The organism is Parapedobacter lycopersici, from assembly GCF_040395035.1.
Classification (GTDB): domain Bacteria; phylum Bacteroidota; class Bacteroidia; order Sphingobacteriales; family Sphingobacteriaceae; genus Parapedobacter; species Parapedobacter lycopersici_A.
In genome coordinates, this window is the sequence record NZ_JBEBRB010000003.1 from 1 (window position 1) to 57,671 (window position 57,671).

The window sequence follows — 57,671 nt, forward strand, 5'->3', positions numbered from 1 at the left end:
ACCGCCACGTTCGGGGATGGGAAAAAACAAGTGACCATGCGCCGGTATGGATAACTTTGACGGATCAGTAAATTGACTCCGAGGGCATACACCTGAAATCAGTCGATCATTTTACGGCACGCCTCCGCACAGTCCCGGCATGCTGCCGCGCAGGCCTTGCAGTGATCGGTGTCATGTTTTTCACAGGCTGCGGCACAATCATCACATACCTGGGCGCATAGTGCACACAGCTGGTTTACATACCCTTCGTGACCGACTCCACTTGTCTTTGCCATAAATGACGCGGCCATTCGGCAAATTTCCGCACAAAAACGATCCAGGTGAATGCAAGTAGCCATGGCACTTATGTGCTCTTCCATAAGGCACGCTGTTGCACAGTGATCGCAGGCATCGGCACAGGTATAACAAGCGGCGATGCAATCTTTATATTTTTCCTGTATCATAGCAAATTCGGATATGGTGTATCATTAATGCTAACACCTGTATTGCTGTATTGTTTAATCCGAAGTCTGCATGAATTTGCGGGATAGGTGAGATTTCCCTACGGAGTAACCGGTTCGCGCTCCATGGGCCGTGTCTTGATTAGACTGGGATTGCGGTCTATTTTCTCCATTACATCCAATATGGTTCGTACCGACTGGTAAAAGAAATCGGGCTGGATATTCTCAAATGTGTCGTCCGGTGTGTGGTAGCCCGGATGATCCTCTACGCCGAAGTAAATAAATGGGATATGTTTTGCGTGGAAAGCTGCATGATCACTTTGCGTGGTCCAGTCAGCTGGTCCGGAGCCCGGAATATCATGACCTGCCCTAAGCCTGACATGGGGATTTTCGCTTTTTACCAAAGGCAATAAATACGGATAATGATACGTGCCGCTGGCATATAGTTCGTGGTTTTCATTCCGGCTGATCATATCCATATTCACATTCAGCATCATAGTCGACAGTGCCAGCGGCGGATGGGCCACAAAGTACCGAGCGCCGCGAAGTCCCATTTCTTCGGCATCGAAGGCGGTGAAAATAAGCGTGTGGTTTGGTTGATGGACACTGTAATACCTGGCCAGAGCCAGTAATCCCGCTACACCACTCGCATTGTCATCGGCACCTAGATACACTTCACCTTGACGTTCCCCAAGGTGGTCATAATGTGCGGAAATAACCACCGCTTCATGTTGTTTGCCCGGGATGTATCCGATAATATTGTATCCGTTGACGCTGTCATTCAGCGGAAATTGCTGAAGGTAGCCGGGTGTAAAAGCGGTCAGGCCTAATTCAGTAAACCGATCAACAATATAGGTTTTTGCTTTTTCGTGACCAACGGTACCCGGCTTTCTTCCGGAGAACTTCGCAGATGATAAGGTTTTGATGTCATTGATTAACTGTATTTTATCGATGGGCTGTGCCCGGGGCGTGCAGGCCCAACTGAAAAAAAGAAGAAAAAGAATACAATGCCTGATTTCCATAATCGATATACTAAGCCGCGGCCCCGGAATAAGCGTCCACATAAATAATTGTTAAAAAAATAGACGCCCATAAAACAAAAGAAAAATATGGGCGTTATAAGTGTAGGTTTAGGTTGATAAAAAAACATTTCGTTTTTGCCGCGCTTCCCCAAAGGCGCGGTTTTTTTATGTCTTTGCTGCCGGGCCCTTACGGGCACCGTTTCGCTATTTGAGTATCCTCCGGATTTTATTAGACTTTTTAATCAGCTTGTGAAACGTTTCATAATCTTCCGCGGCCAGTACATCGTATACATTTTGCAGCTGCTTGATGTGCTCCCGGAGTACTTCAAGTACGTTTTCACGGTTTTGACGAAAAATAGGCGTCCACATATCCGGTGAGCTTTTGGCCAGTCGTACGGTGGATTCAAATCCAGAGCCTGCCAGCTCAAAAATCCGGCCCTGCGATTTTTCTTTTTCCAGCACGGTAAGCGCCAACGCAAACGATGTGATATGCGAAATGTGGGACACGTAAGCCGTATGCACATCATGTTCCCGTGCGTTCATAAAGGTAGTCTGCATCTCCAGGTGATCGGTAATGGCGTCCGCTATTTCAAATGCATCGTCGTCACTGTTTGTCGCATCCACGTACACCATTACTTTCCCTTTGAACAGTCCGGGTATGGCTGCTTCCGGTCCCGAATATTCAGTCCCAGCCATCGGGTGGGCAGCAACCAGCCGGCCACGCTTCGGATGATGTGCAATGGCTTCGATAATTGCGGTTTTGGTAGAGCCCATATCGATAATAACCTGGTTGGTGACCTGGTCGAGAATATGAGATAGCGAACTTAGGATGGCATCTACCGGCATGGTTAAAAAGATGACATCCGCTTCCTGGATTGCCGTATCCAGTGTTGCTGCTTCGTCAATGAGTCCAAGCTGCAGCGCCTTTTTTAAATTGCTTTCGCTTTTATCTACGCCAATAACTTTCTTGACAACTTGTTTTTCCTTTAGGGTGATGGCAACCGACCCGCCAATGAGTCCAACGCCAACTATGGCTATATTCATTGATGTGAAATTATTCGTCTGTAAATTTAGTGCAGCGCCACCGCTGCCTTGGTGATCCGATTGATGGCCGTGTCAAAGGTTTCTTCGGTGGCACAGAGGCTTACGCGGATATAAGCGTCGCCACCGCTGCCAAAAATGCCTCCCGGCGTAATGAAAACCCGCGCTTTCTGAAGAATTTCATCGCTCAGCGCATAGCCGTCCGCGTACCCTCCCGGAATATGGGCCCACACAAAAAGACCGACCTGGTCCCGATTATACACACAGCCCAGCCCATCCAGCAACTGATACACCTTTTTGCGCCGGTTCCGGTACGTTTCATTTAGTGATGCATACCAATCCGGTCCCAGGGACAACGCCTTGGCGGCGGCAAGCTGCACAGGAAGAAACATGCCCGAGTCCATATTGCTTTTAAAACGAACAATCTCATTAATGCGTTGCTCGGCCGCAGCCAGCATGCCGACACGCCATCCTGCCATGTTACCTGACTTGCTTAGGGAGTTGAGTTCGATGGCAACTTCCAGTGCGCCATCGATGGCCAGGATACTCTGTGGTTGTTCGTTTAAGATAAAACTGTATGGGTTATCGTGGCATAATAAAATCTGATGCTGTTTGGCGAAGGCTACCAGCTCACCGAAAAAAGAAGCAGGTGCCGCTGCGCCGGTAGGCATGTGCGGATAATTCAGCCACATCAGTTTCACCCGGCTTAAATCAAGTTTGGCCAACGCATCCAGGTCGGGTAGCCAGTTTCGCCCCGCATCCAACGTGTACGGAATTGCGGTTGCCTCACTGAGACGGACGGCAGAAGCATACGTGGGATAGCCCGGATTGGGAATGAGTGCCTCGTCACCGGCTTGGAGATAGGTCATGCAGACATGTACGATGCCCTCCTTGGAACCGATCAACGGCAATATTTCCTTTGCCGGGTCGAGTGAAACCCCATAATAGCGGCTATACCAGTCGCCAATCGCCTGTCGCAGAGCCGGAATACCACGGTAATTCTGGTAACCATGGGTGTTTGGTTGTTCGGCATATTCACTGAGCGTCTGGATAACGGAAGGGTGCGGAGGCAGGTCCGGACTCCCGATGCCCAGGTTGATGACTTTTTCGCCATTTTGGTTCAGTTGGTCAATTTCCCGTAATTTTTTGGAAAAATAATATTCCTCGGTGTGCTGTAAACGCCCAGCAACGTGTATTTGCATCGTATTTCTTTTGAGCGACTAAATTAAGTAATCTTATCCGTTTTTCCACGCTACCTCTCTTTTTCATACCTTTGCTGCTTGCTTATTAGTTGATGAAGACATACCTGCGATTACTTTCATATGCCAAGCCGATAGAGAAATATGCAATTCCCTATGTGTTGTGCACATTGATCACGGTTGTTTTCAGTACCTTAAACCTGGCATTGCTAGCTCCGTTGCTGCATACGCTTTTTTTGGCAGAGGGTGCCGAAGCGATGGTTGACAAACCGGAACAGTGGCATGATGTGCTGGGTTATTTCACTTACTATGCACAACAAGCCAACCTGCTGTACGGACCTTATGGGGCGTTGAAATGGGTCTGTATAACCATTGTCTGCTCGGTATTCATCAGTAATCTTTTCCGTTATTTCTCCCAGCGTGTGATGGAAAATTTACGCATCCATACGCTGCTGAACCTACGACGTACGGTCTTTGATAATGTGATGGATTTGCACGTGGGCTATTTCAGTAATCACCGTAAGGGAGATATTATTTCCAAAATCGCTTCTGATGTGCAGGTGGTTCAGTTTTCGGTAACGGGTACGTTGCAGGTTGTCTTTAAAGAACCGTTGCAGCTGCTGGCTTACCTGGTGATGTTGTTTCTGATTTCATTTAAGCTGACGCTGTTCACGATCCTGGTAATCCCGGTCTCAGCTTTTATCATTTCCCGGATTGTGAAGCGGCTGAAGGCTCAGGCAAAAGAAGCACAGCAGGTGTATGGAAATATGATTACCTACCTGGATGAGGCACTGTCGGGGATTAAGATTATCAAGGCTTTCAATGCCACTGAATTTATTAAAAAGCAGTTTAACGACGAAAACACCTATTTCTCCAAGCTCAGCCGCCGGATGGTGAGGCGCCAGCAATTGGGATCGCCTGTGTCGGAGTTGCTGGGTGTCATTATGGTCGCTGTGATCCTGCTTTATGGCGGACACCTTGTGCTGAGCGGCTCTGGCGAGCTGGCTGCAACCGATTTTATTGCGTATATCGCATTGTTTTCACAGGTTATGCGCCCTGCCAAGGCACTAACCGATTCTTTCAGTAACATTCATTCCGGGCTGGCTGCGGGCGAACGGGTACTCGAGTTAATTGATCAGCAAAGTGCAATCCAGGATGCACCGGATGCCAAAGTAATCACCAGCTTGAACGAAGGCATCCAACTGGAGAATGTGCATTTTTCATATGGCGATAAAGAAGTACTGAAAGGGATTAATCTCACGGTTCCGAAAGGGAAAACGGTAGCGCTTGTTGGTCCATCAGGAGGAGGGAAGTCCACGCTGGTCGATCTGATCCCGCGGTTTTTGGACGTGTCCGATGGGCATGTGCTGTTCGATGGGATTGATGTACGTACCCTGCGTGCCGACTCCCTGCGCCAGCTGATCGGCTTGGTTAACCAGGAGTCTGTATTGTTTAATGACACGATTTTCAATAATATCGCATTCGCGACACCCGATGCAACGGAAGAGGCAGTCATTGCGGCGGCCAGGATTGCCAATGCCCACGAGTTTATTCTTGATGCTGAGCATGGGTATCAGACGAATATCGGTGACCGGGGAACGCGACTGTCGGGTGGACAGCGCCAGCGGATTTGCATTGCCCGTGCGGTATTGAAGAACCCGCCGATTCTGCTTTTGGACGAAGCCACATCGGCATTAGATACCGAATCCGAAAAATTGGTGCAGGATGCGCTTTCGCGGTTGATGGAAAATCGGACAACCATTGTAATCGCCCACCGGCTGAGTACCATTCAGAACGCGGATAAAATCGTCGTACTGGAAGCAGGCCGTATTGTGGAGGAAGGTAACCACCAGCAGTTACTAGCCCAAAACGGACTCTACAGACGCTTGATTGATATGCAGCAATTTGGTGATTAATTGCTTTTCCGTGCAAGTTTCGCTAAATTTGCAAGATAAGATTTCAGGATATGGATGCCGGAAAAAAACTCACTTTCCTTCTCAATAATACACACCTCGACAACCGTTTAAAAGCCATCGCTGAAAAAGTATATCACGGTGCCCGGATAAGCGAGGAAGAAGGCGTGTTATTATTCGAAAAAGGAGAACTGGGATATCTTGGAACGCTGGCTAATTTTATCAGGGAACGGCGGCATGGCGATCTGACCTACTTTAACCGTAATTTTCATATCGAACCAACTAACCTCTGTGTATACGATTGCAAATTCTGCTCATATTCCCGCTTAATTAAGGAGCGGGCCGATGGCTGGGAAGCAACGATGGAGGAGATGCTTAACCAGGTGCAATCGTACGATGGTGAACCGGTAACCGAAGCCCACATTGTAGGAGGAGTACTGCCTCAGTATAATATGACCTTTTATATGGAGCTGTTTTCGGCCATTAAACGCCACCGGCCCGACCTGCATATTAAGGCACTCACGCCGGTTGAATACCATTATATCTTCAAAAAAGCGAAGGTAGACTACGCAACGGGTATGGCCATGATGAAAGAAGCGGGCTTGGATTCGATGCCCGGCGGGGGAGCGGAGATTTTTCATCCCGAGATCCGCGAACAGATTGCAAAAGATAAATGTGACGCGACACAGTGGTTACAGATCCATGAGGTGTGGCATCAGCTGGGTATGCATTCCAATGCGACCATGTTGTATGGACATATTGAGCAGTACTGGCATCGGATTGATCATATGGAACGCCTGCGCGCGTTGCAGGACACAACCGGAGGATTCCAGACGTTTGTGCCGCTTAAATTCCGGAATAAGGATAACCAGATGTCACACGTTGCTGAATCGTCCGTCATCGAAGACCTGAAAAATTATGCGGTCAGCCGGATTTACCTTGATAATTTTCCGCATATTAAGGCTTACTGGGCAATGATCAGCCGGGAAACGGCTCAGTTGTCGCTGGGGTTCGGCGTGGATGATATTGACGGTACGCTCGATGACACGACCAAAATTTATTCCATGGCAGGTGCAGAAGAACAACATCCGGCAATGAGCACGCGCGAGCTTGTGGAACTTATCCGAAATGCGGGCAGGCATCCGATTGAACGCGATACCCTGTATCGTGTCATTACCGATTACAGGGACGTTGTATTCGAGGAAAAAACTGCATCAACCCCTGCCGCTTATTATCAGTTGCCGGTATTGAATAAATAAGACACTATATATCGTTGAAAAAATCACTTTACATCATCCGCCACGGCCAAACGGATCTTAACCTTAAAGGGATCGTTCAGGGCAGGGGAATTAACTCCCCGTTGAACGATACCGGAAGGCAGCAGGCTGAAGCATTTTACGAACATTATAAGAATGAGCAGTTTGACAAAATTTATACGTCTACTTTACTGCGCACGCATCAAACGGTGGATTTGTTCCTCCGGCAGGGAATTCCCTGGGAACAGCTGGAAGGCCTTGATGAAATAGGATGGGGGATCTATGAGGGAAGGGAACAAACCCCTGAAGTGATGCAGGGCTTTCTGGAGTTGACCGGAAGCTGGCGGAATGGCGAACTGGATAGTAGTGTGGAAGGTGGGGAAACGCCTAACCAGCTGCTTGCCCGGCAGCGCCGTGCACTTGACCATATTATGGCTTCTCCAGATGAAGAACAGGTGCTGATCTGCATGCATGGCAGGGCAATGCGGGTTTTCCTGTGCATGCTCATAAACCGGGATATTGCGCTGATGGATGATTTTCCGCATACCAACACCGCATTATACCGGGTACATTTTAACGGCGAAGAGTTTGCCATAACAGATACATATAACATTAAACACCTGGAGGGACTTCTGACGGATTAATGGAAAAAGTGAAAGTTTCAGCGGTATCTTATACGAATACTTTACCGTTTATTTATGGGTTACAGCATTCGGATGTGATGCAGCACATTGACCTTGCACTTGATGTACCCAGTGAATGTGCACACAAACTAATTGATGGCCGTGCAGACCTCGGCATCGTACCGGTGGCAGCCTTACTGGATATCCCGCGTCCTCATGTCGTTTCTGATTTTTGCCTGGGGGCCTCCGGACCGGTCAATTCCGTGTTTATTTTCAGTGAACTGCCCATCGAAGAGATCCGTTCCATCCGTTTGGACGCGCAGTCGCGGACATCAAATGGCCTGGCGCAGGTGCTGCTCCGGTATTATTGGGAAAGGGAGGTGCTCGTCGTAGACCAGGGGGCTGCGGATGCCTATGTGGAAATAGGCGACCGCACTTTCGGGAAAAAGAATTTACATCCCTACGCCTACGACCTGTCGTTGTACTGGGAAAAATTTACGGGATTACCCTTTGCATTTGCTGTTTGGACGGCAAACCGGACGTTGCCCGATTCATTTATTCAATTGTTCAATCAGGCGTTGGCTTATGGCGTGGATCACCGGGAAACCGTTATCGACCGGCTTCCTCCGAGGCTTGATTTTGATTATAGGCAGTATCTGATGGAGTGTATTGATTATCAATACGACCAGGCTAAAAATGAAGCAGTGACATTATATTTGAAACTATTGAAGTCATTGAAAAATATTCCGGTGGCTAACAAAACAATCTGATCGCAGAAACTGTATGATAACTGACTTTACCTTAGCAGCCCGAATGTTTAATCAGCCCTAATTGATCCAAATGAATCCGGCAGGATTGAATAATCAGCTAACACACGGTGTCATGTTTATTTTACCGTAAAGCAGCTGGCCGTGAAGTAATAAGCAGATGAAAATCGAGGAAGAAATAAAAACGGACAAATTCGTCAATGAGCAGCACAGGGCTACGGTAAATATTGTATTTACGAGCAACTGGATTAGTCATGTTCTGGAGGAAAGGGCTGGAGAAGAGCAAATTACCCTGCAGCAATTCAATGTATTGCGGATACTGCGGGGCCGGCACCCAGAGCCGGCGACCAATAACCTGCTTAAAGAACGAATGATCGATAAAATGCCGGATATCTCCCGGATTATTGATCGTTTAGTAGTCAAGGGACTCGTATCCAGGGGACGATGTAATACCGACCGAAGGGCGGTAGACGTCCGGATCACTTCTGAGGGACTGGCTGTGCTGGACAGACTGGATGAGCGGATGCTGATGATGGATATGCTTCATCGGATGACGGATGAAGAATGCCGACAACTTAATGATTTGCTCGACAAAATGCGGGAAGCGGCCGTTAGGTAAAGGGTTATCTATCAATGTCCATGTCCGCCGGAATTCAGCAGAAAGTTTGCCAGCGCGACGGTGATTCCCAAAATAACGGCTATCATCTTCCGGCGGTTAAATTTATGGTGATCTGCAGAACCTGACTCAAAAAGGATAGTTGTAGAAATATGAAGGAATACGCCGATAACCATCGCCATGATCCGGTCGAAATAGCGCTCAATGTTGCCGATACCCCCTGAGCTGATTCCCTTGCTGAGCAGGAATCCGAGCGGCGTCATGATTGAAAACAGAATCAGCAAAAGAACGATCCCCCGTTTGGAGAGCGATGTATGTATTAACAGGCTTCCCAAAGCGAAGGCTGCAGGTACGTGATGGAGCGCAATACCAAATACCAATTCATTCTGATGGCGTGCAGCCAGAGGCATGCCCTCCAATAGCGCGTGCAGGCATAAACTGAGCATGATACCCAACGGAAAAACATTGCGTCGGCTTTCATGTGTGTGGTGCAGGTGTCCATGCTCCACACCGTGGGAAAACTGTTCCAGGACGAGCTGGAAAAAGAACCCCGTTAAAACATAGATACCAATGGTCTCCCGCGGTTCGCCCGGCGTATAATATACGTGAGGGAATAAATCCAGTACCGTGATGGAAAACAGGTAGGCCCCTGTAAACGAAAGAACCAGTTTCAGTGTGTTGGTATTATCACGCTTTACGAAAAACACGGCGATCCCGCTGGCAAATGCGGAAGCAAACAATAAGGCGAAAATGGAAAAATCGTTCATGCAGGGTTCTTTGCCAGGGTCAGCCCTGGCTGTAAAAATCGGAAAACCAGTCCTAACAGATAGCCAATGAGCGATCCTAATAATGCACCACTGATAATATCCAATGGATAATGTACCCCAACGTAGACCTGTGCAAAACTAATGACGACTGCCCACACCAAGCCGATCCATAGAATGGGTTTCCATCGTCGGTAAAATACCATGATCAGGAATACGGCAATCGCGAAGTGATTGGTTGCATGGGAAGACGTAAAACTATATCCGCTTCCGCATCGTACGCGTACGTTCACAAATTCCTTGAACTCGACATCATTGCAGGGGCGTACCCGCTGGACAGACTTTTTAATAACGGATGAAGAAGTAAAATCAGAAATTCCGAAAGTAACCAGCGTAAAAAGCACTACCAAAATGCCCTGCTTCCCATAGTTCTTCACACAAAAAATAATAATGAATAAGTAGAGGGGCGCCCAGGTATACCGATTGCGTAAAATAGGCATTAGCCAATCAAAAAACACATTACTGAGCCCCTGGTTGATACTGAGGAAGGCCTCCTGATCCAATGAGACAAGCTGGTCAATCATGTTGAATAGCTAATAAGTTGATAGTCATACAGTGATGAGATCCGATGCGCAAATATAGTGCTTTATTGCTTACGTATATGTCGCGGGATAAAATCCCGCTGATCATAATTGAAACAATGTTGCAACAAAGATAAGTATATATCCCGGATTTCCAACAAAGCAGAAAAGAGTTAGGTATGGAAAGGAGAGATTCCTTATTTTTACCACCCTACTGCAAAGACAAATCATTATGACACTTATCAAATCCATTTCAGGTATCCGGGGCACTATCGGAGGAAAGCCCGGAGAAGCACTTACTCCCATTGATGTTGTAAAATTTACCGCGGCATTCGGATCATTCATTAAACAGCGATCCGGAATTAACAGGATTGTTGTTGGCCGTGATGCGCGAATTTCGGGGGAGATGGTGCGTAACCTGGTGGTGGGCACATTACAAAGTATCGGGATGGATGTAGTTGACTTGGGTTTATCCACAACACCCACAGTTGAAATTGCAGTACCCGGTGAACACGCAGGCGGGGGAATTATCCTGACTGCAAGCCATAATCCGGCACAGTGGAATGCGCTGAAGCTGCTTAATGGGGAAGGCGAATTTATTAACGATGAAGAAGGGAAGCAGGTGTTGGAAATGGCTGAAAATTTTGATTTTAATTTCGCTGATGTGGAAAATCTGGGAAAGGTTCTTTACGATGATACATACCTGCAAAAACACATCGACCAGGTACTGGCCCTTGAGTTGGTGGATGCGGAGGCGATTCGTAAGGCTAATTTTAACATAGCGGTGGATGCTGTTAACTCAACCGGAGGGATTTTCGTTCCGGCTTTACTTGAGGCGTTGGGTGTAAGGAATATCCATAAAATCCATTGTCTGCCCGATGGGCATTTTGCCCATAACCCCGAGCCTTTGGCCGAGAACTTGACGGACCTGTCGGCATTGGTTATTGAACGGGGAGCCGACCTGGGCATTGCGGTTGATCCCGATGTCGACCGATTGTGCTTCGTAATGGAAGATGGTAACATGTTCGGTGAAGAATATACGTTGGTCGCTGTCAGCGATTACGTACTCCGGCATACACCGGGCGATACGGTGTCAAATTTATCCTCTACACGGGCGTTGCGCGACGTGACTGTACAACAGGGTTCCGTATATCATGCCGCGGCTGTGGGAGAAGTCAATGTGGTGACCAAAATGAAAGAAGTGAATGCGGTAATAGGGGGTGAAGGCAACGGGGGCGTAATTTATCCGGCTATCCATTATGGCCGTGATGCGCTGGCGGGAATTGCCTTGTTTTTAACCCATTTGGCAAAAAGCGGAAAGCGAATTTCGGAATTACGGGCGACATACCCGCCTTATTTTATGTCGAAGAATAAAATAACGCTCACGCCGGATCTGGATGTGGATCAGCTGCTGGTGGCCATGCAGCAGCGTTACCGGGAAACGCCCCACAGCACGATTGATGGGTTAAAAATCGATTTTGAGGAGGGATGGGTACACCTCAGGAAATCCAATACCGAGCCCATCATCCGGGTTTATTCGGAAGGGCCTACACCGGACCGGGCTGACGCACTGGCCCGGAAGGTTATGGAAGAAATCCGGGCAATAGTCGGATAACTGCTCCGCACAAACCGGAATAGGAACGCAGGGCCGGATTTAAATAACAGGCGAATTGTTCGTATCTTGTCATAGCCTTGTTTATGAACGATATGAAGAGACATCAAATTGGCGTTTCGTCCGAAACGGGTAAACTGCGACGGGTGTTAATCCATAGCCCCGATAGCGGCTTGGGGAAAGTGGTGCCTTCTAAGGCACAGGATTGGCTATTTGAGGATATTGTACACCTCGACACAATCCGTAGGAAGGAATATGACTATTATGTAAAGCTTCTGCTCTACTTTTTGGATCCTGATAAAATCAGGGGTCGATTGGCTGAAATCGATGATGCAGCACACCGGCGGAATTTTTATAAACCAGAACACACTGATTTTTATCGTTCATCCTTTGTTGTGGAATTGCAGGTGCTACTGCAAGAAATACTTGACGATCATACGATAAAAAGTCAGCTGGTTGCGGCTGTATGTGCACTTGAGGCCTGCAGCTACAAAATCCAACGGGAATTGATGACCTATAATTCAGCTGCATTGGCCCGTGTATTTTTCAGCGGTACATACAACGAACGGACGATGATTTTTCCGCCGATTCCCAATTTTATCTTTACGCGTGACATTGGCATTGTGATTAACGATCATATCCTGCTTAATAAACCCATGAAGGAGGCCCGAAAGCGAGAAGCCCTGATCGCGAAGTATATTTTTTTTCACCACCCTTATTTTTCGACTTGGCGGGCCAATATCATTGAGCTAACCGACACACAGCATCATTTTCTATTACCAAGTGATACCGACATGGAAAAGGTGACCCTTGAAGGCGGAGACGTCATGGTTGTCAGCAGACACCACGTACTGATAGGGATCAGTGAACGGACCAGCAGGGAAGCAGCTTTCCAGGCCATCCGGTGTTTGTTTGACAACGGGGTAGTAGATAAAGCTACCGTAATAAAAATTCCCAATAGACGGGACTATATGCATATTGACACCGTCTTTACCCAGATAAAGAGGGGTACTTGGGTGATGCTGGGCGATTTTTCCAACGCCCGTATCAAAAATTCGCAAAAAGATGAATTGCATCGGATATTGAACATAACGCCTAATCCGACCGACCAAGTTGAAATCATGCAATTTGAACGCGGAAACGAAGCAACTCCCAGGCATTTCGATACCTTGGAAGATCTACTTCGGGATATCAGCGTAACAGACCTTAATTGTCATTCAGCGGCTGTACAAATCATCTATTCGGGTAATGATACATTCCCGTACAACGCACGGGAACAATGGACGGACAGTTGTAATCTGCTGGCTTTGCGGGAAGGGGTGGTATTGGGGTACGACCGAAACGATCGCACAATTGAAGCCTTTGGAAATGCTGGTTTTGCCGTAGTAGACGTCAAAGATTTAATCGCTGCTTTTGAAACCGGGTCCCAGCACCCTGAAAAACTGAAGGATACGCTTATTCTTATGCCCTCTGCTGAATTATCGCGTGCGCGCGGTGGATTTCACTGCATGAGCATGCCCTTGTTACGTGACTAAAAAACGAAAATGACGATTCTGATGATCCGTCCGGCCCATTTCGAGTATAATCCGCAGACTGCGGTTAACAATGCGTTTCAGCAAAAGGGACCGCAGTATAGGGTACACGTGGATGCAGTAGCAGAATTTGATCATTTTGTTGAAGTGCTGCGGCAATACGATATAGATGTGCTGGTGGTACAGGACATAGAGATCCCGCATACACCGGACAGCGTATTCCCGAATAACTGGATTTCATTCCACCCCGATGGAACAGTGGTGCTTTATCCCATGTTTGCCCAGAATAGGCGATCTGAACGCAAAGAGACGGTTTTTAATGCACTTAGCCAGCGATTTGCCATCGGACAAATTATCGATTATACACATTATGAGGAAAATGACCGGTTTTTGGAAGGGACAGGTAGTTTTGTTCTGGACCGGGATAATCGCGTTGCCTTTGCTGCCCGTTCGCCGCGGACAGACGGCACCGTGTTTGGGGAATTCTGCAAGCAAATGAGCTATAGGCCAGTCTTTTTTTCATCGTTTGATACATCGGGAAGGCCGATATACCACACGAATGTGCTGTTGTGCATAGCCGACCATTATGCAGTCATTAATTTGGCAAGCATTCCGGAACATGAGCGCGCAATGGTACGGGAAGAACTGGAAGGTATCGGTAAAACGATCATACCGATTACCCCCGTCCAGATGCAGCAGTTTGCGGGTAATATGCTACAGGTGAGGAACAGGCAGGGAAAACCGTATCTTGTACTTTCTTCTCGTGCTTACCGCGCACTGTTGCCCGAGCAGGTAGCCCAATTGGAGTCTTATAATCCGATTATCCATGTATCACTGGATACGATTGAGGAAAATGGCGGCGGCAGCGCGCGCTGCATGATGGCTGAGGTATTTCTGCCCGTAAAGTCAGTGGCAAATCTGTAATTTCATCGCTATGCGTCAAGCTAATAATACACCGACTTCCTGCCGACCCATTGCTAGGGCGTTATGTGGGGTCTTCTTGTTGCTTCTTCTTAGTCATTGCCTCCGAACGGTTGCACAGCAGCAATGGCCGTGCAGTCCGCTTACCTTATCGGGGAATGGGCGTTACTTACAATATGAAGATGGTGCTCCCTTTTTCTGGCTAGGTGATACGGCCTGGGAACTTTTTCACCGGCTTACCAGGGAAGAAATTATCCGGTACTTGGATAACCGGAAATCGAAAGGATTTAATGTGATTCAGGCCGTTATATTGGCAGAAATGGATGGTCCGCGTGCGCCCAATCGCTATGGGGATCTCCCACTGGAAAACCTGGATCCGGAGCGGCCCAATGCATCTTATTTTGAGTTGGTCGACTGGGCCGTTGCGCAGGCACAACAGCGGGGCATGTATGTCAGCCTTTTGCCTACCTGGGGCGACAAGGTACTCCAACTGTGGGGACAGGGTCCCGAAATATTCAATGAAGTCAATGCATACCGCTATGGTTATTTTCTCGGTGAACGGTACAAACGCTTCTCCAATGTCATCTGGATGGTTGGAGGTGACCGTCCTGCCGTGACGGACTCCGTTGATTGCCGGCCGGTATGGCGGGCGATGGTGAAAGGTATCCGCGAGGGAGGAGGGACTGATGCTTTGGTGACCTATCACCCGGCCGGCGAATCATCCTCTACTAAATTCTGGGGAAACGAGCAGCTGCTTGATTTTTATACGCTGCAATCGGGACACCGTAAACGGGATCTGCCGGTCTGGGAGATGATTCAGCGTGATTTTAACCGGATTCCGGCAACTCCGATTTTGGATGCGGAACCCAATTATGAAGACCATGCCATCAACTGGAAAGCGGAAAACGGTTATTTTACCGATTATGATGTGCGGAAACAAGCCTACCGATCGGTATTTGCCGGTGGGACCGGTGTAACTTATGGTAATCATGCCATCTGGCAATTTTACCAACCGGGCGTTGCACCCGTTACGGATGTAGACCGCTATTGGACTGCGGCGTTGGACAGGCCTGGGGCCTCCCAAATGGTTTACCTGAAGGAACTGGTGCTCTCGAGACCAGCATTAACGCGTGTGCCGGATCAAGGCATAATCAGGGAAGGGCAGGGAGCAGACGGGGAGTATATCACGGCATACCGTGATGAAGCGGGTACATATGCGATGTTATACTTACCGGTAGGTAAACGGGTGGTTGTCGGAACGGGATGGTGCAATGCGGGTGAGCTCACCGGTTGGTGGTATAATCCACGTAACGGCGACGCACAGTTAATCGGCAACCTGAACCGGCAAGATCAACTTACAGTCACCGCGCCTACACTGGGAAATGGGAATGACTGGGTACTCGTGCTGGAAAATGCGCAGATGTATCGCGCTGCACCGGGAAGCCTCAAATGATAAGGATTACCTGGCGTGTATCCAGCTGAAGCTGTAAGGTTTATCCGGTATGCGCATGCGGTCGGCCAGACGGAGCAGTCGATCGGGCAGGCGCATCAGGTAATCCCGGGCGCGTTCACCAGCCTCATTGAGTTCCCGTACCGATTCAATATTCCATTCCCGCAACAATTCTTTCAGAATGTCCACGTAATCGACGGCTGTATAGACACCGATCCGCTGAGCAGCGTCAGAAAAGTGAGCAAACGCCTCACCCTGTGGCTGTCCGGCTTCACGGAGCAAGTGTGCGGGCATGACAATCTTTTTGCGCATCATGTCTTCGAAGGCGATCATCACTTCACTTGCATCCACCTCAAGTGCCTTGGAAATAAATGACATATAGGCTTTGGCGTGCCGTGCCTCGTCAGATGCAATTACACCGCACATTTTTGCGAGAAGTTTATCGCCGTCTCGTTTAGCAAACCCGGCAACACGCCGATGTGAGACGTTCGTGGCCAATTCCTGGAAGGAAGTATAGATGAAATTCCGGTAAGGGTCATTTCCTGTGCCAATGTCAAAGCCATCCTGCAGCAGGTATTGTGTGGATATCTCCATCTGCCGCATGTCAACACAACCGGAAAGATAAAGGTATTTATTCAGTAAGTCTCCATGCCGATTTTCTTCCGCTGTCCATGCGCGCACCCATTTCATCCAACCGCCCTGCTCGTGCTTTTCCACATCTTTGACCATAGTAAGCCACGACTCATACGTAGGAAGGGCTTCTTCGGTAATCGTGTCGCCAATAAGTACGGCTACCAAATCATATGATAGTTCCTTGGCACTTTCCTGTAATTCCTTTACTTCTTGGAAAAAAGTATCACGCGAAGCGTCTGGCAAAAAATCCGCCGGTTGCCACATCTCCTCAACGGGTTTCAGGTATTCGCTCATCTCATTGAGCATAAACGGCTCTAAATAAGCCATTACCTCTTTGCGTGATCCCTCGGGTATCTGTTGGTTTAACTCTTGCATAATTTCTTACAAAGGTAGGTAAAATAGACTTGTAATCGCTTTCTGTTATGAAGAATATGTTAAAAAATGACGCGAATCACATTTAAGACTTACCTTTAGCACCAATCAAATGGCTCATGAACAGATTTAATGTCCGGGTTTACGGTATTTTGCTCAATGATAAACAAGAGGTACTCATCAGCGACGAACGGGAGTATGGAATCGAATTCAGCAAATTTCCAGGTGGCGGGCTGGAATTTGGCGAAGGCTTGATTGAAGGACTTCAGCGCGAATTTATGGAGGAGTGTCAGCTGGAGGTTGACGTTATACAACATATTCACACAACAGATCGTTATCTGAAATCGGCATTCGACGACAGCCAGGTTATTGGGGTGTATTACTTGGTAAGAAGCGACGGCAGGCTGAACTGCCGTATCGGAAAACATCCCTTTGACTTCGACAGTGATACCGAACCTAATCAGGTTTTTCGCTGGATGAGCATCCATCAGTTAGATCCCGAAACCCTCACGTTTGAGATGGATCGGATTGCCTGGCAGGCATTTTTAGCGACGATGCGGCCCTGAGACCGGTTAAGCAATCGTTTGCTTAACTATTGGATTTGCATGGTAACGGGAATATTACTATTTTAGGCAGTGAAAGACCAATTTACTTCCAATACTACCTAAAATATGTACCTATGACGGAAAATAATAAATCCCGCAGGACATTCATCAAACAATCACTAACCGGCGCTGCTGCGTTCACCATCGTGCCCCGTTTTGTCTTGGGTGGCCAGGGCTTTTTGGCGCCGAGTGATCAGCTGACCAAAGGCGTGATCGGGGTTGGTGCAATGGGACGTGGCCACCTGCGCTACGCCGGTGCACGAACGGTGGCTATTTGTGATGTGGATACACGCCACCTTGCAATTGCCGCGGAGCAGATCGGGTATCCCGTAAAGCAATTCGCAGATTACCGCGAGCTGATTGAGCTGCCCGAGGTAGATATTGTCCACATTGCCACACCGCCGCACTGGCACGGCATTATGGCTGCCGAAGCCGCCCGTCGCGGGAAGGATATCTGGTGCGAGAAGCCTATGACCCGTACCATTGGCGAAGGCAAGCGCGTTGTTGAAGCCATCCGGCAACACGGCAACATTTTTCGTCTGAATACCTGGTTTCGGTTTCAGGATATTTTTTACGGGATGAATGTGCCGGTTAAGAAGATTAAGAAATTGGTGGATTCCGGAATGCTCGGATGGCCATTAAAGGTGACAATAAGCAGGCATACAGGCTTCGATTGGAAATTTTACTGGGTGGGTCGGGACAATCTCCCGGTGGAGCAGGCACCGCCCGAATTGGATTACAACATGTGGCTTGGTCCGGCACCCTACAAGCCATACAGTACACACCGTGTGCATACAACATTCCGGGGATATTGGGATTACGACGGGGGAGGATTGGGTGATATGGGACAGCATTACATCGATCCCGTACAATATTTCCTGAATAAGGATAACGAAAGTCCGATATCGGTAGAGGTGGATGCGCCACAGCAGCATAGCGATGCGGTTGGTATCTGGAGGCGCATTGAATTCACCTATGCCGATGGCTGTAAAATCATACTCGACGGAGAAGGCCGGGATGTTGGCATGCCCTATATTGAAGGTCCGGAGGGAAAGCTATATCGTGGATTTCAATCCGATATTCCTGATATGGAGCGCAGGTTGGCGGCTTTTCCGGAACCGGCAGCCCAGGTGACTGATTTTATTGAAGCGGTAAAAACGCGGCAACGGTTTGCCCTGAACGAGGAAAACGGCTATCGCTCCTGCACCATCGTCAACATGGGGCTCACAGCGCTCCGCCTGGGGAGATCGCTTAAGTTCGATTCGCAGAAACAGGTGTTCGTAAATGACGATGCCGCCAATAGACTGCTGGACCAACCTATGCGCGGGCCGTGGTCGATATAAAGATAATGAAAACGTTGATTTGATTGTTATGCTAAAACCGATATACACTTTCCTGTTCCTGCTCATATTGCAAACGCTTGCCTATGCACAGGACCCCCAACAGGGGAACCGCGACAAAATAGCCGCTGTATTGGCATTACAGCCAGCGGAAACTTCGACAGGGCTTAAGGTATCCATGACACTGCTCGAAGCATTTTCACCTTCGGAAATCGCAGATCTCCTGTTACGGCTGCGTCCTCCCGGCCAAGGGAATAATGCAGCCATTGAATACGCTACAAACAGTTATAGCTACTACGTCATGCAGCCTGGAAAATCGACCCAACGGGCAACTTTTGTCAAGGGCACACTGATGGCACTGGAGACAATAAAAGATAATGATAACAGGGGCTATCTTATCCAGTTATTGCAAAATGCAGCTGATGATACCGCGATTGAGGCACTAAGCGATTACCTGAACGACCCTTACCTCAGTGAAAAGGCTGCCCGGGCACTGGCTAGGATCGACACAGAACCCGCAGGTAGGGCATTACTGGATGGGCTTGCCGGTGCTACAGGTGTTGAGGCAATACAGCTGATCAATGCATTGGGGTTTATGGCATATAAACCCGCGGAATCCGCGATAATAGCCTACGCTAGTCTTCCGGATACTGCGATGCGTCGGACGGTTTTTTTTGCGCTTTCACGGCTTGGTAGCAATGTGTCCGGCGCTGTACTCGAGAAAGCCGCCCGGGACGCCGCATATGCCTATGAGCCGACGCAGGCGACAGGCGCTTACCTGAATTACGCACATCGGTTGCAGGCTGAGGGGAACGCGGCAACGGCAGCTAAAATTGCGTCTAGGGTGTTTAAGGGAGCGGAGCGGGCTGGTCAGACACATACCCGCGGAGCCGCGTTGGCATTACTCACGGCCATTCATCCAGACAAACAGAAGAAAACCTTGATTCGGGCTGCCAAAGACGACGACATTGTATACCGGAATAGCGCACTCCGTATATTGGCTCCCCAGCTGAACGACGGGGATGCGGCACAGCTTGTCCGGGGATTTTCGGGATTGGATGAGGAGGTACAGGTAGATCTGTTGCGATTTTTAGGAAAACAAAAGCAACAATCGGTATTGCCGGAGGTAAAGCATGCGCTGCAAAGTACGTCACCATTGGTTCGCATTGCCGCGATCAATGCCTTTTATCAGCTCGATGCCGAAAATGCCGTCCCTGAGTTGATGCGATTGCTTCCGACGAGCGAAAGGGAGGTCAGCCAATCCATCCAGGAGGTACTGATGACGACCGATAACGAACAGCTTCCGCAATTATTGATGGATGTGTTAGCTGCCAGTCCGTCGCCGGAAACAGCGGTCATCATATTGGAATTACTGGCACATCGTGGCGTAGGAGAGGCGATGCCTGCGGTGATCGCTCGAATTCAGGGTGATGCTCCGACCGAAGTAAAAGCAGCCGCTTTCAGCGCGCTGCCTCAGCTAGCGCGGCCAGAGGATTTGAAGGTTTTATTACAGCTGCTTAGCCGTGCTGGCGGTGAGGAAGTGTCGCCGGTACAACAGGCGATAACGATCGCGGTCAACCGGAGTGAAAGCAAAGCCGAATTAACCGAGCAAGTGATTTCGGCGTTGCATGCCGCAGACGCTCCGCAGCAGGCTGTCTTTTTTCCTGTTTTGTCGGGCATTGGTGGTAACAAATCGTTAGCTGTGGTACTGGATAATACAGAAAACAGCGATCCCGAATTGCGGAATGCCGCCGTTCTTGCGCTAGCCGCATGGACAACTGTCGAAGCATTACCCCACTTGGTCGATCTCAGTCGCAGGGTAACGGATGCCGGCGAGCTGGATGCTGTGGTAAAAGGGTTGGTTCGATTAGTTGGCATATCCGATGCCCCAGCACCCCAAAAGGTGCTTTTGCTCCGTGATGCATTTGAAGTAGCACGGACGAGCGAACAAAAGGAAGGAATTTTGCGTGCACTTGAAGCGAATAAAACATATAATGCTATGCTGTTTGCCGGCCGTTTTCTGGATGACGAACAGCTTAAATCAACTGCGGCGAATACAGTCATGAATATTGCCCTGGAAAACCGCAACCTTTACGGAAAGGAAGTAACCCGGCTATTGGATAAGGTTAGTGGAATTCTTTCAGGAAGCGAAAGCAGCTACCTTCGCGCAGCCATCCGTAAACACCTTGCTGAATTACCCGAAGATGCTGGTTGGACATCGCTGTTGGGGGAGGATAACTTATCCGGATGGAAAGGCCTCGTTGGTGATCCAATTAAACGGCGGACCATGAGTGAATCCGCATTGGTCGCGGCACAGCAAAGGGCAGATGAACAGATGCATGCGGGTTGGTACGTGAAAGGTGGGATTTTGCATTTCCGTGGTTCAGGAAATAATATAGTAACTGAACAGCAATACAGTAATTTGGAAATGTTAATCGACTGGAAATTAGATAAAAAAGGTAAGGATGGTGATGCTGGAGTTTACCTAAGAGGCACTCCTCAGGTGCAGATTTGGGATACTTCCCGGATTAATGTCGGTGCACAGGTTGGTTCCGGCGGGCTGTACAACAATCAGACCCATGAAAGCAAGCCGCTTACCGTTGCCGATAATCCATTGGGAGAATGGAATACGTTCTATATTAAAATGATAGATGACAGGGTAACGGTATACCTTAACGGCATACTGGTGACTGACAACGTGGTGCTGGAAAATTACTGGGACCGAAGTCAGCCGATTTTTCCAAGCGAGCAAATTGAACTTCAGGCACATGGTACGCAAGTATCTTATCGTGACATTCATATCCGGGAACTGCCCGCAAAATAAGATAATAAAGAAAAGTAAGGGCCTAACGCAACAGTTCCAGCTCGCTGATGATCGCCTTTTTTGTAGCGTCACTGACTTCCACCAGTGGTAACCTGACGGTACCGCCACAGATGCCCAGCTGGGTTAGTATGTTTTTTATGCCGGCAGGATTACCCTCTACAAAGCACAGTTCCGTAATGCGGATGAGTTTATTGTGCATTACTCGTGCCGATGCGTAATCGCCAGCGCTGCATAGCCGGGCCAATTCAGCAATTTCACGGGGAAACGCATTTGCCACAACGGAAATAATTCCAGCGGCCCCCAATGCCATCATGGGAAGTGTCATCGGGTCATCCCCCGAGATCAGTAGAAATTCTTTTGGTTTGTCCCGCATGATCCGGCTGAACTGGTCAAAACTTCCTGAGGCATCTTTTGTGGCTATAATATTATCAAAATCCCGGGCTAGCTTAACGGTGGTTTCGGGACTGATATTACTGCCAGTCCGTCCCGGAATATTATAAATAATCAGTGGGAGCGGAGTTACGGCGGACAGCGCTTTATAATGTTGATAAATGCCCTCTTGCGTCGGTTTATTATAATAAGGGCTTACAGATAGTATTGCTGTATAACCAGTCGTATCGAATGTAGTTAACTGATGTGCGATCTCGGCGGTGTTATTGCCTCCGATTCCCGCAACAAGGGGAATACGCCCGGCTGCATGCCGTGCAGTAAAATCCCAGACAGATTTACGCTCTGTTTCCGAAAGCGTAGCCGTTTCACCGGTAGTTCCCAGGGAAACAAGGTAATCCATCCCGCCCTTGATCTGATGATCAATCAATTTCTCCAAACCGCCGAAGTCAATTGTTCCATCTGCATTAAATGGAGTGATCAAAGCCACTCCCGCGCCGTTAAGCTCGTCCATGATACCTTATTTTCCTGTAATGTATTTTATATGAAGTCGTTGACCCTAATTATCACCTTCATGCAAGCAACCTGCTGCTGGAAAAGATGCTGGCGGGTAAAATTAGTGCAAATAAATGATTTTATTGTATGATTTAAGCAATCAAATCAAGCAAATCCTGATCTGAGATAATGGGAATGTTTAATTTTTCCGCCTTGGTCCGTTTAGAAGGTCCCATTTTGTCTCCGGCGACGAGGTAATCTAATTTGGCCGATATGCTGCTCAGCATTTTACCGCCATGGCCTTCGATCAGCGTAGCAAGTTCCTCCCGGCTGAATTGTTCGAACACACCGGAAATGACAAAGGTTTTTCCCTGCAACTGGTCGCCTAACCGCTCCACCTTTTGCTCCACAACGGCCAGCTGTAGTCCATATTGCTTGAGTTGCTCCAGCTGCTCCCGGTGTGTTGTGCTGGCAAAATACTCCAGTACACTCTCGGAGATCCGTTCGCCGATTTCATGGACGGATTCGATTGCTGTCTTGGATGCGGCAGCAAGGGTGTCTATATCTTTGAAGTGGGTAGCAAGTTTCCGGGCAACCGTTTCGCCAACGTAGCGTATACCAAGTGCGAAAAGCACTTTTTCAAAAGGTTTTTCCTTGGATTTTTCAATGCCCGCCAACATATTGTCAATGGACTTCTGGCCAAAACGTTCCAGTCCGATCAGCACTTCCTGTTGATTCTTCAGCCTATAAATATCGGTGATATTACGGAGCAGCCCGTGCCGGTAAAATGTTTCGATAGTTTCGTCGCCCATGCCTTCGATGTCCATCGCCTTACGACCAATAAAATGCTGCATGCGGCCGACAATCTGTGGTGGACAGCCCTCCTCATTAGGACAATAATGTACCGCTTCTCCTTCTTTACGGATAAGTGGAGTGTCACATTCCGGGCAATTGGATGGGTATACGATGGGGTGGGTGTCTGGGTTACGTTTCAGCATATTGACACCCATTACTTTGGGGATAATTTCGCCTCCTTTTTCTACAAAAACAGTATCACCTTGGCGCAGATCCAGTCGTGCAATCTCATTAGCATTATGCAGACTGGCACGTTTTACGGTGGTGCCAGCCAATAATACCGGTTCTAGGTTAGCCACAGGAGTCACAGCACCCGTTCGGCCCACTTGGTAACTGATGGACTGGAAAATCGTTTCCACTTGTTCCGCTTTGTATTTATAGGAGATAGCCCAACGCGGCGATTTGGCCGTAAAGCCCAACTCTTCCTGCTGGCCATAGTCATTTACTTTAATGACGATGCCGTCGATATCGTAGCTCAGCTCGTGACGCTCCTTGTCCCACTTGGTTATAAATGCCAGTACCTCGTCGATTGACGAACATAAGGCAGTATGCTCGCATACATGGAATCCCCAGGATTTTACCGCCATGAGGCTTTCCCAATGATTATTGAAGAGTCTGCTGCGGTTATCGCTATACAAAAAATAGAGAAAGCAATCCAGCGGGCGCCGGGCAACTTCGGAGGAATCCTGTAGCTTGATCGTGCCCGCGGCAAAATTGCGGGGATTGGCGTAAGCCATTTCTCCATTTTCAATGCGCTCATTATTCAATCGGCGGAATGCCGGACGGTGCATAAAAATTTCACCTCGTATTTCAAATAGTTCGGGATATCCATTTGTTCGCAAGCGATTCGGTATTTTTTTGATGGTACGAACGTTGGTAGTAACGTCGTCGCCCTGCACGCCATCGCCCCGGGTAACCGCCCGTTTAAGCAGGCCGTTCTCATAGGTGAGACTGATGGATAAGCCGTCAAATTTCAATTCGCACACATATTCAAAGTCATCACCGATAGCTTTGCGTACCCGTACATCGAAATCACGAAGCTCCTGCTCACTGTAGGTGTTGCTGAGCGAAAGCATAGGCCATCGGTGACGGACCGTAGTGAACCGCTGTGTAATGTCACCGCCTACTTTCTGCGTGGGGGAGTCAGGGTCAAGGAATTGCGGGAATAACCGCTCCAAATTCTCCAGTTCCTTAAGTTTCTGATCGAAATCATAATCTGAAATGGAGGGGTTCGCCAATACGTAGTATTGATAATTATATTCGTTCAGTTCCGCGGTCAATGCGATAACACGCTCCGCTGCTTCTGCTGGTGACATGGGGACGAAAATACGAAATTATTATTAGTGATTGGCGCACTATCTACTTGCTGATCGCGGTTTCCGTCTATCCGCTAATCAGCTTTGTCTGTCATCGATTACTCTTCCAGCTTGCTCCATATTTCATAAATTGGATTGCCCGTGGAGCTGAGTCCGGAATGATGCCATTGCCCATTTTCAATTTTTCCATCAAAGGATAGCGAGGCACCAACGCGGTTGTTATCACGCGAGAAAAAGTCGATGTGTTCGGTATATCTGCCGCCCTGAAAGGTGTATGTGCCGCCGCCCGTACCCGAGAATTCACCTGTCTTTACATTAATGGCTACCCACTGGAATCGGGTACCGCTCATGATCTTTAACGTCCGCCTGTCACGCAGGGGCATCTGTCCCATGTCGCCACCCTGTTTCCGGCCGGTAATACGCCACACACCGGCCATCGCTCCTTCATTGCTATCGATACGCTTCCAGGTCGCCTGCGTGCCCGACAGATTAGTGGTGAGCATGTTGTCCGCTGTGTAGTTAAATGCGGTCGATTGGCCTATCCAGGCTTCTGCGTCCACACCGCTGGTCGCTTTTTCGGTGTCATATTGCCACGTAACCGTAAGCTGGTTGCCATCGGCGGTGTAGGTGCCGCCCCTTGTGGATATAAATTGCTTATTTTTAACATCAAAAATGCTATGAGACAAAAAGCCATCTACAAACACCGCTATTTGCTGTTTGTCTCCTTCCTGGTGATGCCAGGCTCCTGCGAGGATATTCTCGGATGGCTGCGACCGGCCGGTAGACATCCCTGTAACCAGCATTACAAAAAAAAGTGTGATCCTATGTTTCATAAAGCTATCAATTGGTTTATACGCTAAATAACAACTTAATAATTAAAAAGTTGCTATGTAGTTTCTATGTTACAGAAACCGTTTGGGGTTCAATTTACTGAACATGGTTTTGCCGTGGACATAAAAGGCCCACACAACGCTGCCGCGGTAATGTCCGGTATCCTGAAATACTGTGGCGTATTTTTTTCTTTTCTTTGCTGTTTTTGCAAAGTTGGCAAAGAATTGCTGATGTGCTCGACTAATGGCCCAGGCATCGCTGAATTTTCCCAATGACATGAAGTGAAAAAGCGCTACCAGGTCAATCCACATCCGCGCAAAGATGGTCCATGCAGCCTTGAAAAACGGCAGGTTTTTTTGCAACAGCAACAGGCTATTACGGAAATTAAGAAACGTCTTCTGCGGGTTACTGGCACTTAGTGTACCCCCTCCCACATGGAAAACAACCGATTTCGGACAATACCCCATGCGGTATCCCATAAGTTTAAGCCGCCAGGCTAAGTCTACTTCCTCCATATGAGCAAAAAAATCATCATCAAACCCCCCTACAGCCTCCCAACACGTACGTTTGATGAAAAGCGCAGCACCAGACACCCAGAATACCTCCCGGGTATCGTCGTACTGGCCATTGTCTTGTTCAATAGCGTGTAAGATCCGGCCGCGGCAAAAAGGGAAACCGTAGCTATCCAGATATCCGCCGGCAGCTCCCGCATGTTCAAAATGGTCGCGTTGATGGAGCGAGCGGATTTTGGGTTGGGCTGCAGCCATATCCGGTTGGCTTTCCAGTAGTTCAATGACTGGCTGTATCCAGTCAGGAGTAACTTCCACATCAGAATTCAGTAATACAAAATAGTCCGCATCTACCTGTTTGAGTACCTCATTGTACCCACCAGCAAACCCCAGGTTCTGCTGGTTGGTGATAACGCGGATTGTCGGATAATCGGCACGGACGAAAGCAACGGAGTCATCACTTGAGGCATTATCGCCTACAACAAACTCGATATTGGGATAGGTGCTGTTATAAACATATGGTAGGAATTTCTCAAGGAAAAACCGGCCATTCCAATTGAGGATCACGACGGCTACTTTAGGTTGCTGTTTCATGTGCGCGGTTTCCTTTTCCACCGTCGATGTGACCAAAGCCATAGAGCTGGTTTCCGACGAATGATATCTTCTGTAAATCGAGTGTGTATATCCGTGATCCCATGTGCATCTACACTGGCTGGATTCTCCACGAGAGTAGTAAACGTGCATTGGTAATATCCCCGACGGATCCGGTCAATATGACAAAATACAACAGCGGCATCCGTCATCTTTGCGATCCGTTCAGCGCCCGTGTAAACCAGTGTGTTCTGGTTAAGGAAGGGGATGAAATAATCGGAGTCGCGGTATTGCGGAGTCTGGTCAGCTACAAAGATACTAATATGGGGTTTATCGCGGTAAGCCACAATCTGCCGAAGTGTCTGTTTCATCGGCACCATTAAAGCGCCGAACCGGCTTCGAATCGCATTATACAGCGTGTCAAATGCCTGGTTTTTCAACGGTTTGTATATGATCAATACCGGATTTTCTGTCAGTAGACTAAGTCGATGAATCCCAAGCTCCCAATTGGCATAATGAGCGGTTACTCCAACAATAGGCCGGCCCGCTGCAAAGTGGCGTTCCAGTTCTTCTATTTGGTGAATAACCATTCTTTTTTTTACCTCCTTCTCCGATATCCGGCTCATTTTTATTGCCTCTACAATGAGGTCGGGCAGAAAGCGGAAAAATTGGCGCGCGATGATACGTCGTTCCTCCGCGGATTTTTCGGGAAACGCATTCCGTAGGTTTTCAAATACCACGTTTTTCCGGTACCGGATAATATAATACAGCACGACAAAAAGTACGTCAGATAAAAAATAGAGCGCCCAAAAAGGCAACATTGCCAGCAGGTTAATGAAGAAAGATAGTAAGGAAGACTTTCGCATTACGGCTAATGATCGTGCGTATGGCTGCAAATATCCTCAATTTAAGTTATTTTTGCAGCACAAACTTAGATAAAGTTGCTTTTGCATAGATTTATTGCCGCGCATGGACAATCAGCTCATTTTACCTGTATTTTATTTACCTCCAATCGCTTACTTCAGCGCTATCGTTAAGACTGCAAAACCCATTCTACTGGAAAGATACGAGCACTATCCCAAGCAAACCTACCGAACACGCACGTCGATTTACTCCGCCAATGGGAAGCTTGACCTAATTTTGCCGGTACAAAAGGGGAGTAACGGCCATACACAGATGAAGGATGTTAAAATTAGTTATGAGGCGGATTGGCAGCGGTTACATTGGATGAGCCTACAGACAGCATACCGTAGTTCCGCTTATTTTGAATATTACGAAGATGACTTTTCGGTTTTCTATAACAAGCGTTTTGACTATCTTTTTGACTATCATGAAGCCCAGTTGAACCTGTTGCTTGCCTTATTGAAAATAGATCGGGAAATCGGTTATACACAAAGCTATCGGGAAGATTATCCACCGGCCATTGATCTACGGCAAACAATCCATCCCAAGAAAACACCGTTGCACAATGTGACGGAGCCTTACTACCAAGTGTTCGAGGGCAAATTCGGCTTCATAGCTAATCTCAGTATAGTAGACCTGCTATTTAATCACGGGCCACAGAGTACCGATTACTTAATTGACTGAGTCAAACCGTGTAATACCGGTAATACCTTTGATCTGCTTGAGGTGTTTGATTAGGTTTTCGAGATGGGCGGTATCATTGACGAAAATCATAATCGAACCCTCGAAAATACCATCGTTGCTTGAGATGGTGATGGATCGGATATTTACCCTGAAGTCATCCGAGATCACCTTGGTGATCTTGTTAACAAGACCTACGTCGTCAATCCCAACAATGTGCAGCCCGGTAAGGAAGGCTAATTCCTTCTGCGATGTCCATTTGGCCTTTACGATGCGGTATCCGTAATTGGCCATCAATTTCGCGGCATTGGGACAGTTGGTCCGATGTATTTTAATTCCTTCATTAACCGTGATAAAACCAAAAACATCATCACCGGGTATCGGATTGCAACAAGGCGATAACGTGTAGTCGATTTTCTGTAGATCGTCGCCGATCAGCAGTGTTTCATAGTCTTTTTTATTGATTTTATCTACTAACCCGCCAATATGTGAGTTGAATTGTTGGCCATTCTGTTGCTCTACACTTTTTTCATTTAGTGCAAACTCCTTGAGGTTCCGGATGTCGATCTCACCCTTCGCCACATTATAAAACAGATCCTGTGAAGAATGAAACTTGAAATACATCGTCAATTTATTGATGTTTTCGGTGTTGTAGGTGATCTTCAGCGACTTGAGTTTGCGCTCGAGGATCTCCTTTCCATCTTCAGCTATTCGTCGTTTTTCTTCTTTGAGTGCCGATTTGATCTTGGATTTTGCCTTCGCTGTTACGACAAAATTCAGCCAGTCTTCTTTGGGCGTTTGCTTGCTCGAAGTAATAATCTCCACTTGATCGCCGTTCTGCAGCCGGTGGCTCAGGGGGACCAGCTTGTGGTTGACTTTGGCACCAATACAGCTGGCGCCGAGGTCCGAGTGAATTTCAAAGGCAAAATCAAGTGCCGTAGCATCGTGCGGTAGCTGAATAAGCGCGCCTTTCGGCGTAAAGATAAAAATCTCGTCCGAAAACAGGTTCATCTTGAAATCGTCGAGAAAATCCATCGCATTAGGCTCCGGATTGCTTAAAATTTCCCGGACCTTCTGTATCCATTGATCCAATCCGCTATCCGAGTTGGATTCTTTATATTTCCAGTGTGCAGCAAACCCTTTTTCCGCGATTTCATTCATCCGGACGGTGCGAATCTGCACCTCTACCCACTGACCTTTGGGTCCCATCACGGTCGTGTGCAGTGACTCGTAACCGTTGGCTTTGGGTGAAGAAATCCAATCGCGTAGGCGATCGGGATTAGGTCGGTATAAATCGGTAACAATGGAGTACGCTTTCCAGCAGTCAGCCTTTTCGTTCTCCTGCTCGGAATCAATGATTACCCGGATTGCGAACAAATCATACACTTCCTCAAAGGGAATTGATTTTTTACGCATTTTATTCCATATGGAAAAGATGGATTTAGGACGTCCGAATACCTGTGCTTTGATTCCCTGTTCGTGCAGAATTTCCTTAATCGGCTCAATGAAATTATGGACAAATCGCTCCCGCTCGGCCTTTTTTTCATTCAGTTTTCTTGCAATGAACTTATAGGTATCCGGATCCGTATATTTCATGGACAGGTCTTCCAACTCGGATTTGATCGCATACAGACCCAGCCGGTGGGCCAGGGGAGCATACAGATAGGAAGTTTCTGATGCAATCTTCAACTGCTTATCCCGGGGCATGAAATCCATCGTACGCATGTTGTGGAGGCGGTCTGCCAGTTTGATCAGGATTACCCGGACGTCGTCTGCAAGCGTAAGTAGCATCTTCCGGAAGTTTTCGGCCTGCATGGAACTGTTAGGGTCAAATATTCCTGATATCTTTGTCAGTCCGTCAATGATCCGCGTCACCTTTTTGCCAAATTCCCGTTCAATGTCTTCGAGTGTAATGTCGGTGTCCTCCACCACATCATGCAGCAGCGCGCATACGATGGATGTGGTGCCTAGCCCAATCTCCTCAGCGGCAATCTGTGCGACGGCGATCGGGTGATAAATATATGGTTCGCCCGATTTACGGCGCATATCTTTATGGCTTTCCAGCGCCATGTCAAAGGCCCGACGGATCATCTGTTTGTCACCCCGTTGCAGCGTAGGTTTGCAGGCGCGCAACAATGCCCGGTACCGCTTGCGGATTTCTTTACTCTCTGCTTCTAAATCAATCACCAATTCTTTCATACAGATCGCCTTATCTTTTTATAACGTACAATTCCTATATTTGTATAGCCGTATTTATTGGACTGCATTTTGCTGAGTCCGTTTAATTCAGATAAATATACGGAATTTGTCGGTGATTTTAAAACAAGGGTTCCCATGAATCTGTCTGCTTTGTTGATTTTTTGTGGCGGACTGCTGTGCAGTATCGATGCGGTGGCCCAGGACACCGCTGCTGCAGATTCAGCCGTGCAGTCGGGTAGCCAGTTGGTACGCACTACGGTGACCGATGGCGAGCCGATGCCCTGGATGCGGATCCCGGAGGTACAGGTGGTGCGGAAACGTATTTTTAGAAGTCCTGAAGATAAGGCACGTTACATGCGTTTGCGTTATAATGTCATCAAAGTATTACCCTATGCCCGTTATGCGCAGCGGCGGTATGAACAACTTTATCGTGATCTGGCGATGACCAGCAGCAGGCGTGAGCAGAAGCTGCTGGTGAAAGCGTGCGAAAAGGAAATTAAAGATATGTTCAATCGGGAAGTGAAAAAAATGACTATTTCACAGGGCGAAATTCTGATCAAATTGATTGACCGGCAGACGGGCAACTCCAGCTACGAGGTAGTGCGTGAATTACGGGGCGGATTTACCGCCTTCTTTTACCAGTCAATCGCGAGGGTATTTGGACATAACCTTAAAAGTAAATACAATGTGGACGAGGAGTATGAAATAGAAAACATCATCCGCAGCCTGGAACACCCATCATCCCGGTATTTTTAATCCGGTTATCGTATCTTTGCGCACGGTAACGTAATACTTAAGCACACATACATGAGTGAGATTCATCCCAAACTAGCTATATTGGTTATCACCGTACATCCAGATGATGCCGAATTGGGCTGTGGCGGTACCATCCTGAAACACGTGGCTATGGGCCATAAGGTCGGCATTGTCGATCTGACCCGCGGCGAACTCGGTACCCGCGGCACACCAGAAATGCGGGCGGAGGAAGCCTCTGCTGCGGGCAGGATACTTGGCTTGCATGCCCGCGAGAACCTAGGCATGCGTGATGGTTTTTTTAGCAATGACGAACAGCACCAGCTGGAGGTAGTCCGCGCAATACGCCGATACCGCCCGGAGATTATAATTACCAATGCGCTGCATGATCGGCATCCGGATCATGGGCGGGCTGGCGACCTCGTTAACGATGCCACGTTCTTGGCTGGTCTGCGGAAAGTGGAAACGGAGGAAGACAACGGGCAGCCACAAGCACCCCATCGTCCGGGCTTGCTACTTCAGCTGATTCAGGACCGCTATATCAAACCGGATATTGCTGTTGACGTAAGTGAATACTGGCAGCAGAAAATCCAGGCAATACAGGCGTATAAGTCACAGTTTCATCATGCCGGATATCATGTAGATGAGCCGGAAACCTACATTTCCCGGCCGGATTTTATGGAGTATATCGAAGCCCGTGCCAGGGAATACGGTAAATATATCGGTGCCCGTTATGCCGAAGGATATACCTGTCGCAGGCTACTGGGCGTCGATGATCTGTTTGCACTGAAATAAATCAACATAGACTTCCCGATAGGAAAATAAGGTAGGGGAGTGGAGTTACACATTATACGGCAAAGCTCTCGCCACAGGCACACGTACGCGACGCATTGGGATTATGGAATTCAAATCCCTTACCCGTCAGTCCGTCTGAATAATCGAGCTCGGTGCCGGCGAGATACAGATAGGATTTGATATCCAAGCAAATACTAATGCCTTTGTCTTCGAATAACTGATCGCCCTTTTTTTCCTCATTGTCAAAATGAAGCTTATAGCTTAAGCCCGAACAGCCACCGCTCTCCACTGCTACGCGTACGAAGTAGGAATCGTCGTAGTTTTCATTGCGCATGATATCCAAAATGCGTGCTTTAGCCTTTTCTGTTACGGTAACCATGATTTCTAATTTAAATCCCTATGATTAATGACAAAGATCGGCATATTCATTAACTATTGCAAAAATGTGCGTTTATGGGATGTCATTTTTTGGACGCTTCGATAGTGAATATGGAAATAAGATAAATCTATGCGGAAATAGATTGACAAGACTGGCTATAAGCCAGTCAAAAAACACTGTACACCCATTGGGATAAAGCGGGGTGTACAGTGTAAGCGATTGTAATCCGTCACCGGATTTGGCGCACTTCCTTGTGATTACGCCGGCGAGGCGGAATCAGAATGCAAACGATGCATGTGCCATCCACCGGTTTCCGGCGATAGCCCGGCCATCGGCCAAATGCTGGTCAAGCAGCAATTGATGGTTCGCACCGAGAGATAGTCTGCCGGCATTCAGTTCCAGGCCGATAATGCCGGTAGTTGCATATCCACCGGATTGTGCAACCGGATAGCGTTTCTGTGTCTCGTCTTTTTCCTGTGTTTCATACATAATTCCCGCATTGGGCGCAATGCGTAGACGATTCTGAATATTAAACTTGTAATAGAAGAGGGCGTTTGCGGTGAGTTTGTTGCCGTAACGATATGCATAGTTGTTTTCTGTGTTGATTTTGTAGCTCGCATTTACATTCAACCCCAGGTCCATTAACCGGATATCATAGGCCAGGTTAGCCATGAAATCGGTGCTGGCGGTACCCAGCTGAAAATTGTTAGGCGAATCCTGTGAAGTATTGGTCCGTTCACTGTTATCGTACCGTCCCGTAGGTGTTTTTATTCCAATGCCCGCCCAAAGGGAGTGGATTAAGATTTTATTGTCTGAAGTGCCTGTTAGCTGTTCAAATACTTTGTAATAGCCCATTAATGCCACATCGCCCAAGCCACTTTTCTCGCCTGCCTCCCCGCCTCCAGGTATTTCCCGGCGATTGAAATTATAAGGGATAATAGCCATTGCCCGCCAGCGGGTGCCAAAATTCCAGGCTCCCCAGAGTTCGTAACTTTGATAGCTTTCGTCAGCCGTAAGGGGCGTCCGGTTTCCTGATGGACCCAGATGCGTTGTGAGCGGCCGGTGTTGATAACGTAGCCCCACGAACCGCTTGTTGAAGTCGGGCAGAATGCCAAGATAGTATGTGCCTACGCCACATCCGCAGATATCGCACGCAAGAGCAGGGCGCAACGCTGCCAGGCAAAGTAAGAACGTGATAATGATATGTTTCATGATAATAATTTTTAATTTCCGATCCCCAAAAGGGGATCGGTTACGAATTTTTCGTCATTAAGGGTTTGCAAAAAAGCGAGGAGGTCCGTCTTTTCTGCTTCGGAAAGTACAATACCCCGTGTCCCGTCGGGATTTCGCAACAGCGGATCAAGGTTGGGGGTCTCCCGCACTTCGCGGCGATAGTGCGCAATTACGGCCTCTAATGTAAGCAGTCTGCCATCGTGCATATACGGTGCGGTATATTTCAGGTTCCGCAGACTGGGTACCTTAAATGTATAGCTATCCGCGCCGTTAAGCGTAATCATATACCGTCCCTGATCATTAATGGGATTCGGCCCCAGTCCGTTGTCCCGGAACGACTGGTCGGTAAACAATGGTTCCGCATGACAACTTGCGCAATGTTGCTGATAGACGGCATAACCTGCCTGCTCATCGGCAGTGAAGGTTGTGTGATCTTCACCACGCATGACTTTATCGTATTTTGCATTGCTGCTCACCGCCATCAGCATAAACTGCGATAACGCTTTCAGGAAATTTGCGGTGCTGATTTCCGGACTGCCGAATGCCTTTTCGAACAACCGGGGGTACAGTGTATGCTTGCGGAGTTTAGCCAATACATTGACGACCGACTCATCCATTTCCACCGGATTTTCAATGGGGGCGATAGCCAGCATATCCAAGTGGAACACCCCGCCATCCCAAAAGAAATTTTTGTTCCAGGCCAGATTCATGATCGGCGGTGCATTCCGGGTACCCAGTTTGTCATCTATTCCGTGACTTACGTCATGACCGTGATGGGTAAACGCGGACGACTGAATGTGACAACTCGCACACGAGATGGTGTTATTACGCGATAACAACGGATCGTGGAATAACTTCCTTCCCAGTTCGAAACCTGCCTGATTGATTGGGTTAGCATTCAAGTCGTATACCGGTTCGGGAAAGTTGGCAGGTTTTTTAAACCCGCTAAACCAATCAGGAGCAACGTCAGCAGCCTTGTTACAAGCTACAGCACAGGCGAGCACCAGGCAAAGCATAGCGAATGGCCTACCTGTTAATCGACTATTCATGTGTGCCATTCAACGGTTCAAAATTGTGTGTATGGTCATGCGAAAACATAGCCTGATAGTTATTGGCAATGAGGGCGCTGTAATCACCAAACATCACAGTTGGATTTTCGGCTAGGCTAACGGTTGTACTTCCGTTGAAAACCTTCGCGAGATCAACGAAAAGGTGGATATTGCTACTGAGTCTCTGCCGGACATTGGCGGTGCCTGCGTGTTTCAGATCGAGCGATACCGTCTTGATATTATTCAAAGTCGGCGCATCATAACCGCCAAATCCACCGATATGATAGCGGTATCGGTGTTGTCCGGTGGGGTCGCCTTCAAGGTCAACCGCCGGGGAACTGCCTTCCATTTTAAAGAATATATAACCGCTGTTCCACGACCAGTACATGCCACCGCCGTTATGATCGCCGGCAGGGTCAAGCACTCCCGTTCGGTCTTCTACGGGCATGGTACTGCGTAGGCTATCTACCCCCAATAGGAACGTCAATTGGGTATAGTCACCTTCCGGTACCTCAAGATTCACAAACTGGCTTTCGGCAACCGACGCGTCGATGAGGAAATAGCTCTTTTCTTGGGGCACGGTGTAAGTACGTCCGTCGGCTGTGCTGATTTTGACATTACTGACGTAATACTTCAATAGATCAACTGTAAACAATTCGCTGGCTGCATTGGTATATTCGCCACTACCGAGTTGCAGCTTTTTGTCGCCCACGATATGATCAAACTTCAGCTGCAGATTGCCTGTCAGTTGTTGGTCGGGTGCAGGCCCTTCTTTCTTGCTGCAGGAACTGAATGATAAAACACCTAAGGTTAATACAATGAGATATTGATAAGCTTTCATTTTGCTGTTATTTGTTATTCCGATAATTTGTTTATTCACAGGATGCCCGGTATAGAACAGCAATTGCTCCATACGATGGGATTTGTAATTGTATTAATTACCCTGCAATTGGGGGGCGGAAAACATCAGCGTCGGGGAGGAAAGAATAAGGAGTTAGTGCATGAGGGAAACGACGTATGGCCTTTTCACCGAAGTCAATTGGCGTGATGCGGTAATACTGTACAATAAAAGCGGGGATTTCGAGTTTCAAAGCTCCCGAAGTTCCCTGGTTAGTTTCTTTTCGGTCTGAATCATCCAGGTTCCGTAGTTTCTGTGCCAAAATGCATTTGCCGTTGCAATGTAGTTCAGGTTTATCCCGGTTGATGCACAGGTTAGCTACAATAGATGTGCGGTTCACCTCATACCAGGCAAATACACCAAGGCTACCCAAGCATTGGTACACCAACGACAATAGCAGTAAAAATGCGACGGGGGTTTTCAATCCGCGTAAAATGAACTGAACGAACAAAGCGTTCCACTTAAAACAAAAATTAATGAGTGCTGCATGCAGCCGGGCATGCGATGATAGAGGTTGTGAGACTAAGCGGCTGGTGGACGGAAAATAGACGCGAAAAATGTATGGACATGCAGTGATTCACGGTAAAGCGGCTGCGGCCCGGTACGCTGGTCAGTTGACGGCCGGAGTAAGTTAACGACTCCTAATTGCTGATTGAACAGCAGCGCTTCCTTGAATTTAATATCGGGTTGCTGCCTTTCCTTTTCCTCCTGTTCTTTTAACTTTTTCATTAAGACGCACTGTCCAAGGCAGGAATTGTTGAGTGTAAAGCGATTTTCGCAGCGGGTTTTGGCAATGAAATCCCGGTTAGCATAAAACCCAACTGAGATCCATAACGTAGCGAAGCTTTGTAGCAGTACAATAGGAATCAACAATATAAATACAATGCGTTTCACGGGGTGGATATGGTGCGCTGTTTCGTCGGTGACAAACTTAATTAAATTTACTTTTATATGCAATTTAACCGCATGGTATAGGGTAGGATATTCACGACATCTGACTTTCTTGGGTTCACTGACAAGCAGCATTTATCCTACCAAAAATCTTAGGGGAAAACTGGAATACATGTGCTATTGCCTGACGGAGCCGGCACGCCTGAAATATTTATAATACCAGGTGTCGTGCAGATCGCTGATGATGACTCCGCGGCTAGTCGACACATGGACAAATTTGTTATTCTGCAAGTAGATGCCTACATGATCGATGCCGCTTCGTCCAAATGAAAAGAAAACCAGGTCTCCTTCCTTAAGTTGCCTTTCATATTTTCGCTTAATCTGCTGCGCCATGTCCTGTGAGGTTCGGGGTATCGACTTGCCATAAACGTCGTGCATTACCATAGCTACGAAGGCCGAACAGTCGATACCCCGTCGGTCAGTGCCCCCTAGCCGGTGCGGGGTGCCGATCCATTGGTCAATGTACCGGTACAGCTCCCGGTTTTCCAATTCAGCGGGCCGTACGCCAAGCACCGCCGCATACCCTTCGAGTAGCCCGCTTTTGCCGCGCGCTGGCATATTCCTTCCTGCCGATGATGCGTCGGTAGGGATCGTTGCATTCCTTTCAGGCTTACGGTGGGGCACCGAAGAGCCTGTCCGGTTTGGCGGAAGTGCATTTTTACGGGTAAGACAGCCGCTTAGTAAAATGGAAAGTAAAAGACAGAAGGAGAGAGTCCCGAATCGATACATGACGTACATTTGGGCGACTAATTTAGTGAATTTACCCGGAAGGTAAAGAAATGACGCGAATTTGCGCAGCAACGCCATTTAGTCTTACCTTTGCATATGCTTATCAAAACAGCAGTATTTATTTGTAGCAATACCCGGGTCGATCAGTTGCCGAAACCGAGTCTTCCCGAATATGCATTTATCGGGAGATCCAATGTGGGTAAATCATCGTTGATTAATGCCCTTACGGGCAAACGAAGCCTGGCAAAGACATCGCAGACACCAGGTAAAACACAGGTCATTAATCATTTTTTGATAAATGATGATTGGTATCTGGTGGATTTGCCTGGCTATGGTTTTGCAAAAACTTCTAAATCCAATCGTGCTGCATGGGAAAAGTTTATCCGACGGTACTTATTGATGCGCGAAAACCTGCAGTGTGTTTTTGTGCTGGTCGACAGTCGGCACGGGCCACAGCAAATTGACCTCGATTTTTGCTACTGGTTAGGTGAGCAGCGTATTCCATTTATGCTGGTTTTTACAAAGGCGGATAAGCTGTCTCAGGCCGGGTCTGCAGCGAATATCAAGAAATTCCGACAAGCACTACTCCAATGGTTTGAAACGGTTCCTCCCCATTTTCTCACGTCGGCCGAAACCCGCGTCGGAGGCGAACCGTTATTAATGGCAATCGATGAGATCAACCATAAATTTAACGAACAACAGATTAACGCGCAGGACAACGATTTATGAATAAATATTTTTCCCTCGTATTATTTGCTCATAGCATATTTGCACTTCCGTTTGCTATCATCGGCTTTTTTCTTGCCGTCAATACCACCGATTATCCATTTGCATGGATGAAATTGTTGCTTATGCTGGCATGCATGGTATTTGCCCGTAATGCTGCAATGGCGTTCAATCGGTATCTCGACCGCGATATCGATGCAGTTAATCCACGCACCGCCATGCGGGATATTCCGGCCGGGCGCGTGAGTCCGCGTCAGGCGCTCACATTTACGATTGTCAACTGCGTGCTTTTTATCGGCGCAACGGGATTGATTAATACCGTTTGCCTTTACCTGTCGCCCGTTGCCCTGGCTGTGGTACTCGGTTACAGCTATACAAAGCGGTTTACACCGCTTTGTCATTTGGTGCTGGGGTTGGGCCTGGGACTAGCCCCTTTGGGGGCTTACCTTGTCGTTACGGGTACATTCCATCTTGTTCCTGTATTTTATTCACTGGCCGTGCTGTTTTGGGTTGGTGGTTTTGATATCATTTATGCATTGCAGGATGAAGAATTTGATCGCGAACAGCACCTAAATTCGATACCCGCCTGGCTTGGCAAACGGAAGGCCTTGCGGCTCTCTGAATTTTTCCACATGTTGTCGGCGATATTCGTTGTGCTACCTTTATTTTATGTGCCTTTACGCTGGTTTTATATAGCAGGCGTTATTTTTTATGTCCTGTTACTTATCTACCAGCATCGGATTGTAAGCCCAACGGACTTAAGCCGGGTAAACCGGGCATTTATGACAACAAATGGTGTGGCTTCTGTAGTTTTTGCTGTTTTCTTTTTGTGTGATGTAATTTTTTTGTGGTAATTGGTCTTTAGCAACAATAATCAATAACCAGCTTTTGCTAATTCTACGATTATAACTTCCTTGGAAGTCATTGCCCGAAAACAATAGCTGGCAGGCAATCGCTAAAAATCACAAAACGTTTTGTCATTCCCTGAATAAATCCCTTTATTTGCAGAAATCTGAAAATTAATGGCGAAAAACTTACTGATCGTTGAGTCTCCGGCAAAAGCAAAAACAATAGAAGGATATCTGGGAAAGGATTTTTTGGTGAAATCCAGCTATGGACATATCCGTGACCTGGTAAAGACAGACGATGCCATAGACACCGAAAATAACTTTACACAAAAATATGAGGTGCCCGCCGATAAAAAAGCCATAGTTAGTGAGTTGAAAAAATTAGCCAAAAACGCAGAAACAGTCTGGCTCGCATCCGACGAGGACCGGGAGGGAGAAGCCATTTCCTGGCACCTTTACGAAACGCTTGGATTGCAGGATAGCAATACGCGACGCATTGTATTCCATGAAATTACCAAACCCGCTATCCTCCGTGCCATCGAAACCCCGCGGAGCATCGATTTTAACCTTGTGAATGCGCAGCAGGCAAGGAGAGTGCTCGACCGCCTGGTTGGTTTTGAGCTCTCGCCCGTGCTGTGGAAAAAGGTGAAGCCAGCGTTATCCGCCGGCCGCGTGCAATCCGTGGCGGTTCGTCTGATTGTGGACCGTGAACGGGAAATCAACCGGTTTCAGGCAGAAGCGGCATTCCGGATCGTAGCGATATTCCATACCGGGAATGCCAAAGAACTTTTTAAAGCGGAACTTCCCCAGCGATTTTCAGCTGCTGCAGCAGCTGAGCTGTTTTTAAGGGATTGCTCCAGGGCCGGATTTTCCGTAGTGGATCTCGAAACTAAACCTTCAAAACGTAACCCTGCCGCTCCGTTTACTACCTCGACGCTGCAACAGGAAGCGAGCCGTAAACTTGGGTTTTCCGTGGCCCGTACGATGGCCGTCGCGCAGCGTCTTTATGAATCGGGCCGCATTACTTATATGCGTACAGATTCAGTGAACTTGAGTGATACAGCACTGGAAGGAGCTGAGCAGGAAATACGCGCGGCTTATGGTAACCAATACCATAAGCGCCGGCAGTATAAAACAAAATCTTCCGGAGCCCAGGAGGCCCACGAGGCCATCCGGCCAACATATTTCAATCAGCATACGATTGATGGTGACCCCGCCGACAGGCGGTTGTATGAGCTAATCTGGAAACGGGCGATTGCCTCTCAGATGAGCGAAGCTATGTTTGAAAGGACAACGGCGAAGATCAGTATTTCAACGCGGGATGAGTTGCTTGTGGCTAATGGCGAAGTAATGAAATTCGATGGTTTCTTAAAGGTATATTTTGAATCAACTGACGAGGAACACGAACCTAATCTGGATGATGATACGGGTAATGCATTATTACCTCCGTTGCAAAAGGGACAGGAATTGACCTTGAAAACCCTCACCGCCACGGAACGGTTCTCCCGTCCGCCAGCCCGGTATACCGAAGCCAGTCTGGTGAAAAAACTCGAGGAACTGGGTATTGGACGTCCCTCTACTTATGCGCCGACCATATCAACCATTCAAAACCGAGGTTATGTTGTAAAAGAGGACCGGGAAGGCAAACCCCGGGATTATCGCGTTCTCGAACTTCAGTCTGGCGAAATTACCATGTTGAAAAGAACGGAAACGACCGGTGCGGAGAAAGCCAAATTATTCCCCACAGATATTGGTGCGGTTGTCAATGACTTTCTGGTGGAACATTTTAAAGGTATTGTAGATTTTCATTTCACTGCCAAGGTGGAAAAGGAATTCGATGAGATTGCCCAGGGCCTCAAAGCGTGGACAGATATGCTCCACGATTTTTACGGCCCTTTTCATAATGAAGTAGAAACAACAATTAAAACGGCTGATCGGGCGAACAGTGAGCGTGAACTGGGTACAGATCCCGAAACGGGCAAGAAAGTCAGAGTGCGTATCGGCCGGTTTGGCCCCATGGTACAGATCGGAACGGCCGATGATGAGGAAAAGCCACGGTTTGCCAGTCTACGCCCCGGACAAATGGTCGAGACCATTACCTTTGAGGAGGCAATGGAATTATTTAAGCTGCCTAAAATAGTGGGTCAGTTTGAGGATAAAGACATGGCGGTTGCCATTGGCCGCTTCGGGCCGTATATCCGCCATAACAGTGCGTTTTATTCCCTGCCTAAAACGGTTGATCCACATGATGTGACAGAGGAGCTCGCCATTCAGATTATCCGTGAAAAACGCCAGAAAGATAAGGAGAAGGTAATTCGTATTTTTGACGAAAACCCAGAAGCACGCATTGAAAACGGACGCTGGGGCCCGTTTATTCGGTTTGGTAAGCAAAATATCAAAATACCCAAAGGGACGGACGTAACGGCAATTACTTATACCGACGTGCTGAAATGGGCCGAAACAGGAGAACAGAAGCCGAAAAAGAAGGCGAAGGGAAGAAAGTAATCACTCGTTTATGCCAGCCGTTAACTGCTGATCAGCTGCCAATGACAGAAAGAAATGAAAAAGGACCTGCCGGAAAATATTGTTGAGGACGTTTCCATTGCTATTGTATTGGAGCGTGAATCACCCGGTGAGAAAGTATGGCACGTGTATCTCATTAATGAAAAAATGACACCGATCAAGAATGTCATGGTGAGTTCCAAAGGTTATGGCGTGAAAGATGGCAAAGATGTGAAAACATCTATACTGCGGCATTTTATCGGTGATATAGATTCGGGAGATTACGCCCGGATCGAAGCCATTGATGAACAGGTTTTCGGATTAACCAATGAGTATTGGCTGAGCTACTACGTTAATGGGACAATTTACGATAAAAAGTATATTTTTCTGCCCGAAAGCATTATAGATGAGAACCTTACCAAGATACCTGTGCTTAACAAGCCGGGCGTGCTGATCGGGGGTAACAACTGACGCTAATGGGAAGAAAAAACAACATCATTGCCATTGACGGTTATTCCTCATGCGGTAAAAGTACACTGGCCAAGGCACTTGCCAAACGACTGCATTACCTGTATATCGATAGCGGCGCTATGTACCGCGCCGTTACCGTGTATTTCCTCCGGAACGCGGTGTCTTTGGACGATGAACAGGCAGTACGTCAGGCGCTGGCTAATATCCGGATCGATTTTCATGCTACACCTGAAAAAACCAGTATCTTCCTCAACGGAGAGGATATCAGCGACGAAATCAGGCAAATGCATATCTCCGATAATGTCAGTGAAGTAAGCGCTATAAAAGCAGTCCGACAATCCATGGTGGCATTGCAGCAGGAACTGGGCCGGAGTAGGAATATTGTCATGGATGGCCGGGACATCGGCACTACCGTCTTTCCGGATGCGAACGTCAAGATTTTCATGACTGCCGATCCCAATGTTCGTGCCCAGCGTCGGTACCTGGAACTGAAAAATAAGGGGGAGCAGATCACCCTTGAGGAGGTATTTGAAAACCTGGCGCACCGAGACTATATTGATACTACCCGCGAGGAAAGTCCGCTCGTGCGGACACATGATGCCGTCATATTGGATAATACGGAACTGAATGAAGAACAACAACTTCAGTTCGTGCTTGATAGGCTACCTTAAACCCGACCCGGATAGGCGGCCAACCCTTTTTCAATACAAATCAACGCATTTTTTAAATCGTTGATGTTTAACACATAAGCCAGTCTTATCTCTTTTTTTCCTTCCTGTTCGTGACTGTAAAACCCGGTGGCAGGTGCCATCATTACGGTTTGATTTTCATAAGCGAAATCCTCAAGCATCCACTGGCAGAACCGGTCCGAATCATCAATTGGAAACTGGGCCAGCACATAGAACGCGCCGCCGGGAAGGGGACAGTGCACTCCCGTTATCCGGTTCAGTCCATCGACCAGTACATCCCGCCGGGCCGTATATTCGCGTTTTACGGCATCGAAATAACTTTGCGGCGTATCTACTGCGGCCGTTGCCGCCAGTTGCGCAACGGCAGGTGGACTCAGACGTGCCTGTGCAAATTTTAAAGCGGTTTCCCACACAGCCCGGTTTTTTGTGATGATGCACCCTAAACGGGCACCGCAGGCACTGTATCGTTTGGATACCGTGTCGAGTATAACGATATGTTGATCAAATCCATCGAGGTGCAACGGGGAAATGAAGGAGCGGTCGCCGTAACAGAATTCCCGGTAAGCTTCATCGACCAAAAGAAAGAGGTCGTGCTTAATACAGAGGTCGCGAAGTGCCTCCAACTCTTCACGCGAGTAGAGGTACCCGGTGGGGTTATTGGGGTTACAGATGGCAATCGCTTTGGTTTTTTTCGTTATCAGTGATTCAAAGGCAGAAATTTCCGGTAAGGCAAATCCGTTTTCAATGTGTGACAGAATGGGTTTAATGACAATGCCGGCAGTATGCGCAAATCCACTGTAATTGGCATAGAACGGTTCCGGTATGATGATTTCTTCATCTGTATTCAGACAGGCCTGCATGGCGATGGTAATCGCTTCTGAACCGCCATTGGTAACCAGGATATCCTGCGGTTTAATGCCATATCCCAATTTGTTGTAGTATTCACTCAGTTTTGTCCGATAGGTAAGTGTACCTTCAGAAGGGGTGTAAGCCCATATTTTAAAATCGATATTCCGAATAGCATCCAGCATGATTTCGGGTGTTTCGATATCCGGTTGTCCAATATTGAGGTGGTAGACTGTTTTTCCCTCCTCCTTGGCCCGGTCGGCATAGGGTGTAAGTTTACGTATGGGCGAGGCCGGCATTTCCCGACCTTTTTGAGATATTACAGGCATAATGTTTTATTATTGAAGTTATCCTTCATGGTGCAATATTACACATTTTACGATATAAAAAAAGCCGCTTTTTTGTGAAGCGGCTGGTTTGTTATGCTTATTATTTAAGACAACTACCCGGTCACTTCTCCTTTGATATAAAGGGTCTTTACGGGAGTCTTGGTGTTGGAACGGACCGTAAAGTTCTTGGTAAAGGGCGCTTTCGCCGCCGCATTATAGGTTACGGAAATTGTTCCTTTTTCACCAGGTTTTACCGGTGTCTTGGTAAATTCCGCAACGGAACATCCGCACGACGGTCTTACCTCACTGATAATAATCGGTTCGGTACCCACATTGGTAAAGGTAAATTCATAGGTAACCGGTTTACCTTGTGGTATTTTCCCGAAATCATGTGTCTCTGTTTCGAATTTGAACTCGGCCTTGCTATTCTGCTGCGCCATAGCGACGCCCATAAAGGCAATCAGCATAGTACATATGGTAACAATTTTTTTCATGATGTCTTTTTTATTTGGTATTTCACGATTGATGTTAGACAAATTTATGTGTTTCAGGTAAGAAACACAAAAAAAGTTCCAAAAACAGCAGATTCCAACAAATGTATTATAAAATAGATGGGCTGATCATGGAATGTTCAGGTACTTGTGGGTCTGGAGTGAAATTTCCCACTGCGGGTGCTGCATAACGTAATCGACAATAAGCGGCGTCATCTCCGCTGCTTTGGACCATTCCGGCTGTAGGTACAGGCGGCAGCCAGCGGGGACGAGCGCGGCATGTTTTTCAGCCCAGGCAAAATCACTTTTATTAAAAATAATGACTTTCAGTTCGCCGGCGGCGGCAATAACATCCGGTAGTGGGGCCTTGAATTTTTTTGGCGAAAGGCAGACCCAATCCCAGCTGCCAGTCAGCGGATAAGCGCCTGATGTTTCAATAAATGTTTTGATGCCGGCAGCCTGCAGCCCCCCCGTGAGGTAATCAAGGTTGTACAATAAAGGTTCACCGCCGGTAACCACGACGGCTTTCGATGGATGCCGCCCTGCGTGTTCAATAATGGTGTCGGCGGCTGTAAGCGGATGTAAATCGGCATCCCAGCTTTCTTTTACATCACACCAATGGCATCCCACATCGCAACCGCCCAAGCGGATGAAATAAGCCGCTTTGCCGGTATGATAGCCTTCACCCTGTATCGTGTAGAATTCCTCCATTAGCGGAAGTAGTGAGCCGTCTTCGGGGACCTGATGCGCCATGTTTATTTTTTAGGATGCAAAGATACGGAAAATATTACGGTAAGCGTCGGTTAGCCTTTGCTGGGTACCTGACAATCTGTTGGCAAAGACTGGTTTTGTTTTCAGCTTCCCTTTCTTTACCTTTGTGCCCGAAAAATAATCACACCTTGTATTGTGGTTTATGTCATTCGTTTTATTAACATTAAAATCATAGTTGTACATGATTAACATTACCTTACCCGACGGTTCCGTGCGTCAGTATGCGCAGGGGACGAATGCGATGGAGATCGCACAATCCATTTCCGAAGGCTTGGCCCGCAATGTACTAGCCGCTGTTGTTAATGGCGAAGTATGGGATGCTTCCCGACCGATAGAACAGGATGCCGACGTCCGTCTGCTGACCTGGAACGACCGTGAAGGAAAATCTACATTCTGGCATTCCTCAGCCCACTTGATGGCGGAAGCGCTGGAAGCGCTATATCCCGGTATAAAATTTGGCATTGGTCCGGCAATCGAGACCGGATTCTACTATGATGTCGATTTTGGCGATCGCGAGTTCTCCTCGGATGATTTCAAAAAAATTGAGGATAAGATTATCGAACTTGCCCGTACGAAGTCAGCGTATAGCCGCACACCGGTGAGTAAAGCGGATGCGGAAGCATATTTTACGGAAAAAGGCGATGAATATAAGCTTGATTTGATTAAAGACCTGCCCGACGGCAGCATTACGTTTTATACGCAGGGCAACTTTACAGACCTCTGCCGCGGTCCCCATATTCCGAATACGGGTTTTATCAAGGCTGTAAAGCTGACCAATGTGGCAGGTGCGTACTGGCGCGGAGACGAAAGCCGTAAGCAGCTTACCCGTATTTACGGTGTGACATTTCCCAAGGCCGGCGAGTTGGCCGATTACCTGCACACGATTGAGGAGGCCAAGAAGCGCGACCACCGCAAGCTGGGCCGTGAGCTTGAACTGTTTACGTTTTCTGAGAAAGTGGGCATGGGATTGCCGCTGTGGCTTCCTAAGGGAGCCCGTCTACGCCAAAAGCTGATTGATTTTCTGCAGCGTGCGCAGATCAAGGCGGGCTATGAGCCTGTGGTAACCCCCCATATCGGTCATAAAAATCTTTACGTCACTTCGGGGCATTACGACAAATACGGAGCAGACTCATTTCAGCCGATCCACACGCCGCAGGAAGGTGAGGAGTTTTTCCTGAAACCGATGAACTGTCCCCATCACTGCGAAATCTATAAGACAAAACCCCGATCATATAAAGATCTTCCGATCCGGTTTGCTGAATTCGGCACAGTCTATCGGTATGAACAGAGTGGTGAATTACATGGTCTTACACGGGTACGCGGGTTTACCCAGGACGACGCACACCTATTCTGCCGTCCGGATCAAGTAAAGGACGAGTTTAAAAAAGTGATCGATCTGGTGCTTTACGTATTTGGTGCGTTGGGTTTCGAGGACTATACCGCACAGGTTTCATTACGTGACCCGGATAACCGGGGCAAATATATCGGATCAGATGAAAACTGGGACCTGGCGGAACGCGCAATTATTGAGGCCGCTGCGGAAAAAGGACTGAAAACCATCGTGGAACTGGGTGAAGCGGCATTCTATGGGCCGAAACTGGACTTTATGGTGAAAGATGCATTGGGCCGCAAATGGCAGCTGGGTACGATCCAGGTAGATTATAACCTGCCCGAACGTTTTGAGCTGGAATATACAGGCAGTGACAACACCAAGCATCGGCCCGTGATGATCCATCGAGCACCGTTTGGATCTTTGGAGCGTTTTGTGGCGGTACTGATTGAGCATTGCGCAGGGGAGTTTCCGCTGTGGCTCGCACCCGAACAATTTATCGTGTTACCCATCTCTGAAAAATATGAAGAATATGCGAAAAAACTTTTAGAATCGCTTAATAATTCCGATATTCGCGGCTTGGTTGACCTACGTGACGAGAAAATCGGGCGTAAGATCCGGGACGCGGAAATAAAGAAGATTCCGTATATGCTGATCATCGGTGAAAAAGAAGTGGAGAATGGCACAGTTTCTGTGCGGAAACACGGCTCCGGTGATTTGGGTGTAATGACGGCGGATGCGTTTGCTGAACATTTAATAAAAGAGATAACCGTTTAATTTTTTAACATTTGGCGTTAAATAAACCAGGATTTAAAGGCCGCGGACGGCCCCCATTTAAGAAAAAAGAGCCGGATCACCGGATAAACGAATATATTAGGGTACCAGAGGTACGCCTGGTCGGAGATAATGTGGAGCAAGGAGTTTATCCTACACGCAAAGCATTGGAACTGGCTGATGAATTGGAATTGGACCTGGTGGAAATTTCCCCCAATGCTCATCCCCCGGTGTGTAAAATCATCGATTATAGCAAATTCATCTACGAGCAGAAGAAGAAGCAGAAGGAGATCAAAGCCAACGCCAAGCAAACGGTTATTAAGGAAATCCGCTTCGGCCCCAATACCAGTGACCACGACTTTGAGTTCAAGCTGAAACATGCCGTTAAGTTCCTGGAAGCTGGCGAGAAAGTGCGTGCCTATGTTCACTTCAAAGGACGGGCTATTGTTTATAAGGAGCAGGGTGAAATTCTACTGCTTCGCTTCGCACAGGCGCTTGAAGACTACGGAAAGGTGGAGTTACTTCCCAAACTGGAAGGTAAGCGAATGTTCCTCACGGTTGCACCGAAGACACCCGGAAAGAAATAAAAGAAACTGACAGATCGATATAAAAATTAAGTAATCATGCCAAAAGTGAGAACCAATTCCAGTGCCAAAAAGCGTTTTAAGCTTACTGGAACAGGTAAGATTGCACGTAAACATGCGTTCAAAAGTCACATCCTGACCAAGAAAAGCACCAAACGTAAACGCAATCTAACGCAGACCGGTTTAGTGTCTGAAGCAGATACAGGCAACGTAAAACGTATGCTTGCCATCGGTAAATAGTTGTAATTAACAAAAATCATTAACCGGGTACCGGGTTGTAAGACCGTTGTAAGACACGGCACCTGTTACCAAAAAATTAGAAATTATGCCACGTTCGGTTAACGCAGTAGCGTCTCGCAGAAGGCGCAAAAAAATCCTCAAATTAGCGAAAGGCTATTATGGGGCACGTAGCAAGGTGTACACCGTTGCTAAAAATACCGTAGAAAAAGGATTGCTGTACGCTTATCGCGACCGCAAAACCAAAAAGAGGGAATTCAGGGCTTTATGGATACAGCGTATCAATGCCGGTGCCCGTGAGCATGGGATATCTTACTCCCAGCTGATTGGTAAGCTGAATGCCAAAAATATCGGATTAAACCGCAAGGTACTGGCTGATTTGGCCATGAACAATCCGGAGGCGTTCAAAGCCGTGATTGATGCAGTGAAATAAGTTTTGAAAACCCATATCGACTTGTCAGCAAAAAAGGAAGCCATTGGCTTCCTTTTTTATTTATGAATCATAATAATACGTTAGCTGAGCTGGAAATACATGACACTATGTGGCCCGATGCCGTGAATCTCAAATTCTGCAGAGAGAAACTGGAATCCGGCATGCTGATAAAATCCGTAGGCGATTTTACGGGCATTGCACCAAAGGTAATCAACCGTTAAGTCGTTGGTCAGGTATGTAATGGTTTGCTGAAGCAATTCCCTACCAAAGCCTTTACCCTGCCATGCCGGATCCGTTGCCATACCCCGTAGCCGATAGCCGATGCCAGCGTAATCTTCCAGGCTTTCCAGTTGGCAGGAGAGGACAGCGGCAATGACACCGTTCGTCAGAAAATATCCCATGTGAAATGTGGTGGGCAAATTGTCCGTTTCAAAAAGACAAGCATCGGGTGCCAGTCCGTTTCGAAGTACCTGGCTGCGCAAGGCCAGCGTGTCTTCAGGTTTGATCAGTTCGATCATTTCGAGGCGATATTAGCCAAAAGGTCGACCAGCCGGTTGGAATAGCCGTATTCATTATCGTACCAGCCCACTACCTTCACCAGGGTGCCGACAATCGACGTCAATTGGGCATCGAATACACATGAATAAGGGTTATTGAGGATATCAACGGAAACAATAGGGTCTTCAGTATACTGCAGTACATTTTTCAGTGTTCCATTTGCCGCCTGGTGAAATGCTGCATTAATTTCGTTAACTGTCGGTAGGCGTTCCAACGTACAGGTAAAATCAGTCAGCGAGCCATTCAATACAGGTACTCGGATTCCTGCGCCCCCAAGTCGGCCTTCAAGATGCGGAAATACATTGGTAATGGCCTTAGCTGCTCCCGTCGTCGTGGGAATAATCGAAGCTGACGCCGCCCTGGCCCGTCGGAGATCACGGTGCGGTGCATCGTGGAGATTCTGGTCACCGGTCATGCTGTGTACGGTGGTAATATAGCCATTGACAATACCCCAGTTTTCATCCAATACCTTAACCAATGGCGCTACGTTATTCGTGGTGCATGAGGCATTCGAAAGGATAGGAGTGTGCATATCAATGGTATATTCATTGACACCCAGTACCACAGTCGGAATCCCCTTGTCAGGCGAAGGTGCTGAAAGAAGGACCTGTTTGGCACCTGCAGTCAAATGGCGTATGGCCAGTTCCTGCTTAAGGAATTTGCCGGTCGATTCGACTACGACATCAACACCGAGAGAGTCCCAGGGTAAATTTTCCGGCAGCCGCTCCATATAGGTCGGAATGACATGTCCGTCGATAATGAGCTTGCCATCCCCGGCCATTACCGTTCCGGGATATGGGCCATGTACCGAATCATATTTGAAAAGATGGGCAAGGGTGACGGTATCTGCGAGGTCGTTAATGGCCACGACCCGCACACCGGAGATCTTCCGAAGCAGCAGGCTACGTAACGTATGACGGCCAATGCGTCCGAAACCGTTTATTGCAACGTCTAGCATCTGATATGTTGACTGGGATGGATTTGACTATTGTTTGATGGCCGTAATGATTTCATCAATCGCCCGATCGCCGCTCCAATGCTCTTTTAACTGTCCGTCTGCTCCGTAAACGTAAGTTGCCGGATACTGTGAAGGAATGTGAAATTTATTGATGAAATCGGCATCGCGGTCGTACAACACCGTAATATTTGGTTTGTCTACCAGTGGTTTGGCGAACGTTTCCAGAAAACTACTCATTAATGCAGGATCATTCATGGAGACGAAGTAGAGGTTGCTGTTTTTCAGCTGGTCGTAGTGCTGACCGAGATCCCTTGCTTCATGTTGGCAATGGCTGCAGCTGGGATCAAACAGGATAAACGTGATGTTGCCGTTTTTAGCCAGGTCCTCTTTATTGAAGCGGATGCCATTTTTGAGAATGTAAAAGGTGAAATCGGGAATTGCCTTTGCTGGTTCGGCTGATACGGGTGCTGAGGGAGCAGCCTGTTGTGTTTCCTGTGGAGCTGCTGTTTCTGTTGCCGTAGTTTCAGCTGTACTATTGGCTTGTTGTTCCGTGCTGTTATTGCAGGATAAAGTAAAACAAAGCGCTACTAATCCCAATGTGCCGATTGTGTATTTATGTCTAATGCTCATGTTTGAAGAATAAAGAATTTTTATGCCAAAGCTATATAAAAAACGCCATAGTAAGAACGTGTAATGAGGATATGACAGAAGATCGTTATCCCGCTCCCTGTTTTTTTACCAGCAGCTGGCAGGTATAACTGTCCTTGAGTTCCATAATGATCTCCTTTTCCACCAATACCCGTGCGATGGTCTGGTTATTATAATGACGTATAGTAATCAGCTCCAGCCCGCGTTGTTCCTGTACCGCATAACGTTCCTGCAGATCACAGAGCAGTTTATTGATATTATCACCGGTATCGTCCACACTGACAGAAAAGCTGACCGCGCTGTTGTGCATCATATTGACTTTGATCCGGTAACGGTGAAAACGGTTAAAAATATCGCTAAGGTTATCTTCAACAATAAAGGAAAAATCCTTCGGGAGAATGGAAATCAATACCTGATTTATCTTGAAAATAAAGGAGGGGATGGGGAGAGCCTCCTTGGTGGTACGGATTTGCGTTCCACCATTTTCAGTATCGATAAAAGATTTGACATATAGCGCAATATCCTTGTTCTGAAGCGGTTTGATAGTCTTCGGATGAATGATATTCGCGCCATAATAAGCCAGTTCAATTGCATCCAGGTACGATAACTCGGGTATTAGCTGCGTTTCGTCAAACCATTTTGGATCGGCATTGAGGACACCCGGTACATCTTTCCAGATGGTAATATCGTCCGCAGGCAAACAGGCTGCGAAAATTGCAGCCGAATAATCGGATCCATCGCGACCCAATGTAGTGGTAAAATTTTCAGACGTAGAGCCGATAAAGCCCTGGGTAACGACCATTTCCTGTGTCAATATAGCCGGAATATCCTGCTGTACACGGCCCTCGGTAATTTCCCAGTTTACCCGCGCTTCTCGGTGAGTGTTGTCGGTAATAATATAGCTCCTTGCATCAAGCCATCGGTTTTTCAATCCACGTGCGTTTAAATGATGGCTTACAATTGTTGAAGAAAGTAATTCTCCGACGGCGACGATCTGATCATATAAATAGTCGTAACCATCCATTGGTGGCTCTTCCAGAACCCATTCGATTTCCACAAATAAATTAGCAACCTGGTTATACACTGGATGATTCTCATCGGGAAACAGTGCTGTTAAAATAGCATTGTGATAAGTTTTCAATTGTTGCAGCAACACCGCACAGTCTTCTTTTTGCTGAAAATAACATTGCGTCAACTCTTCCAGCAGATCGGTGGTTTTGCCCATCGCCGATACGACAATCAGCAGGTTTTTATCCGCATAGCTGGTTAGGATATTGCCCAGATTGATGACACCGCTGGCGTCTTTTACAGAGGCGCCACCGAATTTAAATACATGCATATGGTAATTAAGGGGTTTTTACTGTAGCGATTTCATTGACGATCCGTCTGGCACGGTCGGTCAAAAGCCGGTCAATATCCGTATAAGGAACACGTAATTCCGTTTGCCCGTCTACATAAGGTTTAATTTCATAAATGTTGTACAAAAACAGCAGGCTATCCTGTTCAAATGCAAAATTCGCAGGGATGCTGAACCGACCATCGTCAAAAAAATAATGGTCCTCCAACGATTGGTCTACTGTGAGACTTTCCTGTTGGCGGAAATAACGCTCGGCAACAGCTGTCAACTCATTCTGATAAGCTGTATCTACGACATCACTAAGTGTAAATGGCTGTCCATCAGTAAGGTCATAATGCCCGAACACCGTAGCGTAGTTGCCATGGGCACCGCCTGTATAGGAATACGCGTCGATTGTAAGTCCCAGGTAGGAGGGGGTGATACGATATACTTTCGCATGCGATTCAGATACCCAGACCCGGGGAAATGGATCGGTTTCCATAAAGCGGTCAAAATCGGAGATAAACTGGTCGGCTGCTTTTTCCACGGAAGCCGTGTCACTGCCCAGCAACGCTTCCCGTACAAACAAATTGACGGTCGAATCGGCAAAGACCGGATAAGAAACAGAAAAAAACGTAGTGTCGGTTGTTTCGCTGGTTTTTACCAGGTGATCGCTAAAGCGGGTATAATCGGTGTACTGGTAGGTAAGGGTGTCTGTAGCCACCCGTTTATTGTCCGATGCCCGACCGTCGCCGCTGTTTGGCTGGCAACCGGAGAGTATTGTTAAACAAAATAAAAGAAGCCAGGTCCCGGTATTGTTTATGTTTTTTTTCATGATTACCTGTTTTTATGCATTGATTGATGCATTTAACCATTCTGAATCAAAAGCTGCACCATATTTTTGATAGAATTTAATCGCGGGTTCATTCCATTCGAGCACCTGCCAAACCATACCGGTATATTGACGTTCCTTGCATAGTTCCAGGGTGCGTTCAAAAAGCTGCCTGCCAATACCACTTCCGCGTCTATTTTCCGTAACGATGATATCTTCGAGATACAGCCGACGGCCTTTCCATGTCGAATACCGGATGTAAAAGAGCGACATACCCACCAATTGGTTATCTTCTTCCGCTACAAAAGCCTCCCAAACCGGCTGATCGCCGAACCCGGCATCCACAAATTCAGCCATGCTTACCGTTACTTCATCCGGTGCTTTTTCATAAACAGCCAGCTCCCGGATCAGACCCAGCATCTGCGGGCAGTCGGTAGCCGTTGCTTTGCGGATAATTGTTTTCATTTTGTTTATGTTCCGTGACCGGATTCCCTAACCTGCACTGCAGTCAGTCGTTGTGCCCTTCCGGGGTTCACTGGCTGCAGAATACCGATCGCTGTTTCAACGCCCGCCAAATAGCGTGCTTCCAAGCCGTACCATGGTGCTGCCCTGCTCGATGGCTATTTTATAATCGGCGGACATGCCCATGGATAGGGTGTCAAAATAGGAGGCATCCCTGAAAAAACTCTGCTTGATGCCGTCAAATAATGTCTTCAACTCATAAAATTCCGCTTTGACCACCTTTTCGTTGGGTGTGTTTGTTGCTATTCCCATCAATCCGGTAATGCGGATATTTTTCAATCCGGCCAATTCCTCTGAACGCAGTAACTCAATCAGTTCGGCATGGTCGAGCCCGAATTTGGTGTCTTCTTCCGCAATATATACTTGCAACAGACAGTCAATGACACGCTTGTGCTTTCCGGCTTGTTTGTCTATTTCCTTCAAGAGCTTGAGGCTATCCACTGCATGAATAAGGGAAATAAAAGAAGCAATGTATTTGACCTTATTACTTTGTAGGTGACCGATCAGATGCCACTCGATATCTTTGGGTAAAGCCTCCTGTTTTTGAACCAATTCCTGAACGATATTTTCGCCGAAAGCACGTTGACCTGCCCCGTACGCTTCCAGAATAGCGTCCAGCGGTTTAGTTTTGGAAACGGCAATCAATTTAACCCCCAGGCGGTTGAGTTCTTCCTGTGCAACTTCAATATTTTTTGCAATGTTCATTTCGATAATGCGATACAAAAGTAATGCTTCGGGCCATTAAATTCGGCCTCATTTTTGTGTTTTTTGTCCTGTTAAACTTGATCTGCTAACTACAGAAGAGCTATTGATAAATTGCGTAAGAACGGCAATTTATCTAATTTTGCACAAAACTACAAAACCTGTCTTGATCTATCAACAGATAAGCGGCGGGTCAAAATTGAATAGCATGCGATTTCCACTGGTTGGACTGATGTTTATTTTGCTGGTCTCATGTGGCGAGAAAATTCCTGCGGGTATTATCTCCGAAAAGCAGATGCCGGATGTATTGTTTGATGTACATCTGGCCGATGGACAGCTGGCCGCCATACCAATTGATTCCGCACGGCTATATCTGGATAGTTATTATGCCGCTATTTTTAATCGATACGGAATTGATTCTACAATATTTGCAAACAGCATTTCCTACTATTCCCACAGACCCCGGGTCATGAATGAATTTTACAGCGTAGTAGAGAAACGGCTCGATGCCCTGAATGCGGCGGCACAACAGGTTCAGGATGCATCATACCAATCGCGTCGGATGACCGATTCTGTCCAACGCGTACAGCGACTGAATCAGCAAAACCGTGCCGTTCGCGACTCATTGGATTATATACGAAAAAAAGACCTGCTTTTCCTCCACGGTACAGATACTGTTTATAATCAGCCCGTGCCAGTGACGTACATCGGATTAAAGGACAGGCTTTGGGAGCAGTTGGGCTTTCATCATATCAGGGTAACAAAAGAAGCCGATGACGTGACAGTCGTTGCCGGCGAGCAGCTGGAGTCTGTCAAACCCGATACGCCACGGACCATTCGTCCGCTCTCCATAACGAAATAAAGCAACATAATGATTTACCCCGATAACGCTGCAGAAAAACTTGGTTTTACCGCTATTAAATCGCTGATTAAAGCGAAATGCCTGAGCGAAGCGGGCGGCGCGTTGGTGGAGCGGATACAGCCGCAGACACGCTTCGATCAGATCAACAGATTTTTAAGGCAGGCGCATGAATTCAAAGAGTTGCTGACGAACGACACGCCTTTGCCGGTAGACCACCTATATCCCATCCGGCCACTGGCCGAGAAGGCCAGGGTGGTAGGTACTTTTCTCCTGGAAGCCGAATTTGCAAACCTGCTGCTTTCGCTTAAGACCGTATTTGCAGTCATCCGGTACTTTAACGAACGCGGTGGCCAATACCCTAACCTGGAGGCCCTTTTTCAACACCTGCCCGTTGAAGAGGCCCTCGTTACGTCGATTGAACGCGTAATTGACCCGAAAGGAAAGATCAGGGACAACGCATCACCGCTTTTGGCAGAAATTGTGACAAGCATTACCAAAGCAGAACAGGAAGCACGAAAACGCCTGGATCAGGTTTTTAAATCGGCGCAGCAGCAGGGGTGGACTGCAGACGGAAACCTCACCGTGCGCGACGGGCGGTTATGTATCCCGGTGCTTGCGGAAAATAAACGCAGGATCAAGGGGTGGATACACGATGAGTCGGCTACTGGACAGACCGCCTATATCGAACCGGAAGAGGTATTTCACCTGAATAACCGGGTCCGCGACCTGGAATTTGACCGACGGCGCGAAATCATGCGTATACTGATTGCACTGACCGACGAAATACGTCCCCATATTCCGCTGTTATTGGATTATCACGACCTGCTGAGCAGGGTTGATTTTGTGCGTGCTAAGGCATTGTTCGCTATTGATATTGGAGGACAGCTTCCCCAGCTGGTAAACGAAGCGCGGCTTTCCCTGATTAATGCCCGGCATCCCTTGCTGTTATTGAATTTCAAGCACACCGGACAACAAGTGGTGCCGCTGAATGTCCATCTGGATAATGAGCAGCGGATTATTGTGGTGTCCGGCCCTAATGCCGGTGGTAAGTCGGTATGCATGAAGACAATTGGCCTGCTGCAGTTGATGACACAGGCCGGATTGCTGATCCCTGCCGACCCCGATTCGAAAATGGGTATCTTCCGTCAGGTATTTGCGGATATTGGTGACGACCAGTCCATTGAAAGTGATCTGAGTACTTACAGTGCACACCTGTCGAAAATGAAATATTTTTCCGAGCGTGCCGATTCAAAGACATTGATATTGATTGACGAATTCGGGACGGGTACCGACCCACTGTTTGGTGGGCCGATTGCTGAGGCCGTATTGGAGGTGCTGAACCGGAAGCAGGCACGTGGAATCATCACTACCCACTACTCGAACCTTAAAGTGTATGCGAGTAACACAGCCGGCTTGGAGAATGCGTCTATGCTGTTTGACAATTTGGCTATGCAGCCACTTTACATCCTGCAAACCGGAAAACCCGGCAGCTCCTATGCATTTGAAATTGCACAGAAAATCGGGCTAAGTAAAGAAATCCTACATGCGGCCAAACAGCGGATCGGTGCACACCAAAAACGGGTGGACTCACTGCTGGTGGATCTCGAACGCGATAAGAAAGAAGTGCAGGAAGTGAAAATTTCACTCGCGGAGAAACAACGGCAATTAACCCGGATGCAGGAGGAAAACGAACAATTGCAGACCTATTTGGAGGAAAATAAAAAGTCGATTCTCAGGCAGGCGCGGGAAGAGGCCGGGAATATACTGAAAGATGCCAACAGACTTGTTGAAAATACCATTGCGGAAATAAAGAAAAACCAGGCAGACAAAACTGCGACCAGCGCGCTCCGCAAGCAGCTTGATGCCACACGGGAGGCACATGCGGCAGCAACGGTAAAGCCGGCGGCTGCCGCCCAGTCTGCTACGGACGCCGAGGTCCGTGTTGGCGACTGGGTGAAAATATTGGATACCGGGAGTGAGGCACAGGTAATCAGTGTGGCCAAAAACAACCTGGTGCTGGCGATGGGTGAATTGCGGACGGTACAAAAACGTAATAAAGTAGTGCCTATTGCCAAAAAAGCAAAATCAACCGCTTCGCGTTCATCGCACTATGCTGCGATGACGGATGATGTAGCGGAGTTTCTCCACGAGGTGGATGTACGGGGTATGCGTACGGAATCTGCACTGTACGAGATTGAAAAGCAGCTGGACCGGGCTGTGATGATGGGTTTTCCTACCCTCAAAATCATCCATGGAAAAGGCAACGGTATTTTGCGTAAATTTATCCGGGATTACCTTCAAAAATATGGAGAAGTCAAGCGACTGGAAGACGAACACCCGGACCGGGGCGGCACCGGAATTACATATGCTTATCTTGATTAGTGATCCGTAAAATGGGTGGACCGGTATATTCACCACTTACCATACACCACAAATTACCATCCAATACAAATAAAAATGGAATTTTTCCCAGAAGACAACGATCTGATATCCATAGGTATATCCATATTGTCAGGAAGCCTTGTAGGCATTGAACGCGAATACAGAAATAAATCCGCTGGTTTCCGTACCATTGTTCTCATCTGCCTTGGGGCTACCGTGTTTACCATCGTGTCGCGCTTCGGGGTAGGCAGCGATGACCGAATTGCCGCCAATATCATCACCGGTATCGGCTTCATCGGTGCCGGTGTAATCTTTAAGGATAAATTTTCGGTGATGGGGCTCACGACCGCCGCGGTTATCTGGATTGTTGCCGGAATTGGGATGGCTGCGGGAACGGGGTACTACGGCCTGTCACTGGCAATTGCAGTCATTACGGTGATCGTCTTGTCTGTTCTTAACAAAGTAGAGAGTGCCATGGAACGGCTGTTCCTTACGCGTACCATATTTGTGGTTTTTCAAAGCACCGACATCGGCCACCTGGAAGAATTGAAACAGGTAATGGATAACCACGGTATTAATTATAGTCGAAAAACCGTGAGTAAGCGTTCCCGGAAACTATCTGTTGTCTTTGAGTTGTCGGCCGACCGCAAGAGCCTGCAGCAATTTAACAATGAAATGATGACATTGACTTATATTGATGAATTTTATTATAATGCATAAAAGGGAAGGCTGTCCATTTCGGACAACCTTCCCGGTATTATAAATAATCGGCCCC

At 47.7% G+C, this 57,671-nt stretch carries 57 protein-coding genes; 27 read left to right on the forward strand and 30 right to left on the reverse strand.

All coding sequences use genetic code 11. From position 1 onward, the window contains the following. Positions 1-98: 98 nt before the first annotated feature. The 4 genes from ABWO75_RS01560 to ABWO75_RS01575 all read right to left on the reverse strand — a co-directional run bounded on the left by ABWO75_RS01560 (position 99) and on the right by ABWO75_RS01575 (position 3,705). Positions 99-443: a four-helix bundle copper-binding protein gene (locus ABWO75_RS01560; RefSeq protein ID WP_353181869.1), complete on the reverse strand. Its 345-nt coding sequence runs from the start codon at positions 441-443 to the stop codon at positions 99-101. Between the two features lie 98 nt (positions 444-541). Then, positions 542-1,462, reverse strand: a complete 921-nt coding sequence (locus tag ABWO75_RS01565; RefSeq protein WP_353181871.1) for a M28 family peptidase — start codon at positions 1,460-1,462, stop codon at positions 542-544. A gap of 204 nt (positions 1,463-1,666) precedes the next feature. Further along, complete coding sequence (locus tag ABWO75_RS01570) at positions 1,667-2,506, reverse strand: prephenate dehydrogenase (RefSeq protein ID WP_353181873.1); 840 nt, start codon at positions 2,504-2,506, stop codon at positions 1,667-1,669. Between the two features lie 26 nt (positions 2,507-2,532). Further along, positions 2,533-3,705: a pyridoxal phosphate-dependent aminotransferase gene (locus ABWO75_RS01575; RefSeq protein ID WP_353181875.1), complete on the reverse strand. Its 1,173-nt coding sequence runs from the start codon at positions 3,703-3,705 to the stop codon at positions 2,533-2,535. A gap of 92 nt (positions 3,706-3,797) precedes the next feature. Between ABWO75_RS01575 and ABWO75_RS01580 the strand changes: the two genes are divergently transcribed. The 5 genes from ABWO75_RS01580 (at position 3,798) to ABWO75_RS01600 (ending at position 8,880) form a co-directional block, all read left to right on the forward strand. Beyond that, positions 3,798-5,618: an ABC transporter ATP-binding protein gene (locus tag ABWO75_RS01580; protein ID WP_353181877.1), complete on the forward strand. Its 1,821-nt coding sequence runs from the start codon at positions 3,798-3,800 to the stop codon at positions 5,616-5,618. A gap of 50 nt (positions 5,619-5,668) precedes the next feature. After that, positions 5,669-6,874 (forward strand): aminofutalosine synthase MqnE, encoded by a 1,206-nt coding sequence (mqnE, locus tag ABWO75_RS01585; protein WP_353181879.1) that lies wholly within the window; start codon positions 5,669-5,671, stop codon positions 6,872-6,874. A 14-nt stretch (positions 6,875-6,888) separates the two neighbouring features. Beyond that, positions 6,889-7,515: a histidine phosphatase family protein gene (locus ABWO75_RS01590; protein ID WP_353181881.1), complete on the forward strand. Its 627-nt coding sequence runs from the start codon at positions 6,889-6,891 to the stop codon at positions 7,513-7,515. Then, positions 7,515-8,264, forward strand: a complete 750-nt coding sequence (locus ABWO75_RS01595) for a menaquinone biosynthetic enzyme MqnA/MqnD family protein (protein WP_353181883.1) — start codon at positions 7,515-7,517, stop codon at positions 8,262-8,264. Before ABWO75_RS01590 ends, ABWO75_RS01595 begins: the two co-directional genes overlap by 1 nt. Before the next feature lie 157 nt (positions 8,265-8,421). Beyond that, on the forward strand, positions 8,422-8,880 hold the full coding sequence (locus ABWO75_RS01600) for a MarR family winged helix-turn-helix transcriptional regulator (RefSeq protein WP_353181885.1): 459 nt from the start codon (positions 8,422-8,424) through the stop codon (positions 8,878-8,880). Positions 8,881-8,891: 11 nt separating this feature from the next. Here ABWO75_RS01600 and ABWO75_RS01605 read toward each other — a convergent pair whose 3' ends face one another. Together ABWO75_RS01605 and ABWO75_RS01610 are read right to left on the reverse strand one after the other, a co-directional pair. Then, a complete protein-coding gene (locus tag ABWO75_RS01605) occupies positions 8,892-9,644 on the reverse strand; it encodes a ZIP family metal transporter (RefSeq protein WP_353181887.1) in 753 nt (250 codons plus the stop codon). Next, complete coding sequence (locus tag ABWO75_RS01610) at positions 9,641-10,225, reverse strand: phosphatase PAP2 family protein (protein WP_353181889.1); 585 nt, start codon at positions 10,223-10,225, stop codon at positions 9,641-9,643. Before ABWO75_RS01610 ends, ABWO75_RS01605 begins: the two co-directional genes overlap by 4 nt. A 229-nt stretch (positions 10,226-10,454) precedes the next feature. Here ABWO75_RS01610 and glmM point away from each other — a divergent pair, with 229 nt between their 5' ends. The 4 genes from glmM to ABWO75_RS01630 all read left to right on the forward strand — a co-directional run bounded on the left by glmM (position 10,455) and on the right by ABWO75_RS01630 (position 15,740). Then, complete coding sequence (gene glmM, locus ABWO75_RS01615) at positions 10,455-11,837, forward strand: phosphoglucosamine mutase (RefSeq protein WP_353181891.1); 1,383 nt, start codon at positions 10,455-10,457, stop codon at positions 11,835-11,837. A 92-nt stretch (positions 11,838-11,929) separates the two neighbouring features. Next, the gene (locus tag ABWO75_RS01620; RefSeq protein ID WP_353181893.1) at positions 11,930-13,369 is read left to right on the forward strand and encodes an arginine deiminase family protein; all 1,440 of its coding nucleotides are present in this window, start codon (positions 11,930-11,932) and stop codon (positions 13,367-13,369) included. A gap of 9 nt (positions 13,370-13,378) precedes the next feature. Further along, on the forward strand, positions 13,379-14,290 hold the full coding sequence (ctlX, locus tag ABWO75_RS01625; protein ID WP_353181895.1) for a citrulline utilization hydrolase CtlX: 912 nt from the start codon (positions 13,379-13,381) through the stop codon (positions 14,288-14,290). A gap of 76 nt (positions 14,291-14,366) precedes the next feature. Further along, a complete protein-coding gene (locus ABWO75_RS01630; RefSeq protein WP_353181897.1) occupies positions 14,367-15,740 on the forward strand; it encodes a glycoside hydrolase family 140 protein in 1,374 nt (457 codons plus the stop codon). A 6-nt stretch (positions 15,741-15,746) separates the two neighbouring features. Here the strand turns inward: ABWO75_RS01630 and ABWO75_RS01635 are convergent, their stop codons facing one another. Continuing rightward, entirely contained in the window at positions 15,747-16,745 is a 999-nt protein-coding gene (locus ABWO75_RS01635) for an acyl-ACP desaturase (protein ID WP_353181899.1), read from the reverse strand. 116 nt (positions 16,746-16,861) lie between these two features. Between ABWO75_RS01635 and ABWO75_RS01640 the strand changes: the two genes are divergently transcribed. From ABWO75_RS01640 to ABWO75_RS01650, 3 genes are all read left to right on the forward strand, one after another. Then, entirely contained in the window at positions 16,862-17,308 is a 447-nt protein-coding gene (locus ABWO75_RS01640; RefSeq protein WP_353181901.1) for an NUDIX domain-containing protein, read from the forward strand. Positions 17,309-17,421: 113 nt separating this feature from the next. Continuing rightward, positions 17,422-18,690, forward strand: coding sequence for a Gfo/Idh/MocA family oxidoreductase (locus ABWO75_RS01645; RefSeq protein ID WP_353181903.1), 1,269 nt, complete (start codon positions 17,422-17,424; stop codon positions 18,688-18,690). 28 nt (positions 18,691-18,718) lie between these two features. Continuing rightward, on the forward strand, positions 18,719-21,511 hold the full coding sequence (locus ABWO75_RS01650) for a 3-keto-alpha-glucoside-1,2-lyase-like domain-containing protein (RefSeq protein ID WP_353181905.1): 2,793 nt from the start codon (positions 18,719-18,721) through the stop codon (positions 21,509-21,511). Between the two features lie 22 nt (positions 21,512-21,533). Here ABWO75_RS01650 and dapA read toward each other — a convergent pair whose 3' ends face one another. The 5 genes from dapA to ABWO75_RS01675 form a co-directional block, all read right to left on the reverse strand. Next, positions 21,534-22,412 (reverse strand): 4-hydroxy-tetrahydrodipicolinate synthase, encoded by an 879-nt coding sequence (gene dapA, locus ABWO75_RS01655; RefSeq protein WP_353181907.1) that lies wholly within the window; start codon positions 22,410-22,412, stop codon positions 21,534-21,536. 133 nt (positions 22,413-22,545) lie between these two features. Next, on the reverse strand, positions 22,546-24,564 hold the full coding sequence (gene ligA, locus ABWO75_RS01660) for an NAD-dependent DNA ligase LigA (RefSeq protein WP_353181909.1): 2,019 nt from the start codon (positions 24,562-24,564) through the stop codon (positions 22,546-22,548). A 98-nt stretch (positions 24,565-24,662) separates the two neighbouring features. Then, positions 24,663-25,397: a hypothetical protein gene (locus ABWO75_RS01665; RefSeq protein WP_353181911.1), complete on the reverse strand. Its 735-nt coding sequence runs from the start codon at positions 25,395-25,397 to the stop codon at positions 24,663-24,665. Between the two features lie 69 nt (positions 25,398-25,466). Further along, entirely contained in the window at positions 25,467-26,540 is a 1,074-nt protein-coding gene (locus tag ABWO75_RS01670) for a glycosyltransferase family 2 protein (protein WP_353181913.1), read from the reverse strand. After that, positions 26,495-27,361 carry a lysophospholipid acyltransferase family protein gene (locus ABWO75_RS01675; protein WP_353181915.1) on the reverse strand — a complete coding sequence of 289 codons (867 nt, stop codon included), beginning with the start codon at positions 27,359-27,361 and terminating at the stop codon, positions 26,495-26,497. Before ABWO75_RS01675 ends, ABWO75_RS01670 begins: the two co-directional genes overlap by 46 nt. A gap of 103 nt (positions 27,362-27,464) precedes the next feature. On the opposite strand from ABWO75_RS01675, the gene ABWO75_RS01680 reads away from it, so the two are divergent. Beyond that, positions 27,465-28,082 (forward strand): WbqC family protein, encoded by a 618-nt coding sequence (locus ABWO75_RS01680; protein WP_353181917.1) that lies wholly within the window; start codon positions 27,465-27,467, stop codon positions 28,080-28,082. Here ABWO75_RS01680 and ABWO75_RS01685 read toward each other — a convergent pair. Then, complete coding sequence (locus ABWO75_RS01685; protein WP_353181919.1) at positions 28,071-30,278, reverse strand: RelA/SpoT family protein; 2,208 nt, start codon at positions 30,276-30,278, stop codon at positions 28,071-28,073. The two genes, ABWO75_RS01680 and ABWO75_RS01685, sit on opposite strands and share 12 nt — an antisense overlap. Positions 30,279-30,413: 135 nt before the next feature. Here ABWO75_RS01685 and ABWO75_RS01690 point away from each other — a divergent pair, with 135 nt between their 5' ends. Both ABWO75_RS01690 and bshB1 read left to right on the forward strand, forming a co-directional pair. Then, positions 30,414-31,034 (forward strand): DUF4294 domain-containing protein, encoded by a 621-nt coding sequence (locus tag ABWO75_RS01690; protein ID WP_353181921.1) that lies wholly within the window; start codon positions 30,414-30,416, stop codon positions 31,032-31,034. A 51-nt stretch (positions 31,035-31,085) separates the two neighbouring features. Next, complete coding sequence (gene bshB1, locus ABWO75_RS01695; protein WP_353181923.1) at positions 31,086-31,826, forward strand: bacillithiol biosynthesis deacetylase BshB1; 741 nt, start codon at positions 31,086-31,088, stop codon at positions 31,824-31,826. Between the two features lie 52 nt (positions 31,827-31,878). Here bshB1 and ABWO75_RS01700 read toward each other — a convergent pair whose 3' ends face one another. From ABWO75_RS01700 to ABWO75_RS01730, 7 genes are all read right to left on the reverse strand, one after another. Then, on the reverse strand, positions 31,879-32,205 hold the full coding sequence (locus ABWO75_RS01700; RefSeq protein ID WP_353181925.1) for a HesB/IscA family protein: 327 nt from the start codon (positions 32,203-32,205) through the stop codon (positions 31,879-31,881). A 276-nt stretch (positions 32,206-32,481) separates the two neighbouring features. Continuing rightward, the gene (locus tag ABWO75_RS01705; RefSeq protein WP_353181927.1) at positions 32,482-33,417 is read right to left on the reverse strand and encodes a transporter; all 936 of its coding nucleotides are present in this window, start codon (positions 33,415-33,417) and stop codon (positions 32,482-32,484) included. 11 nt (positions 33,418-33,428) lie between these two features. After that, a complete protein-coding gene (locus tag ABWO75_RS01710; RefSeq protein ID WP_353181929.1) occupies positions 33,429-34,487 on the reverse strand; it encodes a cytochrome-c peroxidase in 1,059 nt (352 codons plus the stop codon). Beyond that, positions 34,480-35,328 carry an MbnP family protein gene (locus ABWO75_RS01715; RefSeq protein WP_353181931.1) on the reverse strand — a complete coding sequence of 283 codons (849 nt, stop codon included), beginning with the start codon at positions 35,326-35,328 and terminating at the stop codon, positions 34,480-34,482. Before ABWO75_RS01715 ends, ABWO75_RS01710 begins: the two co-directional genes overlap by 8 nt. A gap of 97 nt (positions 35,329-35,425) precedes the next feature. Further along, positions 35,426-35,809, reverse strand: coding sequence for a hypothetical protein (locus ABWO75_RS01720; RefSeq protein WP_353181933.1), 384 nt, complete (start codon positions 35,807-35,809; stop codon positions 35,426-35,428). 98 nt (positions 35,810-35,907) lie between these two features. Continuing rightward, positions 35,908-36,114, reverse strand: a complete 207-nt coding sequence (locus tag ABWO75_RS01725; protein WP_353181935.1) for a hypothetical protein — start codon at positions 36,112-36,114, stop codon at positions 35,908-35,910. A 339-nt stretch (positions 36,115-36,453) separates the two neighbouring features. After that, a complete protein-coding gene (locus ABWO75_RS01730) occupies positions 36,454-37,143 on the reverse strand; it encodes a C40 family peptidase (protein WP_353181937.1) in 690 nt (229 codons plus the stop codon). An 18-nt stretch (positions 37,144-37,161) separates the two neighbouring features. Here ABWO75_RS01730 and yihA point away from each other — a divergent pair, with 18 nt between their 5' ends. The 5 genes from yihA to cmk all read left to right on the forward strand — a co-directional run bounded on the left by yihA (position 37,162) and on the right by cmk (position 42,283). Further along, positions 37,162-37,794: a ribosome biogenesis GTP-binding protein YihA/YsxC gene (yihA, locus tag ABWO75_RS01735; RefSeq protein ID WP_353181939.1), complete on the forward strand. Its 633-nt coding sequence runs from the start codon at positions 37,162-37,164 to the stop codon at positions 37,792-37,794. Next, positions 37,791-38,645, forward strand: a complete 855-nt coding sequence (locus tag ABWO75_RS01740) for a UbiA-like polyprenyltransferase (protein WP_353181941.1) — start codon at positions 37,791-37,793, stop codon at positions 38,643-38,645. Before yihA ends, ABWO75_RS01740 begins: the two co-directional genes overlap by 4 nt. Positions 38,646-38,813: 168 nt before the next feature. Further along, the gene (topA, locus tag ABWO75_RS01745; RefSeq protein WP_353181943.1) at positions 38,814-41,144 is read left to right on the forward strand and encodes a type I DNA topoisomerase; all 2,331 of its coding nucleotides are present in this window, start codon (positions 38,814-38,816) and stop codon (positions 41,142-41,144) included. Between the two features lie 54 nt (positions 41,145-41,198). Beyond that, positions 41,199-41,612, forward strand: coding sequence for a hypothetical protein (locus ABWO75_RS01750; RefSeq protein ID WP_353181945.1), 414 nt, complete (start codon positions 41,199-41,201; stop codon positions 41,610-41,612). Positions 41,613-41,617: 5 nt separating this feature from the next. Beyond that, positions 41,618-42,283: a (d)CMP kinase gene (cmk, locus tag ABWO75_RS01755; RefSeq protein WP_353181947.1), complete on the forward strand. Its 666-nt coding sequence runs from the start codon at positions 41,618-41,620 to the stop codon at positions 42,281-42,283. Here the strand turns inward: cmk and ABWO75_RS01760 are convergent. The 3 genes from ABWO75_RS01760 to ABWO75_RS01770 form a co-directional block, all read right to left on the reverse strand. After that, entirely contained in the window at positions 42,280-43,476 is a 1,197-nt protein-coding gene (locus ABWO75_RS01760) for a pyridoxal phosphate-dependent aminotransferase (RefSeq protein ID WP_353181949.1), read from the reverse strand. The two genes, cmk and ABWO75_RS01760, sit on opposite strands and share 4 nt — an antisense overlap. Positions 43,477-43,589: 113 nt before the next feature. After that, a complete protein-coding gene (locus ABWO75_RS01765) occupies positions 43,590-43,970 on the reverse strand; it encodes a DUF1573 domain-containing protein (protein ID WP_353181951.1) in 381 nt (126 codons plus the stop codon). 126 nt (positions 43,971-44,096) lie between these two features. After that, positions 44,097-44,720, reverse strand: a complete 624-nt coding sequence (locus ABWO75_RS01770) for a 7-carboxy-7-deazaguanine synthase QueE (protein WP_353181953.1) — start codon at positions 44,718-44,720, stop codon at positions 44,097-44,099. 199 nt (positions 44,721-44,919) lie between these two features. Here ABWO75_RS01770 and thrS point away from each other — a divergent pair, with 199 nt between their 5' ends. The 4 genes from thrS to rplT all read left to right on the forward strand — a co-directional run bounded on the left by thrS (position 44,920) and on the right by rplT (position 48,096). Beyond that, entirely contained in the window at positions 44,920-46,845 is a 1,926-nt protein-coding gene (thrS, locus tag ABWO75_RS01775) for a threonine--tRNA ligase (protein WP_353181955.1), read from the forward strand. 11 nt (positions 46,846-46,856) lie between these two features. After that, on the forward strand, positions 46,857-47,429 hold the full coding sequence (infC, locus tag ABWO75_RS01780; protein ID WP_353181957.1) for a translation initiation factor IF-3: 573 nt from the start codon (positions 46,857-46,859) through the stop codon (positions 47,427-47,429). A gap of 36 nt (positions 47,430-47,465) precedes the next feature. After that, the gene (gene rpmI, locus ABWO75_RS01785) at positions 47,466-47,666 is read left to right on the forward strand and encodes a 50S ribosomal protein L35 (RefSeq protein WP_257656432.1); all 201 of its coding nucleotides are present in this window, start codon (positions 47,466-47,468) and stop codon (positions 47,664-47,666) included. A gap of 85 nt (positions 47,667-47,751) precedes the next feature. Then, complete coding sequence (rplT, locus tag ABWO75_RS01790) at positions 47,752-48,096, forward strand: 50S ribosomal protein L20 (RefSeq protein ID WP_257656433.1); 345 nt, start codon at positions 47,752-47,754, stop codon at positions 48,094-48,096. An 80-nt stretch (positions 48,097-48,176) separates the two neighbouring features. On the opposite strand, the gene ABWO75_RS01795 is transcribed toward rplT, so the two are convergent. From ABWO75_RS01795 to ABWO75_RS01825, 7 genes are all read right to left on the reverse strand, one after another. After that, on the reverse strand, positions 48,177-48,614 hold the full coding sequence (locus tag ABWO75_RS01795) for a GNAT family N-acetyltransferase (protein ID WP_353181960.1): 438 nt from the start codon (positions 48,612-48,614) through the stop codon (positions 48,177-48,179). Continuing rightward, positions 48,611-49,612, reverse strand: a complete 1,002-nt coding sequence (gene gap / locus ABWO75_RS01800) for a type I glyceraldehyde-3-phosphate dehydrogenase (RefSeq protein ID WP_353181962.1) — start codon at positions 49,610-49,612, stop codon at positions 48,611-48,613. Before gap ends, ABWO75_RS01795 begins: the two co-directional genes overlap by 4 nt. A 27-nt stretch (positions 49,613-49,639) precedes the next feature. Further along, entirely contained in the window at positions 49,640-50,242 is a 603-nt protein-coding gene (locus tag ABWO75_RS01805) for a peroxiredoxin family protein (protein WP_353181964.1), read from the reverse strand. 85 nt (positions 50,243-50,327) lie between these two features. Next, on the reverse strand, positions 50,328-51,599 hold the full coding sequence (locus tag ABWO75_RS01810) for an aspartate kinase (protein WP_353181966.1): 1,272 nt from the start codon (positions 51,597-51,599) through the stop codon (positions 50,328-50,330). A 7-nt stretch (positions 51,600-51,606) separates the two neighbouring features. Then, a complete protein-coding gene (locus tag ABWO75_RS01815) occupies positions 51,607-52,431 on the reverse strand; it encodes a DUF3298 and DUF4163 domain-containing protein (protein WP_353181968.1) in 825 nt (274 codons plus the stop codon). Between the two features lie 12 nt (positions 52,432-52,443). Further along, positions 52,444-52,893 carry a GNAT family N-acetyltransferase gene (locus ABWO75_RS01820; protein WP_353181970.1) on the reverse strand — a complete coding sequence of 150 codons (450 nt, stop codon included), beginning with the start codon at positions 52,891-52,893 and terminating at the stop codon, positions 52,444-52,446. Between the two features lie 96 nt (positions 52,894-52,989). Further along, positions 52,990-53,655 (reverse strand): YggS family pyridoxal phosphate-dependent enzyme, encoded by a 666-nt coding sequence (locus ABWO75_RS01825; protein WP_353181972.1) that lies wholly within the window; start codon positions 53,653-53,655, stop codon positions 52,990-52,992. 205 nt (positions 53,656-53,860) lie between these two features. Here ABWO75_RS01825 and ABWO75_RS01830 point away from each other — a divergent pair, with 205 nt between their 5' ends. The 3 genes from ABWO75_RS01830 to ABWO75_RS01840 all read left to right on the forward strand — a co-directional run bounded on the left by ABWO75_RS01830 (position 53,861) and on the right by ABWO75_RS01840 (position 57,616). Further along, entirely contained in the window at positions 53,861-54,514 is a 654-nt protein-coding gene (locus tag ABWO75_RS01830) for a DUF4296 domain-containing protein (RefSeq protein WP_353181974.1), read from the forward strand. Between the two features lie 9 nt (positions 54,515-54,523). Continuing rightward, a complete protein-coding gene (locus tag ABWO75_RS01835; protein WP_353181976.1) occupies positions 54,524-56,896 on the forward strand; it encodes an endonuclease MutS2 in 2,373 nt (790 codons plus the stop codon). Between the two features lie 75 nt (positions 56,897-56,971). Continuing rightward, positions 56,972-57,616 (forward strand): MgtC/SapB family protein, encoded by a 645-nt coding sequence (locus ABWO75_RS01840; protein WP_353181978.1) that lies wholly within the window; start codon positions 56,972-56,974, stop codon positions 57,614-57,616. Positions 57,617-57,671 lie beyond the last annotated feature (55 nt).

Excerpts from the sequence above, each read along its gene's own strand:
- ABWO75_RS01560 (WP_353181869.1), bottom strand. The coding sequence starts at position 443 with ATGATACAGGAAAAATATAAAGATTGCATCGCCGCTTGTTATACCTGT.
- ABWO75_RS01565 (WP_353181871.1), bottom strand. The coding sequence starts at position 1,462 with ATGGAAATCAGGCATTGTATTCTTTTTCTTCTTTTTTTCAGTTGGGCC.
- ABWO75_RS01570 (WP_353181873.1), bottom strand. The coding sequence starts at position 2,506 with ATGAATATAGCCATAGTTGGCGTTGGACTCATTGGCGGGTCGGTTGCC.
- ABWO75_RS01575 (WP_353181875.1), bottom strand. The coding sequence starts at position 3,705 with ATGCAAATACACGTTGCTGGGCGTTTACAGCACACCGAGGAATATTAT.
- ABWO75_RS01580 (WP_353181877.1), top strand. The coding sequence starts at position 3,798 with ATGAAGACATACCTGCGATTACTTTCATATGCCAAGCCGATAGAGAAA.
- mqnE (WP_353181879.1), top strand. The coding sequence starts at position 5,669 with ATGGATGCCGGAAAAAAACTCACTTTCCTTCTCAATAATACACACCTC.
- ABWO75_RS01595 (WP_353181883.1), top strand. The coding sequence starts at position 7,515 with ATGGAAAAAGTGAAAGTTTCAGCGGTATCTTATACGAATACTTTACCG.
- ABWO75_RS01600 (WP_353181885.1), top strand. The coding sequence starts at position 8,422 with ATGAAAATCGAGGAAGAAATAAAAACGGACAAATTCGTCAATGAGCAG.
- ABWO75_RS01605 (WP_353181887.1), bottom strand. The coding sequence starts at position 9,644 with ATGAACGATTTTTCCATTTTCGCCTTATTGTTTGCTTCCGCATTTGCC.
- ABWO75_RS01610 (WP_353181889.1), bottom strand. The coding sequence starts at position 10,225 with ATGATTGACCAGCTTGTCTCATTGGATCAGGAGGCCTTCCTCAGTATC.
- glmM (WP_353181891.1), top strand. The coding sequence starts at position 10,455 with ATGACACTTATCAAATCCATTTCAGGTATCCGGGGCACTATCGGAGGA.
- ABWO75_RS01620 (WP_353181893.1), top strand. The coding sequence starts at position 11,930 with ATGAAGAGACATCAAATTGGCGTTTCGTCCGAAACGGGTAAACTGCGA.
- ctlX (WP_353181895.1), top strand. The coding sequence starts at position 13,379 with ATGACGATTCTGATGATCCGTCCGGCCCATTTCGAGTATAATCCGCAG.
- ABWO75_RS01635 (WP_353181899.1), bottom strand. The coding sequence starts at position 16,745 with ATGCAAGAGTTAAACCAACAGATACCCGAGGGATCACGCAAAGAGGTA.
- ABWO75_RS01640 (WP_353181901.1), top strand. The coding sequence starts at position 16,862 with ATGAACAGATTTAATGTCCGGGTTTACGGTATTTTGCTCAATGATAAA.
- ABWO75_RS01645 (WP_353181903.1), top strand. The coding sequence starts at position 17,422 with ATGACGGAAAATAATAAATCCCGCAGGACATTCATCAAACAATCACTA.
- ABWO75_RS01650 (WP_353181905.1), top strand. The coding sequence starts at position 18,719 with ATGCTAAAACCGATATACACTTTCCTGTTCCTGCTCATATTGCAAACG.
- dapA (WP_353181907.1), bottom strand. The coding sequence starts at position 22,412 with ATGGACGAGCTTAACGGCGCGGGAGTGGCTTTGATCACTCCATTTAAT.
- ligA (WP_353181909.1), bottom strand. The coding sequence starts at position 24,564 with ATGTCACCAGCAGAAGCAGCGGAGCGTGTTATCGCATTGACCGCGGAA.
- ABWO75_RS01665 (WP_353181911.1), bottom strand. The coding sequence starts at position 25,397 with ATGAAACATAGGATCACACTTTTTTTTGTAATGCTGGTTACAGGGATG.
- ABWO75_RS01670 (WP_353181913.1), bottom strand. The coding sequence starts at position 26,540 with ATGGCTTTGGTCACATCGACGGTGGAAAAGGAAACCGCGCACATGAAA.
- ABWO75_RS01675 (WP_353181915.1), bottom strand. The coding sequence starts at position 27,361 with ATGCGAAAGTCTTCCTTACTATCTTTCTTCATTAACCTGCTGGCAATG.
- ABWO75_RS01680 (WP_353181917.1), top strand. The coding sequence starts at position 27,465 with ATGGACAATCAGCTCATTTTACCTGTATTTTATTTACCTCCAATCGCT.
- ABWO75_RS01685 (WP_353181919.1), bottom strand. The coding sequence starts at position 30,278 with ATGAAAGAATTGGTGATTGATTTAGAAGCAGAGAGTAAAGAAATCCGC.
- ABWO75_RS01690 (WP_353181921.1), top strand. The coding sequence starts at position 30,414 with ATGAATCTGTCTGCTTTGTTGATTTTTTGTGGCGGACTGCTGTGCAGT.
- bshB1 (WP_353181923.1), top strand. The coding sequence starts at position 31,086 with ATGAGTGAGATTCATCCCAAACTAGCTATATTGGTTATCACCGTACAT.
- ABWO75_RS01700 (WP_353181925.1), bottom strand. The coding sequence starts at position 32,205 with ATGGTTACCGTAACAGAAAAGGCTAAAGCACGCATTTTGGATATCATG.
- ABWO75_RS01705 (WP_353181927.1), bottom strand. The coding sequence starts at position 33,417 with ATGAAACATATCATTATCACGTTCTTACTTTGCCTGGCAGCGTTGCGC.
- ABWO75_RS01710 (WP_353181929.1), bottom strand. The coding sequence starts at position 34,487 with ATGAATAGTCGATTAACAGGTAGGCCATTCGCTATGCTTTGCCTGGTG.
- ABWO75_RS01715 (WP_353181931.1), bottom strand. The coding sequence starts at position 35,328 with ATGAAAGCTTATCAATATCTCATTGTATTAACCTTAGGTGTTTTATCA.
- ABWO75_RS01725 (WP_353181935.1), bottom strand. The coding sequence starts at position 36,114 with ATGAAAAAGTTAAAAGAACAGGAGGAAAAGGAAAGGCAGCAACCCGAT.
- ABWO75_RS01730 (WP_353181937.1), bottom strand. The coding sequence starts at position 37,143 with ATGGCGTTGCTGCGCAAATTCGCGTCATTTCTTTACCTTCCGGGTAAA.
- yihA (WP_353181939.1), top strand. The coding sequence starts at position 37,162 with ATGCTTATCAAAACAGCAGTATTTATTTGTAGCAATACCCGGGTCGAT.
- ABWO75_RS01740 (WP_353181941.1), top strand. The coding sequence starts at position 37,791 with ATGAATAAATATTTTTCCCTCGTATTATTTGCTCATAGCATATTTGCA.
- topA (WP_353181943.1), top strand. The coding sequence starts at position 38,814 with ATGGCGAAAAACTTACTGATCGTTGAGTCTCCGGCAAAAGCAAAAACA.
- ABWO75_RS01750 (WP_353181945.1), top strand. The coding sequence starts at position 41,199 with ATGAAAAAGGACCTGCCGGAAAATATTGTTGAGGACGTTTCCATTGCT.
- cmk (WP_353181947.1), top strand. The coding sequence starts at position 41,618 with ATGGGAAGAAAAAACAACATCATTGCCATTGACGGTTATTCCTCATGC.
- ABWO75_RS01760 (WP_353181949.1), bottom strand. The coding sequence starts at position 43,476 with ATGCCTGTAATATCTCAAAAAGGTCGGGAAATGCCGGCCTCGCCCATA.
- ABWO75_RS01765 (WP_353181951.1), bottom strand. The coding sequence starts at position 43,970 with ATGAAAAAAATTGTTACCATATGTACTATGCTGATTGCCTTTATGGGC.
- ABWO75_RS01770 (WP_353181953.1), bottom strand. The coding sequence starts at position 44,720 with ATGGCGCATCAGGTCCCCGAAGACGGCTCACTACTTCCGCTAATGGAG.
- thrS (WP_353181955.1), top strand. The coding sequence starts at position 44,920 with ATGATTAACATTACCTTACCCGACGGTTCCGTGCGTCAGTATGCGCAG.
- rpmI (WP_257656432.1), top strand. The coding sequence starts at position 47,466 with ATGCCAAAAGTGAGAACCAATTCCAGTGCCAAAAAGCGTTTTAAGCTT.
- rplT (WP_257656433.1), top strand. The coding sequence starts at position 47,752 with ATGCCACGTTCGGTTAACGCAGTAGCGTCTCGCAGAAGGCGCAAAAAA.
- ABWO75_RS01795 (WP_353181960.1), bottom strand. The coding sequence starts at position 48,614 with ATGATCGAACTGATCAAACCTGAAGACACGCTGGCCTTGCGCAGCCAG.
- gap (WP_353181962.1), bottom strand. The coding sequence starts at position 49,612 with ATGCTAGACGTTGCAATAAACGGTTTCGGACGCATTGGCCGTCATACG.
- ABWO75_RS01805 (WP_353181964.1), bottom strand. The coding sequence starts at position 50,242 with ATGAGCATTAGACATAAATACACAATCGGCACATTGGGATTAGTAGCG.
- ABWO75_RS01810 (WP_353181966.1), bottom strand. The coding sequence starts at position 51,599 with ATGCATGTATTTAAATTCGGTGGCGCCTCTGTAAAAGACGCCAGCGGT.
- ABWO75_RS01815 (WP_353181968.1), bottom strand. The coding sequence starts at position 52,431 with ATGAAAAAAAACATAAACAATACCGGGACCTGGCTTCTTTTATTTTGT.
- ABWO75_RS01820 (WP_353181970.1), bottom strand. The coding sequence starts at position 52,893 with ATGAAAACAATTATCCGCAAAGCAACGGCTACCGACTGCCCGCAGATG.
- ABWO75_RS01825 (WP_353181972.1), bottom strand. The coding sequence starts at position 53,655 with ATGAACATTGCAAAAAATATTGAAGTTGCACAGGAAGAACTCAACCGC.
- ABWO75_RS01830 (WP_353181974.1), top strand. The coding sequence starts at position 53,861 with ATGCGATTTCCACTGGTTGGACTGATGTTTATTTTGCTGGTCTCATGT.
- ABWO75_RS01835 (WP_353181976.1), top strand. The coding sequence starts at position 54,524 with ATGATTTACCCCGATAACGCTGCAGAAAAACTTGGTTTTACCGCTATT.
- ABWO75_RS01840 (WP_353181978.1), top strand. The coding sequence starts at position 56,972 with ATGGAATTTTTCCCAGAAGACAACGATCTGATATCCATAGGTATATCC.